Annotated in this window: 57 protein-coding genes and 1 pseudogene; 22 read left to right on the top strand and 36 right to left on the bottom strand. The window is 64.8% G+C overall.

All coding sequences use genetic code 11. The annotated features are described in order from the left end of the window. Positions 1-107: 107 nt before the first annotated feature. Both VJ897_RS05190 and VJ897_RS05185 read left to right on the top strand, forming a co-directional pair. Positions 108-437 (top strand): hypothetical protein, encoded by a 330-nt coding sequence (locus VJ897_RS05190; RefSeq protein WP_324053887.1) that lies wholly within the window; start codon positions 108-110, stop codon positions 435-437. 134 nt (positions 438-571) lie between these two features. Continuing rightward, positions 572-1,594: a saccharopine dehydrogenase gene (locus tag VJ897_RS05185; protein WP_324053884.1), complete on the top strand. Its 1,023-nt coding sequence runs from the start codon at positions 572-574 to the stop codon at positions 1,592-1,594. Here VJ897_RS05185 and VJ897_RS05180 read toward each other — a convergent pair. The 6 genes from VJ897_RS05180 to VJ897_RS05155 form a co-directional block, all read right to left on the bottom strand. Beyond that, positions 1,582-1,908 (bottom strand): DUF3775 domain-containing protein, encoded by a 327-nt coding sequence (locus VJ897_RS05180; RefSeq protein ID WP_324053882.1) that lies wholly within the window; start codon positions 1,906-1,908, stop codon positions 1,582-1,584. The genes VJ897_RS05185 and VJ897_RS05180 overlap by 13 nt on opposite strands. 82 nt (positions 1,909-1,990) lie before the next feature. Next, positions 1,991-2,725 carry an SDR family NAD(P)-dependent oxidoreductase gene (locus VJ897_RS05175; RefSeq protein WP_324053880.1) on the bottom strand — a complete coding sequence of 245 codons (735 nt, stop codon included), beginning with the start codon at positions 2,723-2,725 and terminating at the stop codon, positions 1,991-1,993. A gap of 46 nt (positions 2,726-2,771) precedes the next feature. Then, on the bottom strand, positions 2,772-3,350 hold the full coding sequence (locus VJ897_RS05170; RefSeq protein WP_324053878.1) for a DUF3833 family protein: 579 nt from the start codon (positions 3,348-3,350) through the stop codon (positions 2,772-2,774). Next, the gene (locus tag VJ897_RS05165; protein ID WP_324053877.1) at positions 3,347-4,582 is read right to left on the bottom strand and encodes an MFS transporter; all 1,236 of its coding nucleotides are present in this window, start codon (positions 4,580-4,582) and stop codon (positions 3,347-3,349) included. The genes VJ897_RS05170 and VJ897_RS05165 overlap by 4 nt, the downstream gene beginning before the upstream one ends. Continuing rightward, a complete protein-coding gene (locus VJ897_RS05160; protein ID WP_324053875.1) occupies positions 4,579-5,337 on the bottom strand; it encodes a DUF1365 domain-containing protein in 759 nt (252 codons plus the stop codon). Before VJ897_RS05160 ends, VJ897_RS05165 begins: the two co-directional genes overlap by 4 nt. Continuing rightward, positions 5,334-6,629 carry an NAD(P)/FAD-dependent oxidoreductase gene (locus tag VJ897_RS05155; protein ID WP_324053873.1) on the bottom strand — a complete coding sequence of 432 codons (1,296 nt, stop codon included), beginning with the start codon at positions 6,627-6,629 and terminating at the stop codon, positions 5,334-5,336. Before VJ897_RS05155 ends, VJ897_RS05160 begins: the two co-directional genes overlap by 4 nt. A 216-nt stretch (positions 6,630-6,845) precedes the next feature. On the opposite strand from VJ897_RS05155, the gene VJ897_RS05150 reads away from it, so the two are divergent. Together VJ897_RS05150 and VJ897_RS05145 are read left to right on the top strand one after the other, a co-directional pair. Further along, on the top strand, positions 6,846-7,421 hold the full coding sequence (locus VJ897_RS05150) for a sigma-70 family RNA polymerase sigma factor (RefSeq protein ID WP_324053871.1): 576 nt from the start codon (positions 6,846-6,848) through the stop codon (positions 7,419-7,421). Positions 7,422-7,431: 10 nt separating this feature from the next. Next, positions 7,432-8,097, top strand: a complete 666-nt coding sequence (locus VJ897_RS05145) for a ChrR family anti-sigma-E factor (RefSeq protein ID WP_324053869.1) — start codon at positions 7,432-7,434, stop codon at positions 8,095-8,097. A gap of 442 nt (positions 8,098-8,539) precedes the next feature. On the opposite strand, the gene VJ897_RS05140 is transcribed toward VJ897_RS05145, so the two are convergent. The 9 genes from VJ897_RS05140 to VJ897_RS05100 all read right to left on the bottom strand — a co-directional run bounded on the left by VJ897_RS05140 (position 8,540) and on the right by VJ897_RS05100 (position 20,145). Continuing rightward, a complete protein-coding gene (locus tag VJ897_RS05140) occupies positions 8,540-9,718 on the bottom strand; it encodes a DNA recombination protein RmuC (protein ID WP_324053867.1) in 1,179 nt (392 codons plus the stop codon). Then, positions 9,715-11,550, bottom strand: a complete 1,836-nt coding sequence (gene mutL / locus VJ897_RS05135) for a DNA mismatch repair endonuclease MutL (protein ID WP_414706678.1) — start codon at positions 11,548-11,550, stop codon at positions 9,715-9,717. The genes VJ897_RS05140 and mutL overlap by 4 nt, the downstream gene beginning before the upstream one ends. 63 nt (positions 11,551-11,613) lie before the next feature. Then, a complete protein-coding gene (locus VJ897_RS05130) occupies positions 11,614-12,915 on the bottom strand; it encodes a M16 family metallopeptidase (protein ID WP_324053863.1) in 1,302 nt (433 codons plus the stop codon). Then, a complete protein-coding gene (locus VJ897_RS05125) occupies positions 12,912-14,243 on the bottom strand; it encodes a M16 family metallopeptidase (RefSeq protein ID WP_324053861.1) in 1,332 nt (443 codons plus the stop codon). Before VJ897_RS05125 ends, VJ897_RS05130 begins: the two co-directional genes overlap by 4 nt. Positions 14,244-14,339: 96 nt before the next feature. Next, positions 14,340-14,846, bottom strand: a complete 507-nt coding sequence (locus VJ897_RS05120; protein WP_324053859.1) for a DUF3035 domain-containing protein — start codon at positions 14,844-14,846, stop codon at positions 14,340-14,342. Positions 14,847-14,904: 58 nt separating this feature from the next. After that, positions 14,905-15,408, bottom strand: coding sequence for a signal peptidase II (locus tag VJ897_RS05115; protein ID WP_324053858.1), 504 nt, complete (start codon positions 15,406-15,408; stop codon positions 14,905-14,907). A gap of 14 nt (positions 15,409-15,422) precedes the next feature. Then, positions 15,423-17,012, bottom strand: a complete 1,590-nt coding sequence (gene purH, locus VJ897_RS05110) for a bifunctional phosphoribosylaminoimidazolecarboxamide formyltransferase/IMP cyclohydrolase (RefSeq protein WP_324053856.1) — start codon at positions 17,010-17,012, stop codon at positions 15,423-15,425. 23 nt (positions 17,013-17,035) lie between these two features. Continuing rightward, positions 17,036-18,745, bottom strand: coding sequence for a heparinase II/III family protein (locus tag VJ897_RS05105; protein ID WP_324053854.1), 1,710 nt, complete (start codon positions 18,743-18,745; stop codon positions 17,036-17,038). A 119-nt stretch (positions 18,746-18,864) separates the two neighbouring features. Then, the gene (locus VJ897_RS05100; protein WP_324053852.1) at positions 18,865-20,145 is read right to left on the bottom strand and encodes an RsmB/NOP family class I SAM-dependent RNA methyltransferase; all 1,281 of its coding nucleotides are present in this window, start codon (positions 20,143-20,145) and stop codon (positions 18,865-18,867) included. Between the two features lie 67 nt (positions 20,146-20,212). Between VJ897_RS05100 and VJ897_RS05095 the strand changes: the two genes are divergently transcribed. Further along, positions 20,213-20,389, top strand: a complete 177-nt coding sequence (locus VJ897_RS05095) for a DUF1674 domain-containing protein (protein WP_324053851.1) — start codon at positions 20,213-20,215, stop codon at positions 20,387-20,389. A gap of 2 nt (positions 20,390-20,391) precedes the next feature. Here VJ897_RS05095 and VJ897_RS05090 read toward each other — a convergent pair whose 3' ends face one another. Both VJ897_RS05090 and dapB read right to left on the bottom strand, forming a co-directional pair. After that, entirely contained in the window at positions 20,392-20,748 is a 357-nt protein-coding gene (locus VJ897_RS05090) for a dihydrodipicolinate reductase (protein ID WP_324053849.1), read from the bottom strand. 57 nt (positions 20,749-20,805) lie between these two features. Further along, positions 20,806-21,621: a 4-hydroxy-tetrahydrodipicolinate reductase gene (gene dapB / locus VJ897_RS05085; protein ID WP_324053847.1), complete on the bottom strand. Its 816-nt coding sequence runs from the start codon at positions 21,619-21,621 to the stop codon at positions 20,806-20,808. 82 nt (positions 21,622-21,703) lie between these two features. Here dapB and rbfA point away from each other — a divergent pair, with 82 nt between their 5' ends. From rbfA to VJ897_RS05040, 9 genes are all read left to right on the top strand, one after another. Further along, entirely contained in the window at positions 21,704-22,099 is a 396-nt protein-coding gene (gene rbfA, locus VJ897_RS05080; RefSeq protein ID WP_324053845.1) for a 30S ribosome-binding factor RbfA, read from the top strand. Next, entirely contained in the window at positions 22,099-22,839 is a 741-nt protein-coding gene (locus VJ897_RS05075) for a phosphodiester glycosidase family protein (RefSeq protein WP_324053844.1), read from the top strand. Before rbfA ends, VJ897_RS05075 begins: the two co-directional genes overlap by 1 nt. A gap of 33 nt (positions 22,840-22,872) precedes the next feature. Further along, positions 22,873-23,778 carry a tRNA pseudouridine(55) synthase TruB gene (truB, locus tag VJ897_RS05070; RefSeq protein WP_324053842.1) on the top strand — a complete coding sequence of 302 codons (906 nt, stop codon included), beginning with the start codon at positions 22,873-22,875 and terminating at the stop codon, positions 23,776-23,778. 111 nt (positions 23,779-23,889) lie between these two features. Next, a complete protein-coding gene (locus VJ897_RS05065) occupies positions 23,890-24,396 on the top strand; it encodes a DUF1643 domain-containing protein (protein ID WP_324053840.1) in 507 nt (168 codons plus the stop codon). 139 nt (positions 24,397-24,535) lie between these two features. Continuing rightward, a complete protein-coding gene (locus VJ897_RS05060; RefSeq protein WP_324053838.1) occupies positions 24,536-25,393 on the top strand; it encodes a calcium-binding protein in 858 nt (285 codons plus the stop codon). Positions 25,394-25,541: 148 nt separating this feature from the next. Beyond that, positions 25,542-25,811, top strand: coding sequence for a 30S ribosomal protein S15 (rpsO, locus tag VJ897_RS05055; protein WP_324053836.1), 270 nt, complete (start codon positions 25,542-25,544; stop codon positions 25,809-25,811). Between the two features lie 848 nt (positions 25,812-26,659). Then, positions 26,660-28,795 carry a polyribonucleotide nucleotidyltransferase gene (gene pnp / locus VJ897_RS05050; protein WP_324053834.1) on the top strand — a complete coding sequence of 712 codons (2,136 nt, stop codon included), beginning with the start codon at positions 26,660-26,662 and terminating at the stop codon, positions 28,793-28,795. Positions 28,796-29,094: 299 nt separating this feature from the next. Beyond that, positions 29,095-30,000 carry a LicD family protein gene (locus VJ897_RS05045; protein ID WP_324053832.1) on the top strand — a complete coding sequence of 302 codons (906 nt, stop codon included), beginning with the start codon at positions 29,095-29,097 and terminating at the stop codon, positions 29,998-30,000. 6 nt (positions 30,001-30,006) lie between these two features. Beyond that, positions 30,007-30,408, top strand: a complete 402-nt coding sequence (locus VJ897_RS05040; protein WP_324053830.1) for an adenylyltransferase/cytidyltransferase family protein — start codon at positions 30,007-30,009, stop codon at positions 30,406-30,408. 103 nt (positions 30,409-30,511) lie between these two features. Here VJ897_RS05040 and VJ897_RS05035 read toward each other — a convergent pair whose 3' ends face one another. The 8 genes and pseudogenes from VJ897_RS05035 to hspQ all read right to left on the bottom strand — a co-directional run bounded on the left by VJ897_RS05035 (position 30,512) and on the right by hspQ (position 36,142). After that, positions 30,512-31,165 (bottom strand): peroxiredoxin, encoded by a 654-nt coding sequence (locus tag VJ897_RS05035; protein WP_324053828.1) that lies wholly within the window; start codon positions 31,163-31,165, stop codon positions 30,512-30,514. A 145-nt stretch (positions 31,166-31,310) separates the two neighbouring features. Next, positions 31,311-31,958 (bottom strand): RluA family pseudouridine synthase, encoded by a 648-nt coding sequence (locus VJ897_RS05030; RefSeq protein ID WP_324053826.1) that lies wholly within the window; start codon positions 31,956-31,958, stop codon positions 31,311-31,313. A 47-nt stretch (positions 31,959-32,005) separates the two neighbouring features. After that, entirely contained in the window at positions 32,006-32,941 is a 936-nt protein-coding gene (rarD, locus tag VJ897_RS05025) for an EamA family transporter RarD (RefSeq protein WP_324053824.1), read from the bottom strand. Between the two features lie 76 nt (positions 32,942-33,017). Then, the gene (locus tag VJ897_RS05020; protein ID WP_324053822.1) at positions 33,018-33,905 is read right to left on the bottom strand and encodes a homocysteine S-methyltransferase family protein; all 888 of its coding nucleotides are present in this window, start codon (positions 33,903-33,905) and stop codon (positions 33,018-33,020) included. After that, entirely contained in the window at positions 33,902-34,357 is a 456-nt protein-coding gene (locus tag VJ897_RS05015; RefSeq protein WP_324053821.1) for a pyridoxamine 5'-phosphate oxidase family protein, read from the bottom strand. The genes VJ897_RS05020 and VJ897_RS05015 overlap by 4 nt, the downstream gene beginning before the upstream one ends. Positions 34,358-34,373: 16 nt before the next feature. Beyond that, positions 34,374-34,826 (bottom strand): free L-methionine (R)-S-oxide reductase MsrC, encoded by a 453-nt coding sequence (msrC, locus tag VJ897_RS05010; RefSeq protein WP_324053819.1) that lies wholly within the window; start codon positions 34,824-34,826, stop codon positions 34,374-34,376. After that, a pseudogene (locus VJ897_RS05005) lies at positions 34,823-35,077 on the bottom strand (acetyl-CoA C-acetyltransferase); the annotation flags it as partial. The gene msrC and the pseudogene VJ897_RS05005, both read right to left, overlap by 4 nt. Before the next feature lie 738 nt (positions 35,078-35,815). After that, positions 35,816-36,142 (bottom strand): heat shock protein HspQ, encoded by a 327-nt coding sequence (gene hspQ, locus VJ897_RS05000; protein ID WP_324053817.1) that lies wholly within the window; start codon positions 36,140-36,142, stop codon positions 35,816-35,818. A gap of 494 nt (positions 36,143-36,636) precedes the next feature. Here hspQ and VJ897_RS04990 point away from each other — a divergent pair, with 494 nt between their 5' ends. Continuing rightward, entirely contained in the window at positions 36,637-37,224 is a 588-nt protein-coding gene (locus VJ897_RS04990; RefSeq protein ID WP_324053815.1) for a transglycosylase SLT domain-containing protein, read from the top strand. A gap of 22 nt (positions 37,225-37,246) precedes the next feature. On the opposite strand, the gene VJ897_RS04985 is transcribed toward VJ897_RS04990, so the two are convergent. The 4 genes from VJ897_RS04985 to VJ897_RS04970 form a co-directional block, all read right to left on the bottom strand. Next, positions 37,247-37,864 carry a LolA family protein gene (locus tag VJ897_RS04985; protein WP_324053813.1) on the bottom strand — a complete coding sequence of 206 codons (618 nt, stop codon included), beginning with the start codon at positions 37,862-37,864 and terminating at the stop codon, positions 37,247-37,249. Between the two features lie 223 nt (positions 37,865-38,087). Next, positions 38,088-40,982 carry a DNA translocase FtsK gene (locus VJ897_RS04980; RefSeq protein ID WP_324053935.1) on the bottom strand — a complete coding sequence of 965 codons (2,895 nt, stop codon included), beginning with the start codon at positions 40,980-40,982 and terminating at the stop codon, positions 38,088-38,090. A gap of 8 nt (positions 40,983-40,990) precedes the next feature. Next, positions 40,991-42,175 (bottom strand): aminotransferase class I/II-fold pyridoxal phosphate-dependent enzyme, encoded by a 1,185-nt coding sequence (locus VJ897_RS04975; RefSeq protein ID WP_324053811.1) that lies wholly within the window; start codon positions 42,173-42,175, stop codon positions 40,991-40,993. 125 nt (positions 42,176-42,300) lie between these two features. Then, positions 42,301-43,632, bottom strand: coding sequence for an amidase (locus VJ897_RS04970; RefSeq protein WP_324053809.1), 1,332 nt, complete (start codon positions 43,630-43,632; stop codon positions 42,301-42,303). A 50-nt stretch (positions 43,633-43,682) separates the two neighbouring features. Between VJ897_RS04970 and VJ897_RS04965 the strand changes: the two genes are divergently transcribed. After that, the gene (locus VJ897_RS04965) at positions 43,683-44,936 is read left to right on the top strand and encodes a UbiH/UbiF/VisC/COQ6 family ubiquinone biosynthesis hydroxylase (RefSeq protein WP_324053808.1); all 1,254 of its coding nucleotides are present in this window, start codon (positions 43,683-43,685) and stop codon (positions 44,934-44,936) included. A 17-nt stretch (positions 44,937-44,953) separates the two neighbouring features. Here the strand turns inward: VJ897_RS04965 and VJ897_RS04960 are convergent, their stop codons facing one another. The 3 genes from VJ897_RS04960 to trxA are packed head-to-tail and all read right to left on the bottom strand — an operon-like array spanning position 44,954 to position 46,741. After that, the gene (locus VJ897_RS04960; protein WP_324053933.1) at positions 44,954-45,106 is read right to left on the bottom strand and encodes a Trm112 family protein; all 153 of its coding nucleotides are present in this window, start codon (positions 45,104-45,106) and stop codon (positions 44,954-44,956) included. 32 nt (positions 45,107-45,138) lie between these two features. After that, positions 45,139-45,783, bottom strand: coding sequence for an LON peptidase substrate-binding domain-containing protein (locus VJ897_RS04955; protein WP_324053806.1), 645 nt, complete (start codon positions 45,781-45,783; stop codon positions 45,139-45,141). Between the two features lie 40 nt (positions 45,784-45,823). Next, entirely contained in the window at positions 45,824-46,741 is a 918-nt protein-coding gene (trxA, locus tag VJ897_RS04950; RefSeq protein WP_324053804.1) for a thioredoxin, read from the bottom strand. 228 nt (positions 46,742-46,969) lie between these two features. Between trxA and VJ897_RS04945 the strand changes: the two genes are divergently transcribed. Beyond that, entirely contained in the window at positions 46,970-47,497 is a 528-nt protein-coding gene (locus VJ897_RS04945; RefSeq protein WP_324053802.1) for a GDSL-type esterase/lipase family protein, read from the top strand. On the opposite strand, the gene VJ897_RS04940 is transcribed toward VJ897_RS04945, so the two are convergent. Both VJ897_RS04940 and VJ897_RS04935 read right to left on the bottom strand, forming a co-directional pair. Continuing rightward, the gene (locus VJ897_RS04940) at positions 47,494-48,282 is read right to left on the bottom strand and encodes an exodeoxyribonuclease III (RefSeq protein WP_324053800.1); all 789 of its coding nucleotides are present in this window, start codon (positions 48,280-48,282) and stop codon (positions 47,494-47,496) included. The two genes, VJ897_RS04945 and VJ897_RS04940, sit on opposite strands and share 4 nt — an antisense overlap. A 255-nt stretch (positions 48,283-48,537) precedes the next feature. Beyond that, a complete protein-coding gene (locus VJ897_RS04935; RefSeq protein WP_324053798.1) occupies positions 48,538-49,647 on the bottom strand; it encodes a THUMP domain-containing class I SAM-dependent RNA methyltransferase in 1,110 nt (369 codons plus the stop codon). 146 nt (positions 49,648-49,793) lie between these two features. Between VJ897_RS04935 and VJ897_RS04930 the strand changes: the two genes are divergently transcribed. Continuing rightward, positions 49,794-50,687, top strand: a complete 894-nt coding sequence (locus VJ897_RS04930) for a hypothetical protein (protein ID WP_324053796.1) — start codon at positions 49,794-49,796, stop codon at positions 50,685-50,687. A 182-nt stretch (positions 50,688-50,869) separates the two neighbouring features. Here VJ897_RS04930 and VJ897_RS04925 read toward each other — a convergent pair whose 3' ends face one another. Then, entirely contained in the window at positions 50,870-51,556 is a 687-nt protein-coding gene (locus tag VJ897_RS04925; protein WP_324053794.1) for a response regulator transcription factor, read from the bottom strand. 159 nt (positions 51,557-51,715) lie between these two features. Here VJ897_RS04925 and ribA point away from each other — a divergent pair, with 159 nt between their 5' ends. From ribA to VJ897_RS04910, 3 genes are all read left to right on the top strand, one after another. After that, a complete protein-coding gene (gene ribA / locus VJ897_RS04920) occupies positions 51,716-52,798 on the top strand; it encodes a GTP cyclohydrolase II (protein ID WP_324053792.1) in 1,083 nt (360 codons plus the stop codon). A gap of 73 nt (positions 52,799-52,871) precedes the next feature. Next, positions 52,872-53,600, top strand: a complete 729-nt coding sequence (locus VJ897_RS04915) for a sterol desaturase family protein (protein ID WP_324053790.1) — start codon at positions 52,872-52,874, stop codon at positions 53,598-53,600. Then, positions 53,573-54,106 (top strand): L,D-transpeptidase family protein, encoded by a 534-nt coding sequence (locus VJ897_RS04910; protein WP_324053788.1) that lies wholly within the window; start codon positions 53,573-53,575, stop codon positions 54,104-54,106. Before VJ897_RS04915 ends, VJ897_RS04910 begins: the two co-directional genes overlap by 28 nt. 53 nt (positions 54,107-54,159) lie before the next feature. On the opposite strand, the gene VJ897_RS04905 is transcribed toward VJ897_RS04910, so the two are convergent. Beyond that, positions 54,160-54,813: a YggS family pyridoxal phosphate-dependent enzyme gene (locus tag VJ897_RS04905; protein WP_324053786.1), complete on the bottom strand. Its 654-nt coding sequence runs from the start codon at positions 54,811-54,813 to the stop codon at positions 54,160-54,162. Positions 54,814-54,848: 35 nt separating this feature from the next. Here VJ897_RS04905 and VJ897_RS04900 point away from each other — a divergent pair. Beyond that, positions 54,849-55,302, top strand: a 454-nt coding sequence (locus tag VJ897_RS04900; RefSeq protein ID WP_324053785.1) for a porin, incomplete at its 3' end; no start/stop codon positions are given.

The raw sequence follows: 55,302 nt of genomic DNA, 5'->3' as shown, positions 1-55,302 counted from the left end.
CACGAGGAGGATGAGCGCCATCACTTAGGCGACCCGGTTTTCGTCGCCCCACCCACGCAGGGCGTGCCGATCAGGAATTCTGACAGTTCCTCGGCCGCCTCACCATAATGGCGTCGGGGATCGAGGTGAAGCCGCCCGGCATCGGCACCGGCAAGACTTTGGGCGCTGTCAGCGACAACGAGCGCTGCACGCTCGATACCGCCTCCCGCATGAGGCCCGCGGCACCTTCGACCAAGCCCGCGAACGGCCAGACCAGCCCCCGGAAGAAGTCGAGCGAGACGCCCACCGACGACGCCGCCTGCTGGTTGCATGGCGCGACTTTTCACGGCGTACTTGCTGATCAACATAGGCGCAATAATCACCAGCAGCGCGGCGACCAGCCTGGCAACCATGTCCAGTTTTTCGCTGAAGAGGCCAGCCCGCCGTTGCCCATGTGAAAGAAGATCGCGTCGGCGTCAGGCCAGAGCCCAATAGTCTTGAACGATCGTTCATTTGATCTGGTATCGCCTGCAGGCTTGCCTTTGCGGTGGCAGGCTGTATCCGGAACCGGGCCTGATCGAGGAGACATGACATGCATATCTGGATGCGGGCCGAGACGCGCCCGAACGAACGTCGCGCCGGGCTGTTGCCAGATGGGGCGGCGGCACTTGTCGCGCGGGGCTGGACCGTCACGGTCGAAGACAGCCCGACACGGATCGTCCCTACCGCCGACTATGCCGCCGCCGGGTGTCGTATCGCGCGCCCCGGCACCTGGACCAAGGCACCGGTGGACGCGATCATCCTCGGCCTCAAGGAACTGCCCGCGGACGACATGCCGCTGCGCCACCGGCACATCATGTTCGGGCACGCCTTCAAGGGTCAACCCGAGGGGCAGGTCCTGCTGGACCGGTTCCGCGCCGGGGGCGGCACACTTCTGGATCTGGAGTATCTCGTTGACGACACAGGGCGCCGTATTGCGGCCTTCGGCCACTGGGCGGGCTATGCCGGAGCAGCGCTTTCGCTCCGTGCCTGGGCCGGGCAGACCGGGCCTGTCGATATCTGCACCTCTGCCGAGGTCATGGCCGAAGACCTGCGGAACCTGCTTACGTGCCGCGCGCCGCGCGTGCTGATCATCGGTGCACTGGGGCGAGTCGGACAGGGCGCGGCGGCGCTCTGCGCATCCGTCGGGGCGCGGGTCACGGCATGGGACATCTCCGAAACCGCCAATGGCGGCCCCTTCCCCGAGGTGCTGTCGCACGACGTATTCCTGAACTGCATCCTTGCCGCGCCCGGCGTGCCTGTTTTCGTGCCGCGCGATGCGGGGACCAAGCCCCGGACGTTGAGGGTGATCGGTGACATCGCTTGCGACCCGAACAGCACCTTCAATCCGGTTCCCGTCTACGACCACGTCACAAGTTGGCAGGCTCCCACCCGGCGCGTCCACGACACCCCACCCCTGGACGTGATGGCCATAGACAACCTGCCCTCGCTGCTGCCGGAAGAGTCATCCAAGGATTTCGCCATGCAGCTTTTGCCGCACCTGAAGAGACTCGACCGATTGGACGAGGGCGTCTGGTCCCGCGCTGCAGAAAAGTTTCGCGGCTATCGCTCCTGATAGAGCGCGTCCTCCTCGGCACTGGCCGATATGCCCAGCGCATCGAGCCCGTTTTCCAGGTGATCGGCAAGATGCGGCGACCCCTTGAGGTAGGTTTGAGTCGGCGTGCTGGCCTCGGCCGTGGCATGCCGCGTCGCCTCGGCCAGTTCCTCGGCCTCGTAAGACCCGCGCCCGATCCACATGATCGCGACAAGACTGGACTGTTCCTCTTCGGTCAAGCCGCTCACGAAGGCATCGAATTCGGCCTCGGCCCGGTCCAGTTCCCGCGCGAGGATGATGACCTCGGCGACCTTGTCGACAGTGATGTTCAGCATCGAAACCTCCCGCAGCTTGCTGTCCCGTTCGCGTGATGACTTTGCCCGGCAGAGTGGCACGTCACCTTGATCCAGGACAAGCTCAGCGCCCGAAGATCCGATAATAGGCCCAGTCCGGAAGGAATTGCGACAACCGGAAGACCCAGGAAAACACCGTCGGAAAGCTGCGCTTGAAGGCATCGGTGTGCATGTGTTCGATGACCTCCAACGCGGCCGCCTCGGGGTCCATGATGAAAGGCATGTGAAAATCGTTCTTGTCAGTCAGCCGGGTGCGGATGAAGCCGGGATTGACCACCTGAACATCCACGCCGGTGCGTCGCAGGTCGGCGTGCATGCATTCGGCCAGGCTCATCGTGCCCGCCTTGGAGGCCGTGTAACCGATAGACCCAGGCAGCCCACGGAACCCGGTCAGCGACGACGTGATGACGATATGACCCGCGTCCCGTTCGACCATGCCCGGCACGACCTGCCCCAGCACCCTCACGAAGCCGGTGAAGTTGACGTTGGCCATGGCCGTGGCCTGTTCGGCGTTCCAGTCCTGCGCGGCAAAGGGCCAGTAGACGCCGGCCAGCAGGACCAGCCCGTCGACCTCGCCCACGGCTTCGCCCGCCTTCCTAACACTCGCGTCGTCGCCGATGTCCATGGGCTGCACATGGGCCTTGCCGGACAACTCACCGGCCAGGGTCTCGAGGCTGTCGGCGGAGCGCGCAGACAGGATCAGTTCGGCCCCCGCACGGCTGAGGTGATGGGCCACGGCCCGGCCCAGTCCCTCGCTGGCGCCGACCACCCAGTAGCGTTTTCCTGCAAACTCTCTCACGATTACTCCTTCCGCGCGGACCTGCGCCCGTCTCTTACATCTGGCATCACTCGCCCGGTGTCATCTCGCCATCGCCGCGTATCGGGCGCATGGTTGCGACAAGCTCGGCCACCTTGATCCCGAATTTTCGGAACTGGCTGCGATTCATGATCGTCCCATTTGGCAAAAGGTACATCCAGTCCACAGTGTCCAATTCGTGGCCACCGGCATCCTCGGTCAGTTTGATACGGTATTTCAACCGCACGGCCGACCCGTTCTGCACCCCCTCGCCTGTGCCGATCACGTCGGGCGCCGTCGCCAGGATCCGGCCATCATTGCCCAGACGCAGGGACCATTGGCGTTCCTGGCGAGTGCCGCTGTCATAGTCGAAAACTTCCCGCAGGGTGCCGACATTGCCTTCCCAACTGCCCTCGAACCGGGCCACGAAACGCGAGGCGACACGCCCTGTGGGGCCATAGATCACACCCTCGCAGGCCAGCGGCCCGTTCAACACTGTCTGGATGTTGAAAACAGGGCCGTCGGAATAGTCCTCTGGGCTTTGGGCGGTGAAATCCGCATACCGGGTCTTGAGGATGATCAGCGCGACGACCACCGCCATCCCCAGAAGGATGTAGGTCACTGTCATGGTTTTTCCTCCAGTTGCGTGGCAGCCAGAAGCGCGATTGCCACAAGTTTCAGAAGCGACGGCACAAGCGCATAAAGCACCGTTAGCATTGTCAGGGCCGCCTCGGGCTGTGCCTCGGACCCAGCCCGAAAACCGGTCCATTCCAGCAGGGGCAGCAGCACGGCGGCGGCCAGCGCCAATGTGAATTTGCTGACCAGTGACCACAGGCCGAACCCTTGCCCCGCATTGGGCGCGATGGCCGCCATTCGGCGCGCAAACATGGCCGGCAGCAGCGTGAGGTCCGCGCCGATGGTGGCCCCGGATGCAATGCAGATCAGCGCGAAGGGCACGGTATCCCCCGCGCCCAGCATCAGGGTGAAACCGAAAGATATGACCGCCAGCGCCATCGCCGCCAGCAGCACCGGCCGAGCCCCGAACCGGCGCGCCAGCGCGCCCCAGATCGGGGCCGACGCGGCAGCGGCAAGGAAGAACAGCACCAAAAGAGGCCCCTCCCAGCCGGGCGCGGAAAGCCGGCTTTCGACGAAGAACAGGAACAGCGTCGAGGACACCGCGAGGGGCGCGGCATTGACCAGCGCAAGAATCAGAAGGCGGCGCGCGATGCGGTCCTGCAGTATCGTGCCGATGCGCGCGGGCGGGGTTGCATGACCGCGCGAAGACCATTCCGGCAGCATGGCCAGCGCCGCAAACCCCGCAACAACGGCAAACCCCCACGCGAAGATGGCATAGGGCGCGATCACGCGCCCGGTCAGAAGCGTGGGCGCGACAGCCGCCAAGCATATGCCCAGCAGCGCGCCGGTTTCGCGCCAGGCGGCCAGCTGCACATGGCCACCGGTCAGGGCATCGGCCTTGGCCACGCCTTGCGCGTAGAAGGTAATTGTCAGGAAACTGAAGGCGGTAAACAGTCCGGTGATGGTCAGCCCGAACCACCAGATCGGCGCGATGGGCGGGGCCACGGCGAAAAGGCCCAGCATCGAGAGCGCGAGCAGCGCGGCGCCCAGCGTCGCTGCGCCCGGCCGCAACCTGCGCAGGCGTTCGCTGACCCAGCCCAGCACCGGGTCCTGGACCACGTCGAACAGCCGCAATCCGAACAGCACCGCGCCCAGCAGCGCCAGGCTGACCCCGTAGTTGTCGGCGTAAAATTTCGGCGCGTAGATGTAGATCGGCAGCCCCGCGCCCGAAAGCACGGCAGCAAAGCCTGCATAGGCAGGCAGGCGCTGGGCGGTGGCCCTCATCGGCTGACCTCGTCGGCGGGCGGCTCGGGGCGCAGGCGATAACCCGCCCCTTTCCACCAGAGCTTCAGCGCCTGCCAGTGGATCAGCGCCAGAACCCGGCGCGACCCGAGCGGACGGCGCAACAGGGACCGCAATATCGCGCGATTGGTCAGCGATCGTCGCGGCCCCGCCAGCGTGGCCACGAGCCCGTTCTCACCATCGGAAAAGTCGATACGGATCGCGATCCGCTCGTCGGCGATCTTGAAATTGAACCGGTACCCACCGCCGATGTCCTGGAACGGCGAGACATGAAAGACCTTGCGCGCCTCAAGCGTGTCGTCGGGCCGGATTGCGCGCTGGTCAGCGTGGTGGCACAGGTAGGAATGGCGGTCGCCGAAGGTATTGCTCACCTCGGCGATCACACAGGTCAGCGCGCTCCCGCTGTCGCGGCAAAGCCAGAAGCTGACCGGATTGAAGACATGGCCCAGAACGCGCGGCTGCGCCAGCAGCTCGATCCGGTCGGGCTGGGCCAGACCGTGTTCGCGCAGCACGTCGCGTACCCAGGCGGCGCCGCGGCCATTGTGGGGCGGGCCACCATGATCCCGGTCCTGCAGGGACATAAGACCGCGCCGGTTTCGCGCAAACAATGCGGGGCGGGAAGGCGCATTGTCCTCGGCATCGGCCAACACGTAGTCGATGGAATAGGAAAAGGCATTCGTCACCTGCCCCTTGCGACCATGCCATGTCTCTCCGGATATGTGCTCGACCCGTGTCACTGGGCCGCCAGACGCGCCGTGGCCTTGGCCCGGATACCCTCGACCACGTCCATAGCAGAAGACAGACCATCCTCGTGAAAACCATCCTTCATCCACGCCCCACAGAACCAGGTGTTGTTATCGCCGTTGATCCGGGCGCAGCCGCGCTGCGCCTCGAGTGCAGACAGGTCATAGACCGGGTGGTGCAGCGTCACCTCGTCCCAGATCAGGTCTTCTCGGATCTGGCGGGTGGAATTGAGCGTCACGAAAAGCGGCTCTTCCAACCAGCTTTGCAACGAGTTCATCCAGTAGGTCAGGTCGATCTTCTCGGTGCCCTTGTCGGCCGCCTCGGTATAGTTCCACGACGACCATACGGCCCGGCGGCGCGGCATGACGGAAGCGTCGGAGTGGAGCAGGACCGTGTTCGGCTGATAGCGAAAATTGCCCAGGCTGGCCCGCTCGGCCGACGTCGGGTCGGCCAGCATCCGGAAGGACTGGTCGGAGTGGCTGGCAAAGATGACCTCGTCGAAGGCTTCCCATTCGGCGCCATCGGTCTTGATCTCGACGCCGCTGGCCGTCCGACGCACGGCATCGACCGGACAGCCCAGCCGCAGCGCCACGCCCCGTTGAGCCAAGGAATGTCCCAGGCGGCTGACATATTCTTGGCTGCCGCCCTCGACCGTGTACCACTGGTGCTGGCCGTGGACGCCCAGCAACGCGTGGTTCTTGAAAAAGGTCATCATGGCATGGGCCGGGAAATCGAGGATCTTTTCCTTGGGTGTCGACCAGATCGCGCCGGACAGTGGCAGGATGTAATAATCGCGAAACCAGGCCCCGGAACCAAGGCGGTCAAGCAGGCCGCCCACGGTCAGGTCCGAATCGCCGGACAGATCCAGGCCGCGCGCATTGAAGCGCATGACATCGCGGCACATTCGCAGAAATGACGGACGCAGTGCATTGCGCCGCTGGGCAAAGAGTGCCGGAAGCGATTTCAGCCCGTATTCGACACGGCCGCCGTCGACCGAAGCGCCGAAACTCATGTCGGACTTGATTACCGGCACGTCAAGCTTGTCGAAAAGCGCTGCCAGGTGCGGGTAGTTGGCGTAGTTGAAGACGATGAACCCGGTATCCACCGGCTGGTCGCCCCGCGGCCCCGCCATGCGCGTGCGGGCGTGGCCACCCAGACGCGGTTCGGCCTCGAAAAGAACCACTTGGTGGTCACGGGCCAACTCGTGCGCGGCTCCCATGCCGGATATCCCGGCACCGATCACGGCAATCCTCGACTGTCGGCTCGCGCCTGGCTGAGTGGGCATCTGGTCTCCATCCGTTTGTTGGTCAGGGGTGTTACGGCAACCCGTGTGACATGGATTGAAAAACCGCGCGAAACCGGGTGAATACTTTTTGATCCGAGTGCCTGACCCGCGCGTAACTCTTTCATGTTTACCGAGCCTGGCACCCTTACGAATGCGGATGCGAACCGGCGCGCAGACCCTTATGCTGCAGCGCAGGCAATGCGAGCAAGAGGGGCAATGGTCGAGGTGACACAGTCAGGAACGAAAAAGCCGCCATCGGCGGACCGCATGGCTTGGGTGGCCCACGTGAAGGCGATACGGGACCGGCAGGATCAGGCGGCCTTCGCCGAGCTGTTCGGGCATTTCGCCCCAAGGGTGAAGGCGTTCCTGATGAAATCGGGGGCAAGCCCGGAGCTTGCCGAGGAATGCACGCAGGAGGTCATGACCACACTCTGGCGCAAGGCTCACATGTTCGATCCGGCCAAGGCCAGTGTTTCGACCTGGATCTTCACGGTGGCACGGAACCGCAAGATCGACATTCTGCGAAAGGAGCGTCGGCCCGAGCCGGAGGACCTTCCATGGGGTCCGGAGGCCGAGCCGGAACAGGACGATGTATTGGTTCTCCAGCAGGAGACACAAAAACTGGGCAAGGCCCTTGCGGACCTGCCCGACAAGCAGAGGGACCTCATCCTCAAGGCATATTATGGCGAACTGTCGCACAGCGAAATCGCCGAGCGGACCGGCCTGCCGCTGGGGACCATAAAATCAAGGATACGGCTGGCGCTGGACCGCCTGCGCCGCCAGATGAAGTAGGGTTGAGACAATGAAGCACGAGATCAATCACCACCTGACCGACGCCCTGTTGATGGGCTATTCCGCGGGTATCCTGCCCGAGGCCTTCAACGTCGTCGTGGCCGCGCATGTGTCGCTCTGCGACGACTGCCGTGCTCGGCTAACAGAGTTTGACGCTGTCGGCGGCGAAGTCGTCGCGATGGGAGGGACCGCGAAGATGGACCCCGACAGCCTGACGCGCACGCTTGCCGCCATTGCCGGGGAGCCTCCCGCGCCTGATGCCGACGTCCACGCAGCGAGGACCCATGCTGATCCGGGCGTGCTGCCGCAGCCCATCCGCGACTATGTCGGCGGCGACCTTGATGCGGTGAAATGGCGCCGCGTCGGTGGTGGCGTGCGGCAGGCGATCCTGCCGACATCGGCCAATGCATCCGTGCGGCTGCTGCACATCCCGGCGGGGTGCGCCGTACCCGATCATGGCCATGCAGGCACCGAATTGACGCTGGTGCTTCAGGGGGCCTTCCGCGACGAGACAGACCGGTTCGGCACGGGCGACATCGAGGTCGCCAACGAGGATCTGGACCACCAGCCCGTTGCCGAAGACGGTATTGATTGCATATGTCTGGCCGCCACCGATGCGCCGCTGAAATTCAACAGCATGCTGCCGAAGCTGGCGCAGCCCTTCCTGCGTATCTGAGAGCCGCCGAGGGCGGCTCAGCGCGCCTGCGCCATCCAATTTATCCCGATCCGCGGACCCGATGCCGGGTCCCATGTCCCACTGCCATCCGACGCGAGGGTGACGGCGGTTTTGTCCTACGCCATCGCATATACTGCATCGGTGGTTCGGATCGGTGCAGGTGCGTCCATGCCGCCCAGACACAGGCCGCTGGCCGTCTCGCAGGACACGATCTGTGCAGATGCCGGCGGTTCATCCACACCGGACCGGAAGAACACGAGTATTTCCTGGCACGGCGCAAGCATGTGCGCGACAGAAATGGGGTCTTCCGGGTTTCCGACTTCGGTCTACATGCAGCCCGTCGTCAGGGCCAGGGCCGCAATGAGTGGTCGTCCCCACATCTCATGACTCCTGCGCCGTCAATCTGAACCAAGGCTAGTCAGCCGCGGCAATCGGGGCCAGGTCAGGGCTTCGGTCGGGTCAGGGGCAGGACATCGGGGGCCGCACGATCCTCGGGCGCGATCTCCTCGAAATCGAAATTGTGCAGCCGGCCAGCCCGCTTGCCGGCACGCTCGGCGGCTGTGTTGATCTCGTCCAGGTCCTTGCGGGCCTGTCCGAAATGTGTGTTCAGCTTGTCCACCCGTTCGACCACGAGTTCCACGTCGCGATGCAACTGGCCAAGCGTCTTGCGGATCGCCCCCGCCTGTTCACGCATCCGCGCGTCCTTGAGGATCGCGCGCATGGTATTCAACGTGGCCATGCAGGTAGTCGGCGAGACGATCCAGACCCGCGCGGCAAAGCCCTCGCGCACGACCTCTGGGAAATTTGCGTGCAGTTCGGCGTAGACCGCCTCGGAGGGCAGGAACATGAGCGCACCGTCGGCGGTTTCCCCGTCGATTATATAACGCTCGGAAATATCCCTTATATGTTTCTTCACCGCGACGCGCAGGGCCCTGCCGGCCTCGTTCACCTCGCGGTCCGTGCCCGCACGGCGCAGCGCCTCGTAGGCCTCCAGCGGGAACTTGCTGTCGATGGCGATGGGCCCCGGCGGGTTGGGCAGGTGGACAAGGCAGTCGGCGCGCTTGCCGTTCGACAGCGTCGCCTGAAGCGCGTAGCTGTCCGAGGGCAGCGCCTTGCCAACGATATCGGTCAGCTGGATTTCCCCGAAGGCCCCGCGCGTCTGCTTGTTCGACAGGATGTCCTGCAATGACAGGACGTCGCCCGACAGCTTGGTGATGTTTTCCTGCGCCTTGTCGATCGTCCGAAGGCGTTGCTGCAATTCGCCCAGAGATTGCGCGGTGTTTCGGGCGGAGGTCGACAGGTTCTGGTTCATCGCCTCGGTCACCGCGGCCAGCCGTTGTTCCATAAGGTTCAACGTCTTTTGTTGCTGCGCCGCCTGCGTCTCGGAAACCGAGTTCAGACCGCCGAAAAGCTGTTGCTGGCCATCGGACAGCCACTGCACTCGGGCGTTGACCCCGCCCATCTGGGCGGCGAGGTCAGCGGTGGTCCGGGCCGCCTGGCCGGTGCGCCGCACCGCCGCGATAAGCAGCAAGAGCACCAGCAGCACGACCACGACGCCCGCGATGGCAAGCATCACCGCGGGGTCGCTCAGGACATAGCTGTTTTCACCGATCCGGATCATGAGCGCCCGAAGAGCCTTTCGATATCGGCCAAGCTCAGTTCCACATAGGTGGGCCGCCCGTGGTTGCACTGCCCCGACAGCGGCGTTCCTTCCATCTCGCGCAGCAAGGCGTTCATCTCATCGGCCTGCATCCGGCGCCCGGAGCGGATCGAGCCATGGCAGGCGACCCGCGACAGGATCGCTTCGAGTTTCGACTGCACGAGGTCGCTGCTGCCCTCGTCGGCCAATTCATCGAGGATATCGCGAAGCAGCGCTTTGCAGTTCACCTCGCCCAACAGCGCGGGGGTCTCGCGCACGGCCACGGCCCCGCCACCGAAGGGTTCCAGCGTCAAACCGAACCGCCCAAAGGCCCCGGCGTGGCCTAACAGGAGTTGCGCGTCGGCCTCGGACATCTCGACGACCTCGGGGATCAGCAAGGCCTGGGCCGCTACGCCGGTGTCCGCCATCTGGCGCTTGAGCCTTTCGTAAACCAGCCGCTCGTGGGCGGCGTGCTGATCCACAAGGACCATGCCGGTCTCGGTCTGGGCGACGATGTAATTCTCGTGCACCTGTGCGCGGGCGGCCCCAAGGGGATGCTGTTCCAGCCGCCGACCGTCGTCGTGTTCGACCGCTGGTTCGACCCGCGCCGAATAATCCTGTGCCATCTCGGCGAACCCCGGCGACTGGGCCTCGTAGCTGGCCGAGCGCACGGCCATCGAAGGGCGATCCATCTGGTAAACGCGCGTTGCCCCCGGCTCGGGGCGAAAGGCGCCCAGCGTGGCCCCGGCCACGGTCGAGGACGACCGGTGCCCGGACTCGGCCAGGGCATGGCGCAGGGCCGAGACGATCAGGCCTCGCACCGTGCCCGGGTCGCGGAACCGCACCTCGGATTTTGCCGGATGCACATTCACGTCCACACGGGTCGGGTCAACTTCTATGAACAAACACGCCGCCGGGTGCCGGTCGCGCGACAGCGTGTCCATGTAGGCGGCCCGAAGCGCCCCGATCAGAAGCTTGTCACGCACCGGGCGGCCGTTGACGAACAGGAACTGCTGCACCGCAGAGCCGCGCGAGTAGGTCGGCAGGGCGGCGAAACCGGTCAGTAGAACGCCGTCGCGCTCGGCCTCGATCGGGATCGCGTTCTCGGTGAAATCCTTGCCCAGCACCTGGCGCAGACGGCCCTTGAGCGCCCCGAAAAGATCGCCCGTCTGTGCATCGGCCCGGAAGGTGACGCGACCCTTGCCGCCCGAGACGTCGCGCAGGACGAAACTGACATGCGATTCGGCCATGGCCAGCCGTTTGACCACGTCCGTTATCGCCTGCATCTCTGCCCGGTCGGTGCGAAGGAATTTCAGCCGCGCGGGCGTGGCGAAGAACAGATCGCGCAGCTCGACGACCGTGCCACCAGTCAGCGCCGCAGGGCGGAGCTGTTCGGCCACACCGCCTGTCACTGAAAGCTCGGCCCCCGTTTGGCCGGCCGCGCGGCTGCGGATCGTCAGCCGGCCCACAGCCCCCAGCGAGGGCAGGGCCTCGCCCCGGAATCCGAAGGAGTGGATGTTCAAAAGGTCCGCACCGTCGATCTTGGAGGTCGCGTGCCGGGCCAGGGCCAGCGGCAGATCGGTTTCGGACATACCGGTGCCGTCGTCGCTGACGCGGATCAGGGTCTTGCCCCCATCGGCAATCTCGATCTCGACCCGGCTGGCCTGCGCATCCAGCGCGTTCTCGACCAGCTCCTTGACCGCCGAGGCGGGCCGTTCCACGACTTCGCCCGCCGCGATCCGATTGATCGCGGCCTCGTCAAGTTGACGGATCACGGGATGATCGTCGCTCATATTGCGGTCCAATACGGCCATACCGCAAGAGATAGCATGGTGGGCGCCGATTCTGACAGGGCAAATCGCCCGGAACGGGGTGGTCTACTCCAGGCCGTCGGGCTGCCCGACCACCACGAAATGCAGCGCCTCCGGGTCCAGCAATTCATGGGCCACGCGGTTGACCTCCTCCAGTGTCACCGCCTCGATATAGCCGTTGCGGTTCTCGACATAGTCAGAGGGCAGACCGGTGGCCTGCATGCCGGCAAGGATGCCCGCAATCTCGGCATTGCCGTCGAAGCGAAGCGGGTAGGCCCCTGTGAGGTAGGTCTTGGCATCGGCCAATACAGTGGCACTCACGCCTTCGTCGGCCATGCGCGCCCACTCGTCCCGGATCACGGCGATGGCTTCGGCGATCCGGTCGTTGGCCGAAGCGAGGTTGCCCAGGTAGAGCGCCGCATGGTCCTTGGGCACAAGGTAGGTGGAAACGCCATAGGTCAGGCCGCGCTTTTCGCGCACCTCTTCCATCAGGCGGCTTTGCACGCCCCGCCCTCCGAGAATCTCGTTGAGGATATAGGCTGCGAAGAAATCCTCATCATCGCGCGGCAGCCCCTCGTGCCCGAAGAGGGCCACTGACTGCGGGGTCTCGAAATCCACGACCGTTGTGCCACCGTCCAGCGCGAACCCGGCCGGGCCCGGCCGGGCTGGTCCTTCGGCCGGCAAATCGCCCAGCAGCTCATCGAGCAATCGGCCGAGTTCCCCGGGCGTGATGTCCCCCGCCGCGCCAACATGCACGCGCGAACGCACCAGGGCGTTTTGATGCGCCGTCACGATATCGTCGCGGGTCAGGCTGTTCACACTCTCGGCGGTGCCGTTGATGGGCGATCCGTAAGGATGGTCTCCGAAGGCTTCCCGGTCGAAGGTGCGCCCGGCGATGCTGTTGGGGTCGGTGGCATCGCTGCGGATGCCCGACAGCACCTGCGCGCGCACCCGGTCAAGCGCGTTCTGGTCGAATCGAGGCTCGGTCAACGCGAGGCGCAGCAGGTCGACGGCCTCGTCCCGGTTCTCGGTCAAGAAGCGGGCCGTGATAACGACCCTGTCGTCGCGGGCCCTGAAGCCATAGCTGGCCGCCAGGCCTTCGCGAGCAGTCTGGAACGCACGTGCATCCATTTCGCCCGCACCTTCCTCCAACAGGCCCATCATCAGGTTGGTCGCGCCGCGCTTGCCGGGTTCGTCCAAGGAGGCGCCCCCGTCGATGACGATTTCCAACGCAACGAATGGAATGGCAGCTTCCTCGACCAGCCAGGCATCGATGCCGCCGGGAGACTTGACCTGCTGTATGTTGATCTCGGCCCGTGCGGTCAGCGGCGCGAGCAGAAGGGCAAGGGACAGAACAAGACGTTTCATTGCAGCACCTCCCGGCTGGGAACGACCCAGGCCGTGACGGAGCGATCGCGGTCAAGCACCTCGCGGGCCACCGTCAGGATGTCTTCCTCGGTGACCGATTGCAGGGTTTCGGGCCAGGCTTGCACATCCCCGACCGTCAGACCCTGGGTCAGCGCCGCGCCATAGCGGCGGGCCAGTCCCTGCACGTCATCCCGAGCGTAGACCTCGCTGGCACGCAACTGGGTATGCAGGCGCTCCATTCGGTCGGCCTCGATACCGGTTTCCAGGAAATCGGCTATGGCAGCGTCCATGGCGTCCTCGGCCTTTTGCAGGGTCACGCCCTGCTCGGGAACAACGGTCAGCCCGAAGGTCGTGTCATCCAGCGACCGACCGTTGTAGTAGGCCGAGGTATAAACAGCTGTCTGGCTGTCGAACTGCAGGGCCACGCCCAGCGCCGAGGTGAATGGCGATCCGCCCAGAAGCTCGGCCAGGTAGGTCAGCGCCGCGGCCTTTTCCTGTGCCCCGCTGTCGCGTTCGGGGGCGATGTAGCTTCGGGTCAGATAGGGTTGTGAAACCCGGGGGTCCTCGTAGACCAGCCGGCGCTCGGCAGTCTGCGGAGGTTCCTGAGGACGGACACGCTCCGGCAGGTCGGGTTCCCGCGGAATCGGGCCGTAGGTTTCCCGCGCAAGCGCGATGACCTCGTCGGGATGGACGTCGCCGGCCACGACGAGCACGGCATTGTTGGGCGAATAGTAAAGGTCGTAGAAATCCAACGCGTCCTCCATGCCCAACTGTTCCATCTCGTGCTTCCAGCCGATGATGGGCACGCCGTAGCGATGGTTGAGGTATTGCGCCGCGCGCATCTGTTCGCGGGCCAGCGCACCAGGCGAATTCTCTACCCGCTGGTTACGTTCTTCCAGGATCACGCCGCGCTCGGTCGCGATATCCTCTTCGGTCAGACGCAGGTTGTTCATCCGGTCCGCCTCCATCCGCATCATCAGGGGCAGGCGGTCGGCGGCGACGCGCTGGAAGTAGGCCGTGTAGTCATAGCTGGTAAAGGCGTTGTCGCTCCCGCCCTGGGCAGCGACAATGTCACTGAACTCGCCAGCATCAATCGTCTCCGTTCCCTTGAACAGCAAATGCTCGAGGAAATGCGCCACGCCCGAGGATGAAGGCGGCTCATCCGCCGACCCGGCCCGGTACCAGAGCATGTGCACGGCAGCAGGGGCACGGTGATCCTCGATCACCACGACCTCCAGGCCGTTGTCGAGCGTCGTGGTCGTGACCTCGTCCGCACGCAGGGCGGTGGTCAGGCCAAGGGCCATCGCGAGTGCTGCCAGAAAACGCATGTAGCCTCCGAAGGGATTGATCGTACCGATAAGCTACGTCGCCCGCGGGGCTGTTCAAGAGGACATACGTGGATGTGAGGGCACCGAGACGGGCCGTTATGGCGCAGGCGGAGCGCTGGGCACGGCGACACCCGCGTTACGGAAGCGCGCAAGCGCGGCATGGGCGTCGAGCGCCTGGCCCGAATAGGCTTGGAAATACCGGTCGCCGCGCGCAAAAAGCCCCCCGAACCGGCTACGGCGGTCGCGGAAACCCTGGTCCTCGGCGGCCAGCGTGGCGCGGATATCCGGGTCAACGCCGTTACGCGTGGCATAGGTCACGAGTGCGGAATCACCCGCAGGGATGCCGCCGACCATAGTCGCGCCCGGGTTGCCGCCCAGCGCGATCACCGCATCGGCCGCAGGATCGGGATCGGTGCGGTTAGCCACCCCGGTCGTGGGTGCGGGCAGTCTCGACAGGTTCTCGGGAATCTCCAGTGGGGCGGAGGGATTAATGGCGAATTCATCCGGCCCGTCGCCGCCCGCATCAAGGTTGCGCAGACCCCCGCCGCCGCCACAGGCGGCCAAGGCTGTCAGCGCCAGAATGGCAATGATCGTCCTAGCCATCGTTGTCGTTCCCTAATCACCCTTTGCCGGGATGTTGTAACGCAGCCCGCTGCCCGCGTCACGCGCTCTTGTTGTCAGGTCCGAAAAGCACCAGCCCGACGGCCCCGGCAAAGATCGCGATATCGGCCACATTGAAGGCGTAGGGATTGCTGATCCCGCAACAGGACATGTTCAGAAAATCCGCCACCGCGCCATAAAGCACCCGGTCCAGCGCGTTACCGATCGCGCCGCCCACAAGAAGCCCCGCACCGATCATGGCCCGGCGCCCGGGTTTTTCCCGATTCACCCACCACACCACGAAAAGCGACACCGCCAGGGCGATCCCCACCAGCACCCAGCGCAGGTCCAGCCCGCCAAAAAGGCCGAAGTTGATGCCCCGGTTCCAGGCCATGGTCAGCACAAGGTAAGGGTCAGCCACCTCGACCCGGGGCGGATAGGGCAGCCGGGCCGTGTCGCCGGTGACCTGCCCCCAACCCAGTCCGAAGATGCCGAACAGGACCAGCGCCTTGATGGCCTGGTCGACCAGGAAGGTCAGCACGGCGGTGATACCCAGTAGGCGCATATCGGTCCCCTGCCCTAATGCCGGAAGTGGCGCATGCCGGTGAAGACCATCGCGAGGCCGGCGTCGTCGGCAGCGGCGATGACCTCGTCATCACGCATGGACCCACCGGGCTGGATCACGGTTGTGGCGCCTGCGGCGACGGCCTCCATCAATCCATCGGCAAAGGGAAAAAAGGCATCCGAGGCCACGGCCGATCCTTTTGTGAGCGGCTCCGGCAGACCCAGTGCCTCGGCCATGCGCTCAGCCTTCTTCGCCGCGATCAGTGCGCTGTCAAGGCGGCTCATCTGGCCCGCACCGATCCCCACGGTGGCGCCATCCTTGGCGTAGACGATGGCGTTGGACTTGACGTGCTTGGCGACCGTCCAGGCAAAGCGCAGGTCCGTCAACTCGCTATTGGTGGGCGCGCGCCTTGTCGCGGTCTTCAGGTCGCCCTCGGGCAGATGGCCGTTGTCGCGGTCCTGCACCAACAGGCCGCCCGCGACCTGCCTGAAGGCCAAACTCCCCGATTTGGGATCGGGCAGGCCACCGGTCGTCAGCAGGCGCAGGTTTGTCTTGGCGGCGAAAACGGCCCGGGCGGCCTCGGTCGCACCGGGGGCGATTACAACCTCTGTAAAGATGCCGGTGATCGCCTTCGCGGTCTGCTCGTCCAGATCCATGTTCAGCGCCACTATCCCGCCAAAGGCACTGGTCCGGTCGCAATCAAAGGCCTTCCGGTACGCCTCGGACAGGGTCGCGCCGCGCGCCACGCCGCAGGGATTGGCATGCTTGATTATGGCACAGACGGGTCCGTCACCGGGGGCGAATTCCGCCACCAGTTCGAACGCGGCGTCGGTGTCGTTGATGTTGTTGTAGGACAGGGCCTTGCCCTGGTGTTGCACCGCCGTGGCCACCCCGGGGCGGCCTGAGCCGTCGGTGTAGAACGCGGCGCTCTGATGCGGGTTCTCGCCATAGCGCATGGTCTGGGCCAGTTCACCGGCAAAGGCACGGCGGCGCGGCGTGTCCTGCCCGATCGCGTCCGCCATCCAGGTGCTGACCGCCGCATCATAGGCGGCCGTGCGGGCATAGGCGGCCTGGGCGAAACGCTGACGAAAGGCATAGGAGGTCCGGCCATCATTGGCCTCCAGTTCGGCCAGCAGGGCGTCGTAGTCCTCGACATCCACCACTGTGGTGACGAAGGCATGGTTCTTTGCCGCCGCGCGGATCATGGCGGGGCCGCCGATGTCGATGTTCTCGACCATCTCGTCATGGCCGGCACCGCGCGCCAGCGCCGCCTCGAACGGGTAGAGATTGACCACCAGCAGGTCGATCCCGCCGATGCCGTGTTCGTCCATTGCCGTCAGGTGGGCGTCATCGTCGCGCAACGCCAGCAACCCGCCATGCACCATCGGGTGCAGCGTCTTGACCCGGCCGTCCATCATTTCCGGAAAGCCCGTCACCTCGGCGACGTCCCGCACCGCGAGCCCGGCCTCGCGCAGTGCCCGGGCCGAGCCGCCAGTGGACAGGAGTTCCACGCCGCGCCCTGCCAATGCGCGGCCCAGATCGACCAGGCCGGTCTTGTCGGAAACGGAAAGCAGCGCGCGGCGCACTGGATGCAGGTCGGTCATCGAAAAGGCCCCCCTGGGCAGGTCTAGTCAGTTCCGTCGGCAAAGGTGCCTGGCAGGCGGTCTTCAAGGTCACGCACGGCCAGCGGCGTGTCCTGCGCCTTTGCCAGCGACCAACGCACGCGCGTCGAATAGGACATTGCGCGCCCGGATAAAACCACCTGTTGTGTCACGCGCGGACGCAACCGCCCGTATTCCAGGTAGACCGAGGGCTTGAGATCCAGCGTCTCGGCCCCGTCTTGCCGAAAAACCCAGATCTCGCCCGATTTCAGCGTCAGCGAAACCGCCGCCCCGCCCAGGTCGATCTCGGCCTCTACCTCGGGATGCAGGTGGAAATGCAGCAGCCAGGGAATGCCCTGCAGGCTGTTGCGGTCCAGCGCAGCATCGAAGGCGGGCTGGTCGCGGTCCGCCAGGATCGTAAGCAGGTCCTCGCCCGCCAGACCACGACCGCCATGGTCAAGATCGAGGGTGCGCACATGGGTCAGACCGTGACTGCGGCGATAGCCGTCATGTGCCGCTGCCAGCCGCAAACCGTCGGACAGCCCTGTGAATTCCGAGCGCACATCGCCCGGGGTGTCATCCAGAGGCTCGATGCCATCGCGCGCGGTCTGGCTGATCCGGGACGAGGAATAGCCCTCGAGCACGAGGGTCGAATGAGAGGGCGTGGCACGCCCGGCCCGGCGCCACTCGGGCCCGAAGCTGCGCCCCGAACCGCAGTTGACGATGATCGGCCGTCGTCCCGAGGTCAGCTCGAAGGCCAGCGTCGCGGCATGGGCGTCAAGCGAGGCCATCCCGTCGGGCGGGCTGGCCGCGTCCGTCACCACGGTCGTCCGGCCACCGGCAAGTCGCCCATAGCCCATGTAGAGGCGCCGCTCCGGCAGGTCGCGGTTGCCCGAGGCGACAAGGGCCTGGTCCAGCCAACCCTCCAGCCCACGGCCGCCGCCGTGGAACCGCGCCAGCCCACCATCGGCATGGCGCAGCGCACGCAGAGTGGGTGCGATCCGCGCAATGGCCGACAACAGGGTTTCGGGTGCGGCCCGGTCGGCCCCTGCCAATGCCGATCTCACCCAGGTGAGCAGCGACAGGATGTGCAGCAATTCCTCGGGATTGCGCGACGGGATACTCCCGTCGGGTCCGATCTGCACCTTGCAATCATGCGCCAGCGCCGCCACCGCGGGGCCGACACGGGCCTCCATTCCCTGCAGCGAAAGCCCCGCGTGGATCAACCCGGCCAACGCCTCGAAGCGCGGCAGACCGGGGCGCGCGGCCCTCCACCGTCGCGACAGGAATATCGTCTGCCGCGCGGCGGATCGGTAATAGGCGTCTGCGGCCGCCTTGTCCTGTCCGCGCAGCAGGAACAGCCCGTGGGTGATCCATCGGACAAGACGCCGCCCGGCCACGTCAGGCGTCCAGCCGGGACCGGCGCCCTTGCCGAAGCGCTCGATCCATTCGGCGAGCCAGCCCTGCGCGGTGGCCCGCGCCCTTGCGTCGCCCACGGCGGCCAGGTCGTCGAGCCAGGTGAACCCCTGCACCAGTTCCGGCCCATGCGCGACCTGGTCGGCGGCCTCCCAGATCGAGCGGCCCTTGGCCTCAACCAGTTCACCATGAATCAGGAAATTGCCCGCCAGAAACTGTCGCCCGCGCGCGAAATGGCCGATCACCTTGGGCTCGGGAGAGGAAACGAAGCCCGTTGCGGGCCGCGCCCGCGCGGCCAGACGGGCGTGTAGCCTGTCCATGCGCGTGACATGGCCCGAACGGGGTCTGGGGGTCCTGCTGGCCAATCCTGCTGCCTCGAAAACCGGGTGCGTTCCGCATCTCTTGTTGCCCCGGCTTATACAGGCTGGTGCGGATCAAGTCACGCAGGCTTTCGCAGAAGGGCCATGTAGAAGCCATCCATCCCGCCCCGATCCGCCCAGTGATCGGGGCGCAGGCGAAGGCCGCCCGGCTCACTGTGCCAGGTCGCGTCCATTCCCGGCGGATCGGCCGCCTCGACGCGCAATTCCGGGTGACGCGCGAGCGCCGCTTCCACCTGCACCTCGCCCTCGTCGGGCAACAGGCTGCAGGTGCAAAAGGCCAGCCGTCCGCCGGGCTTGAGCAGGGCCAGCGCCCGGTCGATCAGCGCCGCTTGAAGCTGAAAAAGTTTCTGGAAATCCGACCCGTCCCGTGCATGGGGCAGGTCAGGGTGGCGGCGGATCGTGCCCGTCGCCGAACAGGGCGCGTCCAGCAGGATCGCGTCAAAGGGCGCGGCCTCGTAGGTCAGGGCATCGGCGACGACCAGATCCGCGCTCAGACCAGCGCGTTTCAGGTTCTGGCGCACACGTCCCATGCGCCCATCGGAGATGTCCAGCGCCGTAACCTCGGCGCCGGTCGCGGCCAGCTGCAGGGTCTTGCCGCCCGGCGCGGCGCAAAGGTCCAGCACCCGCTCGCCCGGCTGCGCGGCCAACATGCGCGCGGGCAGCGCGGCGGCAGCATCCTGAACCCACCAATCGCCCGCCTCATACCCCGGCAATCCAGAGACCTGCCGGCCCTTGGCCAGCCGCACGGTGCCCGTGGGCAGAACCGTGCCGCCAACGGCCTCGGCCACGGCCTGGGGATCGGTCTTGGCGGTCAGGTCCAGCGGCGCCCCAGCGAAATGCGCCCGCTCGATTTCCGCCACGACCTGCGGCCCATAGGCCGCTTTCAACGGCTCGCGCAGCCACTTCGGCAGGCGTGGCACCGCCAGCTTGTCCCAGCCCCCTGGCAGGTCGGCGGCCACCTTGCGCAGGACGGCATTGACCAGCCCCTTCATGCCAGCGGTGCGCTTGTTCATTCCGACCATCGCAACGGCGGCGTTGACCACGCCATGCGCGGCCTCGCCCCCGGCCAGCTCGATCGTGGACAGGCGCAAGATGTTGCGCACGTGCAACGGTGGGGTCTTTTGCAGGAACCGTGCCAACATCCGATCGGCCCGCGGCAGGCCGCGCAGGGTCTGGGTGGCCAGGCGCTGTGCGCGGGCGCGACCCTCGGGATCCAGGTGATCCAGCGCGCCCTCGGACAGCAGCTCGGACATCGGGCGCTGTTCCCCCGTCACCTGGTCGAGCAAATGCAGCGCCGCGCGGCGCGGCGCCAGTCCTTGCTGTGACGTGTCCCGAGACATGGCGCCCCCTTGGCCGACGGATTGCTGCGGCCTATATCAGGCGCGTCAGCCTTACAAGGACATGAAGATGAGCGAGACCCCGAAGGACCTGCCCGACGCCGCCAAACGCGCCCTGGCCGAGGCCGCCGAGCGCCGAAAGGCCGCCGCACCCGAGGATCTTCCAGTCGAACTTGGAGGCCGGGACGGGCCTGAACCCGTCCGCTACGGCGACTGGGAAAAGAAAGGCATCGCCTACGACTTTTGATCCTATCGCAGGCTGAAGGTGGCCTGTCGCCCCGCGCCCTGATCGACGGTAAAGCGGATGCGCTCACCGTTGCGATGCTCCACAAGTTGGCAGTTGTAGGAAATCTCGGTGCCTGACCAGTCGATCTCGCGACAAAAGTAGCCGTCATGCCACGCCCACGTGCCGGTCAGGTCCCAACCTGCAGCCGACCCGGAGATCGTGCCTTCCTCGCCAACATGCAGGCTGACGCCGAAAAGTCCAAGACGCAATTCCTTGTCGGCGACAAGATCCAGAAACCGGCCCTTGTCATCCACCCTTTCGAAGGCCGCAACGGTGCCTCCGGAAACGCACAGTATAAAAGCAAAGAAAATTCCACGCATGACGAGACCTCCGCATTTGATGTCTCTGCCAGAATACGCGGGGCGCAGCGTGATGGATCAGTCGGTCAGGCCAAGCACGTCGATCATGTCGAATTCGCCGGGCTTTTGGCCCTGCCCCCAGAGCGCGGCGCGTAGTGCGCCCTTGGCAAAGAGGCGCCTATCGCTGGCGACATGGCGCAGGATGATCCGCTCGCCCGGACCGGCGAAAAGCACGTCGTGTTCCCCCACGATGTCGCCGCCGCGAATCGCCGAAAACCCGATGTCGCCCCGCTCGCGGGCCCCCGTGATTCCGTCGCGCCCCCGGTCGGAAACCTCGGACAGATCGCGGCCACGTCCCTCGGCGGCGGCTTCACCCAACATCAACGCGGTGCCCGAGGGCGCGTCCACCTTGCGGTTGTGATGCGCCTCTATCACCTCGATGTCGAAATCCTCGTCCAGGGCGGCCGCGACGCGCTTGGTCAACTGGACAAGCAGGTTGACGCCAAGCGACATGTTCCCCGCCCGGACGATCACCGCATGGCGCGCGGCGATCTTCAACTTGTCCAGGTCATCGTCCGACAGCCCCGTGGTACCGATCACGTGCACGGCACGGGCCTGCGCCGCCAGTTCGGCGAATTCCACTGTCGCGGCGGGCGCGGAAAAATCAATGACCGCCTGGGCCACGGCAAAGGCCGCGACAGGGTCGTCGCTGACCGTCACCCCCAGCGGCCGCCCACCCATGGCGGCACCTATATCCTGGCCGATCCAGTCGTGGCCGGGCCGTTCAAGTGCGCCGACCAACTGGCAGACTTCGGAAGAGACGACGGTCTCGATCAGCATCCTGCCCATGCGGCCGGACGCGCCAGTGATCACGATTCCCGGTGTGTCAGTCATCTGTGCTGTCCTTCCGTCATGTTTGCGCCCGGCGGCAGCCGCTGCGCTTGGCATCCCGTCGCGGACCCCTTACATGGACGGCATGGCAAAGAACAAGTTCCAAGGCAATTCCGGACCCTCGCAGCGCCAGCTGCGCGTCGGCGAACTGATCCGCCGGACCCTGTCGGACGTGCTGATGCGGGGCGAGTTGCATGACCCCGACCTGTCGCGCATGTCGATCACCGTGGGCGAGGTCCGGGTCAGCCCCGATCTGCGTATCGCCACCGCCTTTGTCCTGCCCCTCGGCGGCGATGGCGCAGAGGAGGCCGTGCAGCGCCTGGCGCGTCACCAGGGCGAGTTGCGCCACTTCCTGGGCAAGCAGATAAAGCTCAAGCATGTGCCCGAGCTGCGTTTCCGCGTGGATGACACCTTCGAACGCATGGACCGCACCCGCGAGATCTTCGCCGACGAGAAGGTGCGGCAGGATCTCGACGATTGATGCGCGGGTTTCTGGCGCTGCTGGTGCTCTGGGCGGCCCCCGCCGGGGCGGTGGACTGCACCGGGATCACTCACCTGGACCAGGCCTTCACCATCTGCGAGGTGGACCCCGACCGCGAGGGCTTGCGCCTGTTCCTGCGCGATGACGCGGGTGATATCCTGGGAAGTTTTTCCGCTGTCGAACAGCACGCAGACCGCCCGCTTGCCTTTGCGATGAACGCTGGCATGTATCACGAGGATCGCAGCCCGGTCGGCCACTACATCGAGAACGACCGCGAGGAAATGCACGTGATCGCCAGCGATGGTCCGGGCAACTTCGGCCTGCTGCCCAATGGCATCTTCTGCATCACGGACGACAGCGCCCGCGTGATCGAGACCCGCGCTTACCTTGCGGACCGCCCCGGCTGCCGCCACGCCACCCAGTCGGGGCCAATGCTGGTGCTGGACGGCGTGCTGCATCCGCGCCTGATCCCCGGCGGCACGTCGCGCTACATCCGCAACGGCGTCGGTACCAGCGCCAGCGGCGACCGCGCGGTCTTTGCCATCTCCGAGGCACCGGTCAATTTCCACGACTTCGCAACGCTCTTCCGCGACCGGCTGGGGCTCGCGGATGCCCTCTATTTCGACGGCAAGGTGAGCCGCCTGCACGCCCCGCAGTTGGGGCGCAGCGATTTCGGCTGGACGCTCGGACCCATCGTCGGCGTCCTCGCTCCGGTTGACGGCGACGGCGGCGCGGACTAACCCACGCGCTCTCGACTGGATCGGAGACTTGCCATGGGGCGCAAACGCAAGGGCCGCGACATTTCCGGCTGGCTGGTGGTCGACAAACCCGCCGGGATCACCTCGACGTCGGTGGTCAACAAGGTGCGCTGGGCCTTTGGCGCGAAGAAGGCCGGGCACGCGGGCACGCTGGACCCTGCGGCGACCGGCGTCCTGGCCGTGGCCCTGGGCGAGGCGACGAAAACGGTTCCCTATGTCACCGATGCGCTCAAGGCCTATACCTTCACCGTGCGGCTGGGTCAGGCCACGAACACCGACGACGCCGAGGGCGAGGTGATCGCGACCAGTGATGCCCGCCCGGATGACGACGCGATCAAACAGGCGCTGGGCTGCCTCGTAGGCGAGATCATGCAGGTCCCGCCCGCCTACTCCGCCGTCAAGATCGACGGGCAGCGCGCCTACAAGCGCGCGCGGGACGGCGAGGACTTCGAGATCTCGGCGCGTCCGCTCTGGGTCGAGGAACTGCTTCTGATCGACCGGCCCGATGCCGATCACGCCGTGCTGGAAATGACTTGTGGCAAGGGCGGCTATGTCCGCGCCATCGCGCGCGACCTCGGCAAGGCGCTGGGCTGCCTGGGCCATGTCACCGAGCTGCGCCGGACCTGGTCAGGACCCTTCACCGCCGAAGAAGGGGTTGCCATCTCCCTTCTTGACGAAAAAGCGAAGTCATCCGAGCTGGACCACTACCTGCGGCCGCTCGAAGACGGGCTCGATGACCTGCCCCGCGTCCATTGCCCCGAAGCCAGCATCGCCCGCCTGCGCAACGGCAACCCAGCCATGGTCATCGGCGACGTGGATTACGGCGACGAATGCTGGGCCGCTCATGGCCAAGAGGCGATTGCGGTTGGTGTGTTCAAGGCCGGGGAATTGCACCCGAGCCGGGTTTTCGTACGCGGCTGACGGATGTTGCGGGACGGCGGGCGGGGCGCATTTGCCGGGCTGGTCCGGCAAACAGCGGCGTCCGGCGACCCACCCTTCCCTTCCACGCCTCATCGGGGCAGAACAGTGGCCATGATCACCCGCACATATACCAAGGGCGACGCGCCCTCGACCGCGATCTATTCCGACTGCGAACGTTATCGCTATGCGCTGACGCGGGTCTGGAATCCGAGCGGAGAGAAGGTGCTCTTCGTCATGCTGAACCCCTCGACGGCGACCGAGGTTCAGAACGACCCAACCGTCGAACGCTGTGAGCGTCGCGCCCGCACGCTGGGCTTCGGCGGCTTCCGCGTGACAAATATCTTCGCCTGGCGCGACACCGACCCACGGAAGATGCGCGGCGCGCCAGATCCCGTGGGTCCCGAGAACGACCAGGCCATTCGCGCGGGCGCGGACTGGGCCGACCGGGTCATCTGCGCCTGGGGCAGCCATGGCGCCCACCTTGACCGCGGAGCACGGGTCGAGGCATTGCTGCGAGCCACCGGCGCGCCGCTTCTTCACCTGGGCCTCACGAAGCACGGTCATCCACGGCACCCATTGTATATTTCCTACAGCCGGATCCCCGAACCCTGGGATTAGCCCTGGGGATTAACCCTCTGTTCACTTTGCACACCGCTGGTTGCCGAAAAATGCTACAAGACTCTCGAAGATTGTGACGCGACCTTGCAATGCCGGGCCGTCAGGTTCGTAGAAATTAGTTTTTTGAAGGGGTCTGAGTATGTTTCCTTTACTTGGTCTCGTGGGGATCGCGCTGGCAGGGTCGGCCATTGTCGACATGCCGTGGCAGGACAACACTGACGAGAGTCCCGATCCGGACGAGGCGCCCGAATTGGAGGATGAGGCCGCCGATACCCTGGTCTCGCTGATCGAGGGTGGCGAAGGCGCGGATGAGCTTTATGGCGGCGAAGAGACCGACGTTATCGCGGGCCTTGAAGGCGACGACTACATAGATGGGCGCGAAGGCGATGACATGATCGAGGGCGGGCCGGGCGCGGATTCGCTGCACGGCCACGACGGCGTCGACCGCCTGTCGGGTGGCGACGGTGCAGACACGCTCTTTGGCTACGTTGGCGATGACTGGCTGGATGGCGGTGACGGCGGTGACGCGCTGATCGGCGGCGCGGGACAAGATGTTCTGCACGGCCGCGATGGCGCCGATTCCCTGCTGGGCGGTTTCGACGATGACACGCTGACCGGTGGCGGGGGCGAGGACGTTCTGCATGGCGGCGACGGTGACGATCTTGTCGATGGTGCCGCCAACGAGGCGATCGCTGCGCGCGACTACGTCAACGGTGGCGCCGGAAACGATCACGTGACCGGAGGCGATGGGGATGTCCTTGATGGCGGCAGCGGCTCTGACACCTTCACCGTATTGGGCGGGGATGTGACGGTCATGGATTACAATCCGACGGAAGACAGCCTGATCCTGCACACGAGCGGGCCCGGTACGACGCTGTCCAGCGCCGTGACGGACCAGGGTGTCGTCGTCCTGGCCGACGGCGAACCGCTTGCCCTCCTGCGGGGACTGGGCACGATCGACCTGGACAGCATCACGGTTCAGCCCGCACAGCCCTGAAGGAATCCCTTTGCAAAGCTGCGCGTTTGCTCCTATACGCGCGCCAGCGGCACCTTGGTGCCCGGCACTTGAGACCGCTCCCTCCATGGGCCTTGTCTGGACGACATCCCGGCTCGCGCCTTGACCCATTCTTGAACAGGAGACCCCGATGTCGATTACCGCTGACGAAAAATCCAGGATTCTGAAGGAATTCGCCACGAAAGAGGGCGACACCGGCTCGCCCGAGGTGCAGATCGCGATCCTGACTTCGCGCATCACCACCCTGACCGAGCACTTCAAGACACACAAGAAGGACAATCACGGCCGCCGTGGCCTTCTCAAGATGGTGGCTCAGCGCCGCAAGCTGCTGGACTACCTGCGTGGCAAGGAAGAAGCCCGCTATCGCGACCTCATCAAGCGGCTCGGCATCCGCCGCTGAGACGGCCGTGAATGGAGTTTCCGAACGCTCGTGCAGAAATGCACGGGCGTTTCTCGTTGATGGCGGTGACTGCCGGTCGGCCTGTCACGCGACGGGCATGGAACATGTCTTGCCTTCCAACTCGAACCTGTAGTCGGCCACGAAATGCGCGGGGCCGGTGCCGATCCTGTCGTCGTACCGGGCGATAGGCGCCTCATTGGTCGCGCGTCTGTCGACGAGACCGACCGCCCCCAAACAGGCATGATCCACAGGACATCGCCGGTTATCATGTTGCCGCTTGCCATTGCCGCGGCATCAAGATCGGGAAACCCTGGCCAAGGCCCCAAGGGCGCAAACACCGCCGGTCTGAATATCACCACTTGCAGGAGCCGTAGCGCACCGCGCACATGCCCGCCGCAGTGCCACGCGGCATTGGCGACCGCCTGGTTGGTCATATCCGCGGCGCCGCGCGGATGCCATGTGGCTCGCGAGAGGCGGAACAGACGTCCGAAGCCGCAGCCCCAGACCCGCGCATTTACCGGCCTGAACGACCGGCGCTCGCGGATTGACCCGGCGACGAGAGCACCGCGATCTGCCAATGACCAGGCCCTGCACATGGGGTGATCGGACCCACGGGGTGGCACTGGCCGTTTCCCAGCCATGCCTGGGCGACTGCCCTCGCGCTCGGGGTCTGGCGACATCCGACCACCCCTTCCCCCATCCTGGTTTTTCATGTATTTCGCGACCATCTGAAACGTGACGCTCTAGACCCCGGCGCATGAGATGATGAGAGGGGTCGGCGGCAATGGGGCCGCCAATGACACGAGGGACCCGGAAGGCCGGGAGCGCCCTCAGACAGGAAACGATAGATGTTCAAAGAAGTAAAGAAATCGATCCAGTGGGGCGAAGAGACGCTGACACTGGAAACGGGCAAGATCGCCCGACAGGCCGATGGCTGCGTCATCGCCACATACGGGGAAACCTCGGTCATGGCCGCGGTGACCTATGCCAAGCAACCCAAGCCGGGAATGGATTTTTTCCCGCTGACGGTTCACTATCAGGAAAAATACTACGCCGCAGGCAAGGTGCCTGGTGGCTTCTTCAAGCGCGAGGCCCGTCCGACCGAGAAGGAAACGCTGACCGCGCGCCTGATCGATCGGCCTATCCGCCCGCTTTTCGTGCCCGGGTTCAAGAACGAGACCCTGGTCATGTGCACGGTGCTGTCCCATGACCTGGTCAACGACCCGGACATGATCGCGATGATCGCCGCCAGCGCCGCGCTGACAATTTCCGGCGCGCCCTTCATGGGCCCGATCGCCGGCTGCCGCGTGGGGTACGAGGATGGCGAATACATCCTGAACCCCGAACTCGACGACATGCACAAGCTGCGCGACAATCCCGAACAACGCCTGGACCTGGTCGTCGCGGGCACCAAGGATGCGGTCATGATGGTCGAGTCCGAGGCCTACGAACTGACCGAGGACGAGATGCTGGGCGCGGTCAACTTCGCGCACGAGCAGATCCAGCCGGTGATCGACACGATCATCGACCTGGCCGAGGACGCGGCCAAGGAACCCTTCGATTTCACCCCGCCCGATTACTCGGACCTCTACGCGATCGTGGCCGCCGCTGGCGAAGCCAAGATGCGCGAGGCCTACGCGATCCTCGACAAGCAGGAACGGACCACCGCCGTTTCAGCGGTCAAGGCCGAGATCATCGAGGGCCTGTCGGAGGAGCAGCAGGAAGACCCGAACCTGAGCGCCGCCCTCAAGAAGCTGGAGTCGACGGTTCTGCGCGGGTCGGTCGTCAAGGAAGGCAAGCGCATCGATGGACGCAAGCTCGACGAGGTGCGCGAGATCGTCTGCGAAACCGGCCTGCTGCCCCGCACACACGGATCGGCCCTGTTCACCCGTGGCGAAACCCAGGGGCTGGTTGTGACCACGCTTGGCACGGGCGACGACGAACAGATGATCGACGCGCTTGAGGGAACCTACAAGTCCAACTTCTTGCTGCACTACAACTTCCCGCCCTACTCGGTCGGTGAAGCGGGGCGCGTCGGTCCTCCGGGGCGTCGCGAAGTCGGCCACGGCAAGCTGGCATGGCGTGCTCTTCAAGCCGTCCTGCCCGCAGCGACCGACTTTCCCTACACGATCCGCCTGGTCTCCGAGATCACCGAATCCAACGGATCGTCCTCCATGGCTTCGGTCTGTGGCGGCTCGCTGGCGATGATGGACGCAGGCGTGCCGCTCAAGGCGCCGGTCGCCGGTGTGGCCATGGGACTGGTGCTGGAAGGCGATGGCGACTACGCAATCCTGACCGATATCCTGGGCGACGAGGACCACCTCGGCGACATGGACTTCAAGGTCGCGGGCACAGAGAACGGCATCACCAGCCTGCAGATGGACATCAAGGTCGCGGGCATCACGCCCGAGATCATGAAGAAAGCGCTGGCTCAAGCCAAGCAGGGCCGGATGCACATCCTGGGCGAGATGGGCAAGGCCCTCTCCGAAACCAGCGATTTCTCGATCCACGCCCCGCGCATCGAGACCATGCAGGTGCCCACCGACAAGATCCGCGAAGTGATCGGCTCGGGCGGCAAGGTGATCCGCGAGATCGTCGAAGTCTCCGGCGCCAAGGTCGATGTCAACGACGAGGGCATCATCAAGATCGCCTCGCCCAACGGCGAGGCCATCCAGAAGGCCTATGACATGATCCACTCGATCGTTGCCGAGCCGGAAGAGGGTCACATCTACAAGGGCACCGTCGTCAAGATCGTCGATTTCGGCGCCTTCGTGAACTTCTTTGGCAAGCGCGACGGCCTGGTCCATGTCAGCCAGATCGAGAACCGCCGCCTGAACCACCCTTCGGATGTTCTGAAGGAAGGCCAGGAGGTCTGGGTCAAGCTGATGGGCTTCGATGATCGCGGCAAGGTCCGCCTGTCGATGAAGGTCGTCGACCAGGACACTGGCGAAGAGGCCAAGCCGGAAAAGGAAGACGCGGACTAACCGCCCGTCCACCCGAAAACTCAAGAGCCCCGATCCAAAGATCGGGGCTTTTTTGTGCCGATCAGAAAGGTCGCAGCCGCTTCTGACGGCGCGGGCAGGACCAGGCGACACGCGCATGCCGCCATGCCCACCGAAAGCGCCGAATACCGCCAAGTCCACATTGAAACTGTAAACCTAGGCTGCTACCTACCGTGAAAACGAAATGTGACTGTTTGTGGAACTGTTCTTTGCCCCGGCTTTACCGTCCCCGAAAATTACGCGTGAACACACGCCCCTTAAGCCCCAAATCTTGGGCGCATATGCAGACATTCGACGCTTGGACCAGAAATCCCGAAGCCGCGCGTTCCTTTGACCTGAAAGAGTTGCGCCGTCCGTTGCAGCGCGTCCCGCACGCCGAACGCGGCGTCGAATGGACAGAGCGAGTTGTGATCGCTTATTGCCTAAAACGTGTGCGCAGCGCCAGGGTGCGTTCTTTGCGAAAGGACATCATTCGATATTGGGAAGAACAAGGGCTACCCGAAAAAGCTGAGGATTTTTTGGATCGGGTTGATATTGCTCTTGATTTCAAGAACCCCCATGCCAAGAATTATTTCATACAGTTCGCAGCTCAAGACAAAAGCAAGACTGCAAAGGAACTACTGAAACTCGTTTCAGAATTGCACGATGAGGGACAGCAGGTCTTCATCAATTCTGGAACATTGCTTGGTGCGGTTCGAGAAGGCTCATTCATTGGCCACGATGATGATATAGATTTAGGTTTGATCCTGAACGCGGCAAATGTCCAAGATGCTGTTAACGAATTCATTTCCGTTTACAAGCTGCTCGCTTCCAAGCTCGAATTCGAGATAAAAACTTCCTTCAATAGCCCGGTCTTGAAAATAACCTTGCCGAGTGATGTCGTTGTGGACCTTTTCCCGACCTGGATAATGAATGATAAGCTATTCATATGGCCGCATACATTTGGCGAGCTGGATAAGGCCGACCTGTTTCCGTTGAAAGCGATGGCGCTTAATGGCGTGGAATTTCCCGCACCAGCGAAGCCTGAAAAAATGCTTGCGCTGAATTACGGACAGGGCTGGGAAAAACCTGATGCAGATTTCGTTTTTCCTTGGCGCGAGGCGCGAAGTCGCTTCCGCAGCTTTCTAAGGACTTACTGGTGGGCGGTTCGAAGACTGGCCTTGTCAAAACTCTTTGAAAGGCGGTGACACAAGATGGGAACCGTTCTTACATATGGAACTTTTGACCTTTTTCATATCGGTCATGTCCGTCTCTTACACCGCCTTTCGAAATACGGGGATCGCCTGATTGTTGGCTGTTCTACTGATGAATTCAACGCTCTCAAGGGCAAGAAATGTGTCATGCCATATGAACATAGGTGTGAAATTCTGAATGCCTGCAAATTCGTGAGCAAGATCATTCCGGAAACCACATGGGAACAGAAAGAAGAAGACATCAGGAAAGAGAACGTTCAAATATTCGGAATGGGGAATGATTGGTACGGCAAGTTCGATCACCTCAGCCAGTATTGCAGGGTTGTCTATCTTCCCCGGACCGACGGGATCTCGACGACAGAACTGCGCGGACACGTTAATACGATGTTTCAGATGGGGTGATCCGGGCACATTTCGAAAACGCGCCGCCCTATGTGACGCGAGGGCGAAGGCGAAGAAAGGCCCCGCGCGGGGGCGAGACCTTTCCAATCGAGTGCTGTCCGGCTCAGCCCGGTTCCTTGACCCAACGCAGGTAGGGCAATTCGACCTTCATCTCGCCGAATTTCTCTTTCGCTTGAGCATCATCCAGCGACAGGGCCGCGATGACGTCTTGGCCCTTTTCCCAGTTGGCCGGCGTGGCGATGGGCGTGCCGTAGGTCGCCTGCAGACCATCCAGCGCGCGCAGCACCTCGGCAAAATTGCGGCCCACGGACATCGGGTAGGTCATCATCAGCTGCACTTTCTTGTCCGGGCTGATGATGAACACCGAGCGCACCGAGGCGGTATCGGCCGGGGTGCGGCCGTCGGTCAGATAGGCCTCGGCCGGCAGCATGTCGAAAGCCTTGGAGAGCTCAAGATCAACGTCGGCCACGATGGGGAAGCCCGCCTTGGTCTTGGCGTGGCCCTCGATGTCGGCCTTCCATTCCTTGTGCTCGGCCACATCGTCGACCGAGACGCCCAGCACCTTGGTGCCGCGCTTGTCCCATTCGTCTGCCAACTGGGCCACCGCGCCGAACTCGGTAGTGCAGACCGGCGTGAAATCCTTGGGATGCGAGAAGATGATCCCCCAGCTGTCGCCGAAGAAATCATGCAGGGCAAAGCTGCCCAAGTCGGTCTCGACGGTCAGGTTCGGGATGGTGTCGTTGATGCGCAGGGCCATGTCGGGCTCCTTCCGTTGCGGTTTCAAATCATTACAAGGTCTACATATATAATCGTTCTAAGTATGCCAGCCCCCGAGGGGCGGTTTGCCCACCGACGGTGACAAGGTGTCGCGCTGACAGCGTCCAAACGCGCTGCCGTGTCGGTCAGAACGGGCATTTCGCGCGAAACCGGACCCCTCTGCCCCCGTCGGGGTGTCGCAATTGGAGGGCCTCGGAATGCAGCATCAGACGCGTATGATCCAACGCGGCGCCACGGGCATAGAAGGGATCGCCCAGAATCGGGTGACCGAGTGCCATCATGTGAACGCGCAACTGATGGCTGCGCCCGGTCCTTGGCATCAGCCGCACGCGACTCTCGGCCGCGCCCGCTCTGACGACGCGCCAGTCCGTCATCGCCTGCCGGCCGGTCTCGTGATCTACCTTCTGGCGGGGCCTGTTGGGCCAGTCCACGATCAGCGGCAGGTCGACAATTCCAGTGCGGGGCGTCAGCCGCCCTTCGACGCGGGCGACGTAGGTCTTTTTCACCCGGCGCTTCTCGAACTGCTGGCCCAGGTGACGCTGGGCATGGGGTGTCAGGGCAAAGACCATCAGGCCCGAGGTATCCCGGTCCAACCGGTGCACCAGCAATGCCTGCGGAAAGGCATCCTGCACCCGCGCCAGCAGGCAGTCGGCCAGGTGCGGACCCTTGCCCGGCACTGACAGCAGGCCGGCGGGCTTGTCCACCAGCAGGATCTCGTGGTCGTCGTGGACGATCTCCAGCGGCGTGTCGGGCGGATCGTATGAAACTCTCATCGGGGCCTCCGGACCCCTCTTGGCGCAGGCATCGCCCGGGGGCAAGCCTATCGGGGCGGCCGGCGCATCCGACGCACCAGCGGCACGGTATAAATAACAAGCGCGGCCCAGATCAGTGGAAAGGCCACCATACGGGCGCGGCCCATCACCTCGTCGAACAGGGTCACGGCGATCGCGAAGACCATGGTCGGCACGATGTATTGCAGGATCGCGATGGTGGACAGGCGCAACAGCTTGGCTCCATTGGCATAGAACAGCAACGGCACGGCCGTGACGAGACCGCAGCCCAGCAAGAGCAGGGTGTCGGTTCCGGTGGCCAGGAAATGGCTCTCGCCCTGCGCGGTCAGCCACCCGAGGTAGATCACAGCGATGGGCAGGAGCATCAGAACCTCGAGGAAGAATCCCTGGTTCGGGCCAACGGGCAGGGATTTCTTGAAATAGGCATAGATACCCCAGCTTCCGGTCAGGCCGAGCGCGATCCAGGGCGGGCGCGCGGCATCCAGGAACAGAATCAGAACCGCCAGTGCGGCCAGCCCCACTGCGATCAACTGCGAACCGCGCAGCCGCTCCCCCAGAAGGATCGCCCCCAACATCATGGAGAAGAGCGGGTTGACGTAATAGCCCAGCGCGGCGTCCAGCGCCCGGTCGGTGGCGATGGCATAGACGTAGATCCCCCAGTTGACCGAGAGCAACAGCGCCGTCAGCCCTGCCATCAGCAGTGTGCGCCGATCGGCCAGGGCCGTGCGCAGATCGACGGTCCGCCGGCTGGCCACCAGCACGGCCCCCGCGATGGGAAGTGCCCAGAGGACGCGATGGGTCAGCACCTCGGTCACGGGGAGATGTGACACCAGCTTGAGGTAGAGTGGCAGCAGCCCCCATAGAATGTAGGCGGAGCCAGCCAAGGCCAGACCCTGAGGTGTGTCTTCATCCGGCCGGATCGCGGTGTCGGTCAAAGGCGCCTCCATCGCGGCCCATAGGCGCATGGGGCGGCCGGATTGAAAAGCCGTCGGACCATTCATTTTCGCGATCCCGGGGCGCGCGTTTCGTGATGCCTCCGATTCAGGCGATCTCGTGCCCGGCGACGGACAGGCGGCGGGCGATCTCGGCTATATGGGCCGGGCCTGTCTCACAGCAGCCGCCCAGGATAGTCGCGCCATGGTCCAGCCAGGACAGCGCGTGATCGGCATAGAGGGCTGGCCCCATGTCGCGGCGGGCCTGCAGGGTATCCGCCTTGGGATCGTCGCGCAGGAAGTCCTTGGTGATGCAGGTGAACGCGTTGCCGTATGCGCCGCAGGGCAACCCCGCGGGCGCGATGGCATCAAGGGCGGCGGGCATCGCTTCGGGGGCAGCGCAGTTGGCCAGGATCGCGTCGGCTCCCCCCTCGGCCATGGCGCGCGCGGCCTCGGTCACGGGCTCTCCCGAGCGCAGTCGGCTGCCGTCCTCGTCGTCCACGGTGAAACTGACCCAGACCGGCCTGCGGGCCGCCAGCGCACCTTCAAGGATCGCGCGGGCATGGATCAGGGAAGCGACCGTCTCGCACAGGACAAGGTCCACCCGATCGGCCATGTTCCGAGCGACCTCTGCATATTGCGGCACCGCTTCTGAATGGGCCGGGTGGGTTTCCGGACGATAGGTCGCAACCAGCGGGCCGATGGCACCGGCAACGCGGCCACGTCCCCGGGCGGCGGCGCGGGCCTCGGCAAGGGCGGCGGATTGAAGCGACTCGAAGCGGTCCTCGATGCCTTCTTTCACCAGCCGATCCCGCAGGATGGCATAGGTGTTTGTCGTGGCGATGGTGGCGCCGGCATCGAAATAATCTCGGTGTATCGCTTGCAACAAACCGGGGTGGTCCATCATCGCCTGCGTGGACCAGAGCGGCGTGGGGCTGTCCCCGGACCGTTTGACCATTTCCTGTCCGATGCCGCCATCCAGAAGCGTGACCCTCATGGATACATGCCCGCCAGCTTGGCCTTGTAGGCGGCGATCATCTCTTCCTCGGTGGAGCCGTCGTCGTAGGGAGGACTAGTGAGAGGCTTGACCGCCTCGATGTCAATCATGACGAGCGTTCCGATCCTGTCCGCCAATGTGCCCCAGGTGTCTTGCCACCGGCCGATGAGAGCCTCGAACCCTTCGGTTCCGCAACGCAGCATCCGGGCCTGCCCGCGCAGGCGGGCGCCCTTGCGGGTCAGGATGTTGACGAAAGTCACTTCACATTCGGGGTTGGCCGTCAGGTTCGTAACCGTGCCAGGAGACCGGATGTCGCCAAAAGCGATTGTCCTTCCATCCAACACGAGAAAAGTCCCCTTGGGAGAGACTGCCGGGCGGCCACCCGGCGTCACCGTGGCGACGAATCCCAGTGGAAAGCGGTCGATCGTGTCGCGAACGTGGTCATTGATCACCTGGCCGTCCTCCTCGTCATGGTGCGCCGAAAACCGCCCGCAGGATGGCGGCCAGTTCCCGGGCGTCGGTTTCGGCAAAGGCGTCGGGCCGGTCACTATCGATGTCCAGCACCCCGATGACCCTGCCGGCCTTGTCGAATACCGGCAACACAAGCTCCGACTGGGTCGAGCTGGCACAGGCGATATGGCCCTCAAAGGCCTCGACATCCGGAACCAGTTGCGCCGCGCCCGTGCGCGCAGCGGCGCCGCAGACGCCACGGTCGAAGGGGATCTGCAAGCAGCCGTGCCCACCCTGGTAGGGGCCGATCTTGAGAAGGCCCGGTTCGGTCACACGGTAGAAGCCGGTCCAATCGAAGCGATCATCTGCGTGGTGAATTTCGCAGACCAGCGTCGCCATCAAGGCGACCACGTCGGTCTCGCCCTCGGTCAGCGCGGCGATGGTCCCGGCAAGCGCCGGATAGTCGATCATGTGAGTTCCATTGCGATGGCCGTGCCCACGTCCCCGCGGATCCGGATTGCGGTCATTCCGCGCTGCAAGCCCCGCGCCTCAAGCGCATGCAGCAGGGTCACGATGACGCAGGCGTCAGAAGCTCTGGTGGTATGGCCTAGCGCGCCGGCACCGCCGTTGTGGTTCATCATATCCTCGACCGACCAACCGATCCATTTCAGCAGTTCGCGCGCCGCCGGCACCGGCGCGGTGGTGAACCATCCCGGTGCCTCGCCGCGTTTTTCTCTCTCCCGTTCGATGCGGCGGCAGATTCCGCAAAAGCGCCGCAATTCCACCAAGCCCCCGCCGCGAATCCCCGGCATCAACGAAGCTGTAGCTGCATAGGCTTCCCTCGGCGTCGCGTGAACAGCCCCCACCCAGTGCGTGGCGCCGAGGTCTTCCTGTTTTCAGGTGCTGATGGTATCCGAGGCGGGAGCGGGGGACCAGAGGCGTTCCATTCACGATATCCCATCTCTTGGCCAGGCGGCGGTTTTCGCCAAGAACGGCAGTCGCGCCCCGTCGCACCCCTAGGACACCATCTTGGCCCTCGACCTGCTTGAACGGGCGGAAATGCCCTGGACGCGTCCATAGCGGAGTAGCGTCCCTGGGAATCCGCGAGCCGCAATTCACACGCACCGGCGGCGATGCCTTGTGCTGCCTGTTTTCCCTGCCGGGCTCGGACGAGGCGCGGGCGCTCGACACCTCGGGTCGCAGGCCACCGTCTTCGATGCCGAGGCGGCCCGGTCATTAAGAGCCTTGCACGGTCAGGGACAGGCGCACGTCCTGCCGGTATGCGGCCCCTGACCGGCCAGGGATTTCGCGCGCCCCTGCGGTGCGCGGCCCGCCAAGAGCACAAAGCCCCATCGGCGGCGCCCAGGCCATCCGCACCCGACCCGATGGCACCCTCGACGGGGCTAGAAAGCCGCGCGATGAAGGGGTCGCCTTGAGTACTGAGGCCGAGAGACCGGGCCTCAGTTCAACTGGAAATGCAGCGGATAGTACCCGTCCTCGAATGGGCCGAAAAGCTCGCCCAGATCGGGGTGATCCACCGGCTCGCCGGAATAATCCGCGACAAGGTTCTGCTCAGACACGTAGGCGACGTAGTAGGACTGGTCGTTCTCGGCCAACAGGTGGTAGAATGGCTGGTCCCTCGCGGGTCGCGCCTCTTCAGGGATGGATTGGTACCATTCCTCGGTGTTGGCGAATTCGGGATCGACATCGAATACAACACCGCGAAACGGATGCTTGCGGTGACGGACGACTTGCCCGAGATAATATTTGGCGCGCATTTTCATCATGGTCGTTCAGCCCCTCCCTGACTACTAGAGCGAACAGCGCCCGATGTCCATGAATCGGGGCATAAATCATGGGAAACAGTCTGTGAACCTCACCCTGACAGTGCTCGGGGTTTCGGCCCCGACGTTCCTGCTCACGGCGATCGGTTTTGCCTTTGTCAAGCTGGGTTCGAATGCCGGACGCAGGTCCTCGCCGGCCTGTTGATGACACTCGCGGTGCCTTGCCTGATCTTCGTGTCGCTGATGCAGCCCGCGACCGAGGCACAGCCCCTCGAGACCCTTTCGCAGGCCGCGCTGGCCGCTCAACGTCCTGCGCGAACCTATGCCCGGCGCGGATTCGAACGCCGTGGCAAGGCTCGTCTTGGCGTCGGCCCGGCGTTCGGTGCTCTATCTTCCGCTCATCCCCGCATTCGTGAACGGCCTGGCAGCGATCGCATATTCCCAGAGCGCCGGCGATCGGCTAGAGTAACCAAAACAAACAAGACAGCGAGAGGCAGATGAGCAGACTCTTTCGCGCCGGACTGATCCTGTTAATCCTTGGCAGCTGTGGCGCCCGGGAGGGCAGCGCGCCCCGTGACCTGGAAAACGCCTGTTCCATCCTGGAGGAACGGCCCCATTACACGCGTGCCTTCCGCGCCGCAGAGCGCAGCTGGGGCGTGGACACCCACGTCCTGATGGCCATGATCTACCAGGAAAGCAAGTTCATCTCGGACAACCGCCCGCCGCATGTCTACGCGCTGGGCGTGATCCCGACGGGGCGGCAATCCTCGGCGCTGGGCTACAGTCAGGCGCTGGACGGCACCTGGGCGGAATACGAGCGCGATCGCGGAGGCCGCGGCGCGCGGCGCACCGATATCCGCGACGCGGTCGACTTCATGGGCTGGTACATGACCGCCACGGTCGAGGAAACGGGCGTTTCGCTCGACGATACTCGCAACCAGTATTTGGCATACCACGAAGGGCGCACCGGGTTTAACCGAGGCAGCTATCGCGGCAAGGCCTGGCTCATGCGCATCGCCGACGAGGTGGACCAGCGTGCTGTCCTCTACCAGGCGCAGCTGCGCAACTGCCGGGCCTATCGCTGAAGCGCCGGGCGCCCCCGCCCGCTCATTCCGGCCACGCGCGCATTTCGGCCTGGATGTTGAATAGGATGTTCGGCACCTGCGCCCCGGTGACCAGATCACCCAGCACGACCGTCGTCTGGCGCCCGGTATCATCGGTGATGACCCATTGGCGCAGCTGCACCGGGTCGTCCGTGAAGACCAGCTGGATACTGCCATAGTCCGGGTTCTCGGGGTCCTGGGCGGTGACGCTGGTGGTGTTGCCGTCACTCGTGTGGGCAGTGACCATGTTGGTCCGAGCCAGGTCGATATCGTCCTGCAGAATGATCTTGAGCGGTGTTTCCCGCAACGGGTAGCGATCCGGCCCGGTGTTCGAACGCGGGTCGAAAACCGCGAGCTGCCCACCCCCGGCGATCACCATGGCCTCTTCCGGGGGGTCATATTCGAAACGGATGCGACCCGGTCGCCGGATGTAGATCCGCCCAGTCGAAATCGTACCGTCGGCGTTGATCTGGGTAAACTCCCCCTCGGCGGTGTCGAAGGAGTTCAGGTAGCCCGAGATCTCGTTCAACGAGATTTGCCGCGCGTGGCCCGGGGCGGCGGTCAGCCCGGCCATGATCAGCGGAACGGCGAGAAAAAGAAGGCGTCGGGTTATCTTGCTCATGGGACCTACCTAATGTGGCGCAGGCGCCTTTGCACCCGTCGGACAGGGCCGAAGATAGCCGCGTGCATGTTGTTAGGCGATTTCACGCCAGTCGTTATCGGATATCGGGTGTGACGATCGACCATTTCGAGCCCACCCCAGACTTTCACCCCCGGCACGGCAATCCGCGGCTTGATTGAACGCGTGCTCCTTCTGGTTCCGCAGAGCGACCGGTGATCCCGCGCTACGCCTGCTCAGGCACCAGGATTTCACGCTTGCCGACGTGGTTGGCGGGTGACACGACGCCTTCGTCCTCCATCTGTTCGACCAGGCGCGCGGCCTTGTTGTAGCCGATGGCCAGCTTGCGCTGGATATATGAAGTTGAACACTTGCGATCCTTGGCGACGATGGCAACCGCCTGGTCATAGAGCGCGTCCTCACCCCCGGTGTTGCCGCCCAGGCCGAGCACCGCGTCGATGTTGGCCTCTCTCTCATCGTCAGGCCCTTCGACCACACCCGACTTGTAGTCGGGGGGGCCGAAAGCCTTGAGGTAGTTGACCACTTCCTCGACCTCTTCATCGGAACAGAACGGCCCGTGCACGCGCGTGATCTTGGACCCCCCTGCCATGTAGAGCATGTCGCCCATGCCCAGCAACTGCTCGGCCCCTTGCTCGCCCAGAATCGTGCGACTGTCGACCTTCGATGTCACCTGGAAGGAAATCCGCGTCGGAAAGTTGGCCTTGATCGTGCCGGTGATGACATCGACCGAGGGCCGCTGCGTGGCCATGATCAGGTGAATGCCGCTGGCTCGGGCCATCTGCGCCAGGCGCTGGATACAGGCTTCGATCTCCTTGCCCGCGACCATCATGAGGTCGGCCATCTCGTCGACCACGACGACGATGTAGGGCATCTTCTCGGGCGCCATTTCCTCGGTCTCGAAGACGGGCTCGCCAGTCTCATCGTCAAAACCCGTCTGCACCGTGCGGGTGAACATTTCGCCCTTGGACAGCGCATCCGCGACACGGCCGTTGTAGCCCTCGATATTGCGCACGCCCATCTTGGACATCTTGCGATAGCGTTCTTCCATCTCGGCCACGACCCACTTGAGCGCGACAACCGCCTTTTTCGGGTCGGTGACGACCGGCGACAGCAGGTGCGGGATGCCGTCATAGACCGAAAGCTCCAGCATTTTCGGGTCGATCATGATCAGGCGGCATTCGTCCGGCGACAGCTTGTAGAGCAGCGACAGGATCATGGTGTTGATCGCCACCGACTTGCCCGATCCCGTGGTCCCCGCGATCAGCAAGTGGGGCATCTTGGCCAGGTTCGCCACGATCGGGTCGCCGCCGATGTCCTTGCCCAGCGCAAGCGGCAACTTGTGGTTGCCGTCGCCGTAATCACGGGTCGACAGGATTTCTCGGAAGGCGACCATCTCTCGGTTCTCGTTGGGCAATTCAATACCGATGACCGAGCGGCCCGGCACGGTGGACACCCGCGCCGAAAGCGCCGACATCGACCGCGCGATATCGTCGGCCAGCCCGATCACACGGCTGGCCTTGAGGCCCGGGGCCGGTTCGAGTTCGTACATCGTCACCACCGGCCCAGGGCGCACGCTTACGATCTCGCCCTTGACGCCGTAGTCGTCCAGCACGGTTTCCAGCATCCGGGCATTTTCCTCGAGCGCTTCGTCCGACAGGTGATGGCGGGTGATCTCGTCAGGCGAAGTCAGCAGGTTCAGCGGCGGATGTTCATAGGCCGCCGCCGAGTCCTCGAATTGCAGGCTCGGCTGAGCCTCGGCGCGGGCCTGCGTCGATGGGGGCGCGGACTTCTTCGCGGGGTGCTGGACCATCTTGCGCGGCTCAGCGGCGGCCGGGCCGTCGGTCTGGAAGAGCGGCGCGGCGGTCAAGGGGCGCGCGCTGTCGGGAACCGCCTGTTCCGTGGCCTGTACGGGCGGCTCGGGCGGCAGTTCCGCACCCGGAGCCTCTTGCGTGTTGCGCAATGTCAGTGGTTGCGGCCCGGTGGGCTGTGTCACCTGCGGCTCCTGGCGGCCGGCCACCGCGGCGCTGACCGCCGGATTCACCCCGGGCCTTGGTGCGGTGCGCTCGGCCGGGGCCTTGCGGGCGCGGATGGCATCGCTGATCCGCGCGCGAATACGGTCATCATCGGCGGCGGGCAGATCGTGGGCGGGAACGACGTCATCGACCAGTTCGGGCTCGGGCATGGGGTCGGCAGGGCGCCTGCGCAGTCGTCCGGGCATCCGCGCGAAGAGTCCGCCGGCCTCGGGTGTCGGGGCGGGGGGGGGGACGTCATCATCGACCGGGTCGAAATCCTCGTAGCGCGGCAAGTTGGCCGAAGGCACACGGCGCACCATGACCGCGTCGGCAACGTTGGACGGCTCCGCTCGGGGCTCGGATCGGTCCGCAAGCGTCGTGGCGCGGCGGTCCTGCCGCCGGGCGCGCAGCGCTTTGCCGCCCCGCACAATGCTCCTCGCGCCGCCGGCGAGCCCGCGCAGAACCAGCGAATAGGACAGCACCAGTCCGATAATGAGTAGCCGGGCCAGCGACCGGACCTCGCGCCGGGTGAAGCCCAGCACGAAGGTCCCGACGACAAGCACGCCGAGACCGGTTGCTACGGACGTCAGCTTGAGCGCCCAGTCCGTCGGCATCGGCAGCATTGTCAGCGCGATCGAGAGCACCGTGTCTCCGAAAAGCCCACCCAGACCGAAACTGTGCGCCCAGCCCGGCCCGGTCGTCAGGGTAGAGGCGTGGATCGCCAGCAACGCCACGGCGATGGGTGCAAAGACGACCCGACCCGGCCCGCGCTGCGGCACCCGGTGCAGGACCAGCCTGATCCCCCACGCCAGAAACACAATGGCGATCCCAACCGAGGCCCAACCCATGATCATGAAGACCGGCGCCGCGATCATTGCCCCGTAGCGCCCCAGCCAGTTGCGGACGGGGGCATCTGTGGCGGCCAGGAAACTGGGGTCCTCGGGCGAATAGGACAGGAAGATAATCGCCACCGCGATCCCAAACGTGACAAGGGCAATGCCCAGCAGTTCCTTGCCACGCCGTTCAAGCGCCGCCTGCATCTTGCTGTCGAGAAGCGGGTCTCTTTGACGGGACTGGTAGGACGCCATGTTCTTCCTCATGCTCGATCGTAAAGACAGGCGCGGATGCGTGTCAGGCCGCGCTGCACATCTTGTTTGGGGGCCACCATCGCGACACGGATGAAGCCATCGCCCGGGTCGCCCGCAGTGCCTGGGCGGCTGAGATACTTGCCGGGCAGGACGCGCACGCCCGTCTCGGACCACAGCTTCAGGGCCGCCGCTTCGCTGTCGGCGACGGGCAGCCACAGGAAGAACCCCGCCTCGGGGCCTTGGTAGCCGGGCACGCCGCCCAGGATGTCGTCGGCCAGCGCGTATTTCTCGCGGTAGAGGGCGCGGTTCTCATCGACATGGGTCTCGTCCGACCAGACCCATTCCGCCACCCGTTGCAGCGGCAGCGGCAGCGGCGCGCCGGCATAGGCGCGCAGCTGGCGGATACGGCGGATGTTCTCGGGGCCCGAAGCCACGAAGCCCGACCGCAGCCCCGGAAGGTTCGACCGTTTGGACAACGAATGAAAGACCACGACCCGTTCGGGGTCGGTCCCGGTATCGGCCACCGATTCGAGAATACCGGGCGGCGGCGCGTCACGGTAGATCTCGGAATAACATTCATCGGCGAAGATGCGGAAATCGTGCTTCTCGGCCAGCGCCAGAAGCGCGGCCCAGTACTCACGACTGGCGATGGCGCCCTGGGGATTCGCGGGGCTGCAGATATAGGCGATGGCTGTCCGATCCAGAGTCTCGGAATCAAGGCCCGCGAAATCCGGAAGGTGGCCACTCTCACCGGTGGCGGGAACGAAGACCGGCTCGGCCCCTACCGACAGCGCGGCCACGGCATAAACCTGGTAAAAGGGATTTGGCGTCAGCACGACAGGCTGCTTTCCCGCCTTGCTTTCCCGGCACAGCGCCATGGCAGCATTGTAAAGCCCTTCGCGCGTGCCATTCAGGGCCATTACCCGATCCGGCGTGACGGTCACGGAGTATCGGCGCTGCAGCCAGCCCGAGATGGCCGCCAGCAATTCGGGCGAACCATCATTCGGCGGATAGTTCCCGAATCCGGACAGGCTTGCTGAAAGGATGTCACCGACCCAGTCCGGGAACGGGTGCTGCGGCTCGCCGATGGTCATGGCAAGCGGCTCGCCCCCCGGTTCAACGGGGTCGAGCAGGCTCCGCAGGCGCGGAAACGCATAGGCCGGTAGGTTCGAAAACCGCTCGGGGTATTCCATGTCTGCCTCAAGATGCAGCCTCGTCCGCGGGCTGCTTTGTCACGAAAGTAGACGGCGCGCGCCGGTCTTGTCCAGAAATTCGGCCCGAATTTGCGGGGTTGCGCCGCAAACCTGTTGCTTTTGGGTCAGGCTAGCGCGGCCTCGGCCGCTGCGGCCAGCCTCAGAAGACGCAGGTCCTGCCCCGGCCCGGCATGGAACATGATCCCCCGGGACGGCTCCCCCGTGGGCAAGGTGATGGAACAAAGGCCCATCATGTTGCCGATGCGGGTATTGCGCAAGGTCAGCAAGTTTTCCGACGCGAAAAGGGCACTGTCGGCCAGCACGTCCGCCGTCCGCGGGGGCGCGAGCGCGGCCGAGGGAAAGATCACCGCGTCATAGCCGGAGGTTGCAGCGGCGAACTGGGCGCGCAAGGCGTCCAGGCGCTGCCAGGCGGCGACGTAGTCGGCGGCGCCATGCGTTCGACCAGCCTGGAAACGCTCTCGCACAGGGGCATACATCTTGTCCGGGGCTGCCTCGATGGCACCGCCCCAAGTGCCGTAGCATTCCGAGGTGTAGATGATCCCGGCAAGTTCCAGCGCCTCGGCCACCGCGGGGATTGCCGCCCGCTCGACCTGCACACCTGCACTTTCAAGACGTGCGACAGCACGTTCGAAGGCCGTACCGGTGGCGTCGCGGAGGCCCTCGCAGGCCACCGTTTCCAACACCAGGAGCCGGGCTCCGGTCAGCTTGGCACCGCGCAGATCAGGACCCGCGCGCCCCTGCATGGCGGCAAACAAGTGCGCGGCATCCTCGACCGTCCGGGCCAGCGGCCCGACCGTGTCGAACCGAGCGGCCAACGGCACGACGCCGTCGAGCGACAAGGCGTTGTGAGTGGGCTTGAAGCCGACCAGGTCGTTCCAGGCCGCGGGCAAGCGCACCGACCCGCCCGTGTCCGACCCGACCCCGCCGGCGGCCAGGCCAAGCGCCGTGGCACTGGCCGCGCCCGAGGACGATCCGCCCGGCGCGGCATCGGCATCATGGACATTGGGCGGCGTCGCCGTCATCGGGTTCACACCCAGCCCGGAAAAGGCCAGTTCGGTCATATGGGTCTTGCCCATGCAGACCAGCCCCAGGGACGTGGCATTGCGCAAAACCGCGGCATCACCTTCGGGCACCCGCCCGGCCAGAAGCGCAGTGCCCGCCTCGGTCGCGACCCCGGCGCAATCGAAGTTGTCCTTCCAGCCGATGGGGACGCCATCCAGCAAGGACCGGCGTTGGCCAAGCCGGGCGCGCTGACTGGCGGCACGAGCCTCGGCACGTGCCCGGTCAGGGGTGGTTCGGGCAAAGATCCGGTCGCCGTGGGGGCTTGCCGCGATCGCTGCCAGGAACGCTTCCGTCAGATCAGACGGATCAACTTTGCCCGCCTCAATCGCCCGACCGAGTTCGCACGCGCTCTTGTGGCGCACATCCTGCATCATCGCCGCATCTCCATCCCCGTTCAGGCGAAACCTTAGCGGCCAAGCGGCGCATGGACAATCCCGACACGTGGCGCATATTGCCCCCCATGACACACGACTCGGATATCCTGATCATTGGCGGCGGGCTGAATGGTCCGGCGCTGGCGCTGGCGCTGGCCCGGGCAGGGCTGAGCGTGACCGTGATCGACGCCCTGCCAAAGGCGACCCGGGAACTGTCCGATTTCGATGGGCGGAGCTACGCGCTGGCGCTGGCCTCGACCCGCCTTTTGGACCATCTGGGGATCTGGGACCGGGTCGCGCAGAACAGCCAGCCCATGCTGGAGATCAAGGTCACGGACGGGCGTGCCGGCGACGGCCCGGCCCCCTGGATGCTTCATTTCGATCATGCCGAGATCGAGGAAGGCCCCATGGGCTACATGCTCGAGGATCGTCATCTACGGCTGGCCCTGCTGAACGCCATGGAAGAAGAACCGCGCATCACGCAGGTGAACGCGGACTCCGTGGTCGATCAGTGCACCGCGCCCGATCACGCAGCGGTCACGCTTGCCTCGGGGCGCAGGATCACGGGCCGTGTCCTCGTCGGGTGCGACGGGCGCGCCAGCGGCACCGCACGCCGCGCCGGCATCCGCCGCACCGGCTGGAACTACGGACAAACCGCGATCGTTTGCGCCGTGTCTCACGAAAAGCCCCAGGGCGGCATCGCGCATCAGTTCTTCATGCCGCACGGGCCGCTGGCGATCCTGCCGCTGCCGGACAACCGGTCCTCTATCGTCTGGTCGGAAACGACCGCCCGCGCCGACCGGATCATGACAATGGAGGCGGACGATTTCCTGGACGCGCTTCGCCCCGCCTTCGGGTCGTTCCTGGGCGAGATCGCGCTGGAAGGTCAGCGCTTTGCCTATCCGCTCAGACTGACCCTGGCCAGTGCCTTCGTGGCGGACCGTCTGGCGTTGGTGGGCGACGCGGCGCACGGGATGCACCCGATTGCAGGCCAGGGATTGAATGCCGGGATGCGTGATGTCGCGGCGCTGGCAGAGGTTCTGACCGAGGCCCGCGCGCGCGGCGAGGACATAGCCAGCGCCCAGGTGCTAGCGCGCTACCAGAAATGGCGGCGCTTCGACACCGCCGCGCTGGCGTTAGCGACGGACAGCTTCAACCGTCTGTTCTCAAATGACAATCCCCTTCTTAGACCAATCCGGGATCTCGGGATGGGCGCGGTCAATGCCGTCCCGGGACTGCGCCGGGGCTTCATTCGCGAGGCTGCGGGGCTGACCGGCGACCTGCCCCGATCAATGCGCGGCTGACACGTGGCAGCAGCGCCCTAATCGAGCTGCCGCGCCTCGTCGATCAACAGCACAGGGATACCGTCGCGGATCGGATAGGCAAGATGGGCGGCCTTGCTGACCAGTTCCTGCCGCTGGGAATCGTAGCGCAGGATCGCGTGGGTCTGGGGGCAGACCAGCGCCTCCAGCATCTTGCGGTCGAACGCGTTCGGATCTGACCCGATCACTGGATCATCTCGTCACTGCCACCGGCGCGCAGGGCGTATTCGATCAGCGTCACCAAGGTTTCGCGCCGGGTCGAAAGGCATGGCGCCTCGAGGAGGGCCTGTTTGTCCTCGGGGTCAAGTGGCAGAAGCATGGAAAGAGAGTTTATGAGAAGCTCGGGATCGGCCTCCTTCAGGCTGTCCCAGTCGGTACTCAGCCCTGTTTCGGTGAAATACCGGTTCAACAGGGCAAACAGCGCATCGCGATCGAAACCCGGGTCGGTCTCAGCGGCCTTGCCGCGGTCAGCTTCGAAACCGGCCCAGTCCACCTCGCAACGGCGGTAGGGGGTGAAGCCCTCGACTTCCTGACGGACACGGAAGCGCGACCGCCCGGACAGGGTGATCATGTAACGCCCATCGTCGGTTTCCGAAAAGGCGGTCACGCGCCCCGCGCAGCCAATACTGTGCAATCTCTGGCCGTCACGGCCCGCTCCACCGGGCTGCACCATTCCGATCAGTCGCTCAGGTGTCTTGAGCGCATCCTCGAGCATAGCCAGGTAGCGCGGCTCGAAGATATGCAGGGGCAGTTGCGCACGCGGCAAAAGCAACGCCCCCGTCAGGGGGAACACGGGGATGGTCGCGGGCAGGTCCGGGAAGTTCGCCATGACACGCAAATTAGACCGAAGGCCCCTTCAGGCAACGCCGTCAGGCAAATATCATCGAACTCAGCCTGCGGCGTCCGTTAAGCACAACCGGGTCGTTCGGCTTGAGCGCCTCGAATATCGTGAAGAGCTGCGCCTTTGCCGCACCGTCGTTCCAGTCGGGCGCGCGGCGGAAAAGCTCCAGAAGCTCGTTGACCGCCGCCTCGGCATCGCCCGAGGCATGTAGGGCCGTGGCCAGGTCCAGCCGGGCCTGGTGATCCTTTGGGTCAGCCTCGACCCTGGTGCGCAAATCCTCGATCGGGCCTGCCTTCTCTGCTTGGCGGGCCAGGTCGATGGCGGCCCGGGCGGCCTCGATCTCGGGGGCCTCTGCAATCTCGGCGGGCACGCCGTTTATGACGGCCTCGGCCTGGTCGGCCTGGTCAAGCGCCAAGTAGGCGCGTGCCATGCCGCCGAAGGCCGCGGCATTCTGCGGGTCTTCCTGGGCGATGGCGGCGAAGGTCTGGGCAGCATCCGCCGCCGCGCCGTCGGTCAACATCTGGTCGGCGGCTTCCAGCGCCTGCGCCATGCCGCCATCGTCGCCCTCGCCACCGCCCATGGCTGCCAGCTTCTGAACGAACTCGTCGATCTGGCTTTGCGGCAGCGCGCCCTGGAAACCGTCGACGGGCTGACCCTGGTGGAAGGCATAGACGGTCGGAATCGACTGTACGCGCAACTGGCCGGCGATCTGCTGGTTCTCGTCCACGTTGACCTTGACCAGTTTCACCTTGCCCCCGGCGGCATTCACCGCCGTTTCGAGCGCGGGGGTCAACTGCTTGCAGGGGCCGCACCAAGGCGCCCAGAAATCGACGATGACCGGCACATCCTGGCTGGCCTCGACCACGTCGGCCATGAAAGTGGTATCGTCACCGTCCTTGATCAGATCGCCCGCAGGGGCGGCGTTGCCTTGTCCAAGTTCAAGCATCCTGTTTCTCCGCCTTGTCTGGAGTGTTCTGCCCTATATGGGGCGATTTGCACCAAAGCGAAAGGGGGGTGGGTTTCCCCTGGCACTGTTCCGGGGCTGTCTGGGTCGAAAGGGAGGCCAGATGCCCACTATTCTGACCTTCGGGGACAGCAACACCCATGCCAGCGCGCTGATGCCACCCCCCCGCACAACGAACGCCTGGCCTACGGCGCACGCTGGCCAACGGTGATGGCCGAACATCTCGGCCCCTACTGGCACCTCGTCGAAGAAGGATTGCCCGGGCGCACCACCGAGCATGCCGATCCCGCAATGTGGCCCGACATGAACGGCCAGCGCGGCCTGCGTGCCGCATTCGCCAGCCATCAGCCCTTGGATGCGATCACGATCATGCTGGACACGAATGATCTCAAGACCCGCTTCGCACCCTCGGTCGCGGGAATCACGGCCGGGGTCGCTGGACTTCTGGACATCGCGCTCAACCCCGATACGCAGGCTCGCCACGGACCGTGTCGCGTTCTGCTCATCTGCCCGCCCCCGGTGGTCGAGACCGGCCCGATCAAGGGCGATTTCTTCGGCGCCGAGGCCATCGGTCCGCAACTGGCCGCAAGCTATGCCGCCCTGGCCGAAGCCCGCGGCACGGCCTTCCTCGACGCCGGGCAGATCATCGCTGCCAGCCCAATTGACGGCGCTCATCTCGACGCCGCGGCCCACCGCCGGCTGGGCAAGGCTGTGGCCGAAACGGTACGTGCGCTCTAAAGATCGAAGATGGCGAAGACCGGGGCGTGGTCGCTGGGTTTTTCCCAGCCGCGTACGTCGCGCCGGACGCGACTTGAATGGGCGGCAGCCGCGATATCCGGCGTGGCCCAGACATGGTCCAGCCTGCGGCCCTTGTCGGCGGCATCCCAGTCGGGCGAGCGATAGGACCACCAGCTGTAGAGCTGCCCCTCGGGGATGTCGGCCCGGGTCACATCGACCCAGGCGCCCGCCTCTTGCGCGCCGCCCAGGTGCTCGATCTCCACCGGCGTATGGCTGACGACCTTGAGCATCTTCTTGTGATCCCAAACGTCATCCGCGCGCGGGGCGATGTTCAGGTCGCCCACCAGGATGGATTTCGCGGGTCGCTCGCCGTGGAACCAGTCGCGCATCTCGGTCAGATAGTCGAGTTTTTGACCGAATTTCTCGTTCACCTCACGGTTCGGTTTGTCCCCGCCGGCGGGGACGTAGAAGTTGTGGATTGTGACGCCGTTGTCCAGTTGCCCGGCGATGTGGCGAGCGTGGCCCAGGGCGGCGAAATCCTGGCTGCCAGCCTCCCGGATGGGGCGTTTCGACAGGATCGCCACTCCGTTGTAGCCCTTCTGTCCACGCGCAACCATGTGGGTGTAGCCCAGAGCGCGGAACTGCTCGGTCGGGATCTTGTCCACCGGCGACTTGCATTCCTGCAGGCAGAGGACATCCGGCGCCTCCTCCCGCATCAGTCGCAGGACCAGCCCCTCGCGCAGGCGGACCGAGTTGATGTTCCAGGTGGCAAGCGTGAAAGACATGAAAGACTCCTGAACGGGGGCGACGTTGACGGCAGCCATAGCCGATGGAACCCCAGCCTGCCATCCCCACGCCGCCCATGCACCCGCCGGCCGACGAAAAAGACCCCGGCGCAGCGCGTCGGGGCCAAGTCCTACAGGGAGGTGACGACGCCATCGTCGCCACCGGGAACGGGCTGAAAAATAGCGGCCATCAGCATTCGATGTCTTGATCTGGGTCAAGGGGTCACGCTTTTTGAAAAGCCCGGGACAGCAGCCTCAGCGGAGCGGATCAGTCCGGTAAAGCTTCACCCTGAGCCCGCCATGGGCCACCGGTGGCCCGGGTGGCAGAAAGGGCAGGCCCGTGCCATGTGCCAGCTTGGACTGCGCGGTAATGATCCCCACCTTCCACCCCGTGAACCTTTCCCTGAGCACGGCGCCGAGGCTGCCGTGCAGAGCATAAAGCGGCTTGAGGTTGCCGATGCGCGCGCCGTAGGGCGGGTTCACGATGACGATACCGGGTGGCCCCTCGGGACGGGTCAGGGCGCTGACCGGTGTCATCTCGAACCGCGTCAGCCCTGCGACCCCGGCGCGCTCAGCGTTGTCGGCGCTCATCCGTATCGCACCGGAATCGCGGTCCGAGCCGAAAAAGCCCAAGTCGGTCTGCCCCGACACTTGTGCAGCTTTCATTGCCGCCCAGGCGGTGGCGTCGAAGCTGGCCAAATCCTCGAAAGCGAAGCGGCGGCCCCGGCCCGGCGCGAGGCCCAGCGCGATCTCGGCCGCCTCTATCACGAAGGTGCCCGAGCCGCACATCGGGTCCAGCACTGGCTCATCCCCGGCATAGCCCATCTGGCGAAGGAAGAGCGACGCCATTGTCTCGCGCATCGGGGCCTTGCCCACCGCCGCCTTGTAGCCCCGCTTGTGCAGGGGATCGCCCGAGGTGTCGACCGAGAGTGTCACCAGATTGTCGAAGATACGAACCTTGAGCGTCACGCCGGCCTTGTCGTCGACCGGTGTGCCGAGCGTTTCCGCGATTGCCCGTTCGATCCGCTGCTGCGCGGCCCCGGCGTGATAGATCTTCGATTTACGCGTTGTAACCTCGACCCGCACGGGCATGTCAGTCCGAAACACCTCGGCCCAGGGAAACTTGCGCGCCCTCTTGTCAAGTTGCGCAAGGTGAAAGGCGCGGAAACTCCCGATCCGGGCCAACACACGGTCCGCTCCGCGCAATTGCAGATTGGCGCGCCAGACCTCGGGCCAGCCGCCCGTCAAGGCCACACCGCCCGGCTGCGCCTCTGGCATGGAGAATCCCGCCGAGCGAGCCTCGTCGGCGAGGGTCTTTTCCAGACCGGGCGGGGCTTGCAGGAAAATTTCGAAACGGTCGGCCATGACGGCGTCATAGCTAGGAACGACGGGTTGGGCGATGGGAAAAGCTTGACCCGGCATCATGACACTGTGACGATCCGGTCCGGTTAGCACAGAAAACAACAGATTTCAGGCCGGGCGACATGATCCGAACTCGGGATTTTCCGATCTTGAAACACCGCAAGCTTCTCCTGACGCGTTTGAAATACCGCAGGAAGATGAAGGGCGTCCTTAGCTGGGGTGAAGCCGAGGAGCGTAGCTTGAAAATCAGGAACCGCTTGACGACCAACTGGCCCCCGGTATCCCGGGGCGATGAAGAAGTGGTCTTCTGCATCCCTCTCATCGGTCGAGAACGCGCCCCGGATTGGAATGTTGTTTGCCAGTTGCTTGCAAGAACGCTCGGCTCTCTCGTGCATCAATCCAACACCAAATGGAGAGCCATCGTCTGCTCTCAGGATGAACCCGAGGCGATGCCGCCGGACGAAAGAATCACCTATCTGCCTTTCATCGCGAAAACCGGTGAGACGGGCAAGAACGACAGTGCCGCCAAGATTCACCAGATCATTGAACATATCAAGCGCCATGGCCCGACGTCTGGTTATGCGTTCCGCCTGGATGCAGACGATGTCCCGCATCGTGATCTGGTGGATTACATTTTGCGTGACAACAATGGCCGGGGCTATCTCCTGGATCAGGGCTACATGCTGGACAGTGACATGCACCACGGCCGTGCGCTGGGTCATAGATCGCTCTTCCCGTTGCGGATCGAGAACAACACGTTTTTCAAGAACTGCGGCTCCTGCCTGGCCGTTTTTTTCGATAAACGGGGCACCGGAATTGGCATGGTTCTTGCGGATAACCTGCTTTGCGAAAAGCACACCCGGTTGGCGGAAGTCTCCGTGTTGGCTGCGCTTGATCTCGCTTTCGTTCCGTTCCCGGCGATGTGCTACATGATCAGACACGGTCAGAACGATTACCCGGGCCGGCGGACCCCGCCGGTCCTGGCCCCGAAGTACTGGAAGGAAATCGAAACAGGCTTTCCCGCCATCTACTCGCAGTCATGAGATGGAAGAGGCTTTCCCAGCCAAGCCATCGAGAGAACCACCCGGTGACCGCGTGATCGCGCGGCATGTACTCGGGGAATGACAAGCAAAGTCAGGTCGGGAATAAAAAAGGCCCCGGAGAAACTCCGGGGCCAAGTCCAACAGGGAGGGTGGCGGCGTGACCCGGCCGCCTGCGGGATTTCTCAGGCCATCAGCCGGTAGCCGCCGCTTTCCGTCACCAGCAGCCGCGCATTGGACGGATCCGGCTCGATCTTCTGGCGCAGGCGGTAGATGTGGGTTTCCAGCGTGTGCGTCGTCACGCCCGCGTTGTAGCCCCAGACCTCGTGCAGCAGCACGTCGCGGGCCACCACGCCCTCGGTCGCGCGGTAGAGGAACTTGAGGATGTTGGTTTCCTTCTCTGTCAGGCGGATCTTGCGGTCCTCCTCGGTGACAAGCATCTTCTGCGCGGGTTTGAAGGTGTAAGGTCCGAGGGAGAACACCGCGTCCTCGGACTGTTCGTGCTGGCGCAGTTGCGCGCGGATGCGGGCCAGAAGAACGGGAAACTTGAAGGGCTTGCTAACGTAGTCGTTCGCGCCGGCATCCAGCCCAAGGATCGTGTCGCTGTCGCTGTCATGCCCTGTCAGCATAAGCACCGGACACTTGACCCCCTGCTTGCGCATCAGGCGGCACAGCTCGCGCCCGTCGGTATCCGGAAGGCCCACGTCGAGGATGACCAGGTCGTACAGCGCCTCCTTGGCCTTCTGCATGGCCTCGGCGCCGTTTCCCGCCTCGAAAACATCGAATTCCTCGGTCATGACCAGTTGCTCGCCCAGCGCCTCGCGCAGGTCCTCGTCGTCATCTACGAGAAGAATTTTCTTGAGCTGCGCCATGTCACGGATCTCCTCACTTTTCCTTCCAGGCATCTGCGTCCGGTCGTGGCAAAGGGCAAGGATTGCTGCACTGCGTTCACGCCGACGTGTCAGCACTGGCGGATATGTTTCATTTCCTGTCAAATGGAGCTATCCCGAATTACCACCAGAGGACCACGCATGAGCTTCGCCCCCGACCTGACCGAGATGCTGGCCCGCGCCCGCGCAGACATGCGGCTGGGCGTTCCAGTGGTGCTGTCGGACGGCCCGCGGGCTGCGCTCGTCATGGCGGTCGAGACGCTGGGGCCACAGCGACTGGCCGATGCGCTGGCCCTGGGACATGCCGACCTGGCCATCACCGAGCATCGCGCGACGACACTCAAGACCGCCGCCTATGATGGCGATCTTGTCCGGCTTGCCGTGCCAGACGGGGCGGGCCTCGACTGGGTGCAGGCGGTGGCAGACCCCGCCGACGACCTGCGCCTGCCGATCAAGGGGCCCTTCGTGGCGCGGCGCGAAGGCGACGCGGTGCTGCACCGCGCGGGTATCCGCCTGGCCAAGGCCGCGCGACTGATCCCGGCAGTGCTGGTCGTGCAGATCGCGGACGGCGCGGGGCTGGCGCGCGATCACGGGCTGACGCTGATCGGCGCGGCCTCGGCCATGACCACGGACCTGTCCCCGCTGGCCCCGGTGATCCATGCCAGGGTCCCGCTGGAGGTCTGCGAGGCCGGCCGCCTGCACATCTTCCGCCCCGAGGACGGCGCCGAGGAACACTACGCCCTCGAGATCGGAAGCCCGGACCGATCCAGGCCGGTGCTGGCGCGGCTCCATTCGGCCTGTTTCACGGGCGACCTGCTGGGATCACTGAAATGCGATTGCGGGCCTCAGCTGCGCGGCGCTCTGGCCCAGATGGGCGTGGCGGGCGAGGGCGTGCTGCTTTACCTCAACCAGGAGGGGCGCGGCATCGGGCTGGCCAACAAGATGCGGGCCTATTCGCTGCAGGACCAGGGCTTCGACACGGTCGAGGCCAATCACAGGCTCGGCTTCGAGGACGACGAGCGCGACTTTCGTATCGGCGCCGATATCCTGCGCAAGATGGGCTTCTCGCAGGTGCGCCTGCTGACCAACAACCCCGCCAAGGTCGAGCGGCTGGAATCCTGCGGAATCGACGTGGTGGAACGGGTGCCGCTAAAGGTCGGTGAAAACCGCTTCAATCACCACTATCTGGCGACCAAGGCCAGCAAGTCCGGCCACCTGTTGTAGCCTGGCCTGACGCGGCGTTTCCCTTGAGCCGAAGCCACCAGATGCGTCACCGTCCCGGCGAGGAGGACCCGCCATGATCCCGACGCTCGGCATCTTGATGAACATGGGCAGCCTGCAAAGGCTGCTCCCTTTCTGGCTCGCCGGCCTCGCGGCCATGATCGCCTGGTTCTCGCCCTGGCTGCTGCTGGCGGTCATCTACGGTGCCGCCGTGCAGTTCGTCGTGGAATACGCGATGCACCGGTTCCTGTTGCACCGCGAACCGCCCGTGGATCAGCCGACCTTCAACGCGCTTTACCGCAGCCATGTCGGCCATCACGAGTTTCCCGGCGACCCGGAGTTCTTTACCGGCGACGATCACTGGTACCCCGTGCGCTTCGGCCTTGCTTCGGCCGCGCTGCACACGCTCGTGCTCTGGCCGTTCCTTGGCCTCGGTCCGGCGCTTCTCTTCGCCGCGACCGCGCTTTTCGTGGGCTCGGTCAGCGCCTTCGCCTTCTACGAATACTGTCATACGCTGGCGCATCTGAACGTGCCCAAGGGCCGGTTCGGCAAGCGTGTAACTCAGCGGCACATGCTGCACCACTTCCACGACCACAGGGCGACGTATCACGTCAGCTTCGGAATGGAGTGGATAGATCGGCTGTTCGGCACGAAACACGACGCGGTGGACGCGAAAGGGCGCTTCGACCGGCAAACCATGCTGTCGATGGGCATGGACCCCGAGGATCTGCGCCTCGTGACAGCCCGCAAGGCCCACGGGATCGGCCGGTTCCCGAAATGGGCCACGCGCCGCCGCACCGCGTGACCCAGCACGGCCAGACCCCGCGGGATATCGTCCTGACGCCGACCGGGCTGCGCTTTCTCGGGCGCCGCCTGCCCTGCGTGATCGGCAAGGGCGGCCTCAGTCGCCGCAAGCGCGAGGGCGACGGCGCGACACCGCGCGGCACACATGGCATCGTGGGGATGCTCTATCGCCCCGACCGGATGGCGCGGCCCGCGGACTGGGCCTTGCCGATCAGGCCCGGCGACCTGTGGTCGGATGACCCCGCACAGCCCGACTACAACCTGATGGTCCGCGCACCCTACCCGCACGGACATGAACGCCTGCGCCGGGCCGATCCGCTTTACGACCTCGTGATCCTGACCGACTGGAACTGGCCCTACCCGGTCAAGCATCGCGGCTCGGCCATCTTCCTTCACCGGTGGCGGCGGCCCGGCTACCCGACCGAAGGCTGCATCGCCCTGCGGCCCGATCACCTGCTCTGGCTGGCGCGGCACATCCGCTACCAGACGCGCCTCATCGTGCCCTGACGCCGGGATGGCGGGTGGGCTGTCGTGGCGGCCCGGCCGGGCCGACACGCAGGTCAACCGTAATCCCGTTCCCCGAAAATGGCCGATCCGACCCGCACATGGGTCGCGCCCTGCGCCACGGCCTGTTCAAAATCGCCGGACATGCCCATGGACAGGCCGGTCAGCCCGTTGCGCGCCGCGATCTTGCCCAGCAAGGCGAAATGCAGGCTGGGTTCCTCGTCCACGGGCGGGATGCACATCAGCCCCGCCACCGGCAGGTCCATGCCACGGCACTCGGCCACGAAGGCATCGGCCTGGGCGGGCAGCACCCCGGCCTTCTGCGGCTCTTCGCCGGTGTTGACCTGCACGAACAGGTCGGGGCACTGGCCCGTCTCCTGCGCCAGCCGCGCGATGGTCCGGGCCAGCTTGGGCCGGTCCAGCGTGTGGATCGCCTGCGCCAGGTCCATCGCCTGGCGGGCCTTGTTGGTCTGCAAGGGGCCGATCAGGTGCAGCTCGATCCCGTCGAAAGCCTCGCGGAAACCGGGCCACTTTCCGGCCGCTTCCTGCACGCGGTTCTCGCCGAAGATCCTGTGACCCTGCTGCAGAATCGACTCGACCCGGGCGTCGGGCTGCATCTTGGAAACGGCAATCAGCCGGACCGACCCGGGCGCCCGCCCGGCCGCGGTCTCGGCGCGCTGCACCCGTTCGGTAATCTCGGCCAGCGACATGTTCAAGCTCCTGTTTCGGCGGCAAAATCACCCTGTTGGACCAGACCGGGGCCGGTTTGGCAAGCGGGCCTGCGCCGATCTGCCCGCCGGGGTGTGTGGCACGGCTGCATCATTTTCGACCGGGCCACTTCGCCACCCCGGCAATTCTCTTGAGTGTGCACCGCTTTCCGCGCAAAGACACTGGCAATGCTGGGACAACTGGCATTCTCGGGAATGCAAACACGAGGAATCAAAACATGAAAAGCATCCTTCTTGCTTCGGCTTCGGTCTTCGCCTTCGCGGGCGCCGCTGCTGCCGAGGTTTCCTTCTCCGGCGACGCTGAGCTGGGTTACAATGACGATGACGCGCCGCTGTCCTCCGCGGACAACAACGACGGGTTTTACTGGGAAGGCAATCTCTACGCTGCCTTCAGCCAGGACCTGGACAACGGCCTGACCGCTGGTGCCGACATCGAATTCGGCTTTGCAAGCAATAACCTCGGCCAGAACG

It is taken from the genome of Salibaculum sp., from assembly GCF_035270045.1.
Taxonomy (GTDB): domain Bacteria; phylum Pseudomonadota; class Alphaproteobacteria; order Rhodobacterales; family Rhodobacteraceae; genus Salibaculum.
The sequence above is the reverse complement of the archived record's forward strand: the minus strand, read 5'-3'. Positions and strand labels throughout refer to the sequence as shown.

Coding starts and splice junctions, on each gene's coding strand:
- VJ897_RS04945 (WP_324053802.1), top strand. CDS start 46,970: ATGGCCGAACATCTCGGCCCCTACTGGCACCTCGTCGAAGAAGGATTG.
- truB (WP_324053842.1), top strand. CDS start 22,873: ATGGGGCGCAAACGCAAGGGCCGCGACATTTCCGGCTGGCTGGTGGTC.
- VJ897_RS05035 (WP_324053828.1), bottom strand. CDS start 31,165: ATGGCCCTGCGCATCAACGACACCATCCCGAACCTGACCGTCGAGACC.
- VJ897_RS05095 (WP_324053851.1), top strand. CDS start 20,213: ATGAGCGAGACCCCGAAGGACCTGCCCGACGCCGCCAAACGCGCCCTG.
- VJ897_RS04935 (WP_324053798.1), bottom strand. CDS start 49,647: ATGGCCGACCGTTTCGAAATTTTCCTGCAAGCCCCGCCCGGTCTGGAA.
- VJ897_RS05115 (WP_324053858.1), bottom strand. CDS start 15,408: ATGCGCCTACTGGGTATCACCGCCGTGCTGACCTTCCTGGTCGACCAG.
- VJ897_RS04970 (WP_324053809.1), bottom strand. CDS start 43,632: ATGATGCAGGATGTGCGCCACAAGAGCGCGTGCGAACTCGGTCGGGCG.
- VJ897_RS05140 (WP_324053867.1), bottom strand. CDS start 9,718: ATGATCCGGATCGGTGAAAACAGCTATGTCCTGAGCGACCCCGCGGTG.
- VJ897_RS05165 (WP_324053877.1), bottom strand. CDS start 4,582: ATGAGGGCCACCGCCCAGCGCCTGCCTGCCTATGCAGGCTTTGCTGCC.
- VJ897_RS05170 (WP_324053878.1), bottom strand. CDS start 3,350: ATGACAGTGACCTACATCCTTCTGGGGATGGCGGTGGTCGTCGCGCTG.
- VJ897_RS04925 (WP_324053794.1), bottom strand. CDS start 51,556: ATGGCGCAGCTCAAGAAAATTCTTCTCGTAGATGACGACGAGGACCTG.
- VJ897_RS04985 (WP_324053813.1), bottom strand. CDS start 37,864: ATGAGCAAGATAACCCGACGCCTTCTTTTTCTCGCCGTTCCGCTGATC.
- VJ897_RS05180 (WP_324053882.1), bottom strand. CDS start 1,908: ATGCTGAACATCACTGTCGACAAGGTCGCCGAGGTCATCATCCTCGCG.
- VJ897_RS04980 (WP_324053935.1), bottom strand. CDS start 40,982: ATGGCGTCCTACCAGTCCCGTCAAAGAGACCCGCTTCTCGACAGCAAG.
- rpsO (WP_324053836.1), top strand. CDS start 25,542: ATGTCGATTACCGCTGACGAAAAATCCAGGATTCTGAAGGAATTCGCC.
- VJ897_RS04910 (WP_324053788.1), top strand. CDS start 53,573: ATGGGCCACGCGCCGCCGCACCGCGTGACCCAGCACGGCCAGACCCCG.
- VJ897_RS05075 (WP_324053844.1), top strand. CDS start 22,099: ATGCGCGGGTTTCTGGCGCTGCTGGTGCTCTGGGCGGCCCCCGCCGGG.
- VJ897_RS04990 (WP_324053815.1), top strand. CDS start 36,637: ATGAGCAGACTCTTTCGCGCCGGACTGATCCTGTTAATCCTTGGCAGC.
- VJ897_RS04905 (WP_324053786.1), bottom strand. CDS start 54,813: ATGTCGCTGGCCGAGATTACCGAACGGGTGCAGCGCGCCGAGACCGCG.
- VJ897_RS05060 (WP_324053838.1), top strand. CDS start 24,536: ATGTTTCCTTTACTTGGTCTCGTGGGGATCGCGCTGGCAGGGTCGGCC.
- ribA (WP_324053792.1), top strand. CDS start 51,716: ATGAGCTTCGCCCCCGACCTGACCGAGATGCTGGCCCGCGCCCGCGCA.
- pnp (WP_324053834.1), top strand. CDS start 26,660: ATGTTCAAAGAAGTAAAGAAATCGATCCAGTGGGGCGAAGAGACGCTG.
- VJ897_RS04960 (WP_324053933.1), bottom strand. CDS start 45,106: ATGCTGGAGGCGCTGGTCTGCCCCCAGACCCACGCGATCCTGCGCTAC.
- VJ897_RS04975 (WP_324053811.1), bottom strand. CDS start 42,175: ATGGAATACCCCGAGCGGTTTTCGAACCTACCGGCCTATGCGTTTCCG.
- purH (WP_324053856.1), bottom strand. CDS start 17,012: ATGACCGACCTGCATCCAGTGCGCCGCGCGCTGCTTTCCGTTTCCGAC.
- VJ897_RS05120 (WP_324053859.1), bottom strand. CDS start 14,846: ATGGCTAGGACGATCATTGCCATTCTGGCGCTGACAGCCTTGGCCGCC.
- VJ897_RS05045 (WP_324053832.1), top strand. CDS start 29,095: ATGCAGACATTCGACGCTTGGACCAGAAATCCCGAAGCCGCGCGTTCC.
- VJ897_RS05090 (WP_324053849.1), bottom strand. CDS start 20,748: ATGCGTGGAATTTTCTTTGCTTTTATACTGTGCGTTTCCGGAGGCACC.
- VJ897_RS05145 (WP_324053869.1), top strand. CDS start 7,432: ATGAAGCACGAGATCAATCACCACCTGACCGACGCCCTGTTGATGGGC.
- VJ897_RS05105 (WP_324053854.1), bottom strand. CDS start 18,745: ATGGACAGGCTACACGCCCGTCTGGCCGCGCGGGCGCGGCCCGCAACG.
- VJ897_RS04955 (WP_324053806.1), bottom strand. CDS start 45,783: ATGGCGAACTTCCCGGACCTGCCCGCGACCATCCCCGTGTTCCCCCTG.
- VJ897_RS05030 (WP_324053826.1), bottom strand. CDS start 31,958: ATGAGAGTTTCATACGATCCGCCCGACACGCCGCTGGAGATCGTCCAC.
- trxA (WP_324053804.1), bottom strand. CDS start 46,741: ATGCTTGAACTTGGACAAGGCAACGCCGCCCCTGCGGGCGATCTGATC.
- VJ897_RS05125 (WP_324053861.1), bottom strand. CDS start 14,243: ATGCGTTTTCTGGCAGCACTCGCGATGGCCCTTGGCCTGACCACCGCC.
- VJ897_RS04965 (WP_324053808.1), top strand. CDS start 43,683: ATGGACAATCCCGACACGTGGCGCATATTGCCCCCCATGACACACGAC.
- mutL (WP_414706678.1), bottom strand. CDS start 11,550: ATGGCCGTATTGGACCGCAATATGAGCGACGATCATCCCGTGATCCGT.
- VJ897_RS05020 (WP_324053822.1), bottom strand. CDS start 33,905: ATGAGGGTCACGCTTCTGGATGGCGGCATCGGACAGGAAATGGTCAAA.
- rbfA (WP_324053845.1), top strand. CDS start 21,704: ATGGCAAAGAACAAGTTCCAAGGCAATTCCGGACCCTCGCAGCGCCAG.
- VJ897_RS05155 (WP_324053873.1), bottom strand. CDS start 6,629: ATGCCCACTCAGCCAGGCGCGAGCCGACAGTCGAGGATTGCCGTGATC.
- VJ897_RS04915 (WP_324053790.1), top strand. CDS start 52,872: ATGATCCCGACGCTCGGCATCTTGATGAACATGGGCAGCCTGCAAAGG.
- rarD (WP_324053824.1), bottom strand. CDS start 32,941: ATGCGCCTATGGGCCGCGATGGAGGCGCCTTTGACCGACACCGCGATC.
- VJ897_RS05150 (WP_324053871.1), top strand. CDS start 6,846: ATGGTCGAGGTGACACAGTCAGGAACGAAAAAGCCGCCATCGGCGGAC.
- VJ897_RS05185 (WP_324053884.1), top strand. CDS start 572: ATGCATATCTGGATGCGGGCCGAGACGCGCCCGAACGAACGTCGCGCC.
- VJ897_RS05100 (WP_324053852.1), bottom strand. CDS start 20,145: ATGTCTCGGGACACGTCACAGCAAGGACTGGCGCCGCGCCGCGCGGCG.
- VJ897_RS05130 (WP_324053863.1), bottom strand. CDS start 12,915: ATGAAACGTCTTGTTCTGTCCCTTGCCCTTCTGCTCGCGCCGCTGACC.
- VJ897_RS04940 (WP_324053800.1), bottom strand. CDS start 48,282: ATGTCTTTCACGCTTGCCACCTGGAACATCAACTCGGTCCGCCTGCGC.
- dapB (WP_324053847.1), bottom strand. CDS start 21,621: ATGACTGACACACCGGGAATCGTGATCACTGGCGCGTCCGGCCGCATG.
- msrC (WP_324053819.1), bottom strand. CDS start 34,826: ATGATCGACTATCCGGCGCTTGCCGGGACCATCGCCGCGCTGACCGAG.
- VJ897_RS05065 (WP_324053840.1), top strand. CDS start 23,890: ATGATCACCCGCACATATACCAAGGGCGACGCGCCCTCGACCGCGATC.
- VJ897_RS05040 (WP_324053830.1), top strand. CDS start 30,007: ATGGGAACCGTTCTTACATATGGAACTTTTGACCTTTTTCATATCGGT.
- VJ897_RS05190 (WP_324053887.1), top strand. CDS start 108: ATGGCGTCGGGGATCGAGGTGAAGCCGCCCGGCATCGGCACCGGCAAG.
- hspQ (WP_324053817.1), bottom strand. CDS start 36,142: ATGATGAAAATGCGCGCCAAATATTATCTCGGGCAAGTCGTCCGTCAC.